Origin of the sequence: uncultured Psychrobacter sp., from assembly GCF_947495825.1 — a bacterium.
Taxonomy (GTDB): Bacteria; Pseudomonadota; Gammaproteobacteria; order Pseudomonadales; family Moraxellaceae; genus Psychrobacter.
In genome coordinates this window covers 1-57,671 of sequence record NZ_CANMAH010000008.1, presented here as the reverse complement: position 1 = coordinate 57,671, position 57,671 = coordinate 1, and the positions used below count along the sequence as shown (strand labels likewise).

The following is a 57,671-nucleotide window of genomic DNA, read 5'->3' as shown; positions in this document are numbered from 1 at the left end:
GTCATTGCCTCGGCAGGTTTCCTGATACACCGCAAGCGGTGCAGGCATACACAATGAAGCAATAGATAGCACATCCAGGTAAAGCATTATCGGCTCAGGGAATAAACATCTACTAGCCAACACTCTAGAATATTTTTATCTTAACTAATGACATAACTGATTGCAAGTCTGATTTACAGATTAATACTTTGCCTTAATCTTTGTTTCACTATTCATGACTTCGGTTTAATAAAAGCCTAAAAGCCCTATAGTTTAATTAAAAAATGTCGAGTTTTCAGCTATTTCAAGTTTTGTGGTAGTATAGACACTTTAATCCAATATAGCACTATAGGCGTTCATTCACTTGAGGAGCGGTAATCTATGTCCAATACGCAACAACAATCAGAATCTATCACTGACAGTCAGGCTCAGCTTAATAATCCTAACAAAAAAGTGCCCCATGTCCTTATGATATTGGATGGCTTTGGGCATCGTGAAGATGAAAAAGATAATGCTATTGCTGCTGCAAATATGCCAAATTTGGATAATATTTATCAGCAATATCCGTATGGTCTGATATCAGCTTCAGGAGAGGACGTTGGTTTACCCTATGGTCAGTTCGGTAATTCAGAAGTAGGACATATGAACCTTGGTGCTGGCCGTGTTCTTTATCAAGATTCCACCCGTATCTCAAATGAGCTTAATAATCGCGAATTTTACAAAAATGAAGCATTGGTTGAGGCAGTAAAAGCTGCTAACGAGTTAGGTGGTAATGTCCATATTATGGGGCTGCTGTCTGATGGCGGCGTGCACTCGCATCAAGATCATATCGAAGGCATGTGTCATTCTGCATTGGTTCATGGTGCCAAAAACGTCTTTGTGCATTGTTTTTTAGATGGCCGCGATACGCCACCGAAGTCTGCTGATAAATACATCAATCGTCTGCGTGACTATATTAATAAACTCAATGCGCACTATGAAGGTGGCCACGTGCAGATTGCCAGTATTATTGGACGCTACTATGCGATGGATCGTGACAACCGCTGGGATCGTGTCCAAAAAGCTTATGAGCTTATCACTGAAGGTAAGGCTGATCGCCTAGCAACACGAGCAGATGGGGCTGTCCAAGCGGCTTATAAAGCTCGTGAGACCGATGAGTTTGTCAGTCCAACGACCGTGATTGGGCGTGATGAGACGCCATATACTGTTGAAGACAACGATGCGCTTATCTTTATGAACTTTCGCGCTGACCGTGCTCGTGAGCTTGCGCAAGCGTTTGTGCTACCAGATCATGAGTTTTCAGGTTTTGCTCGTCAAAAGCAGCCAAAGCTTGCAGCTTTTGTAATGTTGACCAAGTACTCAGACGTCTTGGCAGACAATGCTAAAACCAGCATTGCGTATTATCCAACCTCACTAACAAATACACTGGGCGAGTATTTGCAGGATCAGGGCAAAACCCAGCTGCGTATCGCTGAAACCGAAAAGTATGCGCATGTGACTTTCTTTTTTAGTGGCGGCCGTGAAGCAGAATATGAGGGTGAAGAGCGCATCCTAGTGCCGTCGCCAGATGTAGCGACTTATGACTTAAAACCTGAGATGAGCGCCCCTGAGGTGACCGATAAATTAGTGGCTGCTATTGAGTCAGGAAAATATGACGTATTGGTTGTCAATTATGCCAATGGTGATATGGTCGGACACACGGGTAACTTTGATGCAGCGGTAAAGGCGGTGGAAGCGCTTGATGTATGTATCGGACGTATTGAATCGGCGGTACGAGCGGCTGGCGGTGATATGTTGATCACAGCAGATCATGGCAATTGCGAGCAGATGCAAGATTACGAAAGCGGACAGGTGCATACTCAGCATACGACGGAACATGTCCCTCTTATTTATGTCGGTGAGCAAAACGTACGAATACGTAGAGGTGGTAAGCTAAGCGATGTCGCACCTACTATTTTGACATTAATGGATATCGAGCCACCAACTGAGATGACGGGTAAGAGTTTGCTAATTCCTACCTTATAACGAATGTTACTTTTTTAGAAGAAAGGGGAAGGATAGTGTTTATCTTTCCCTTTTTGTTTGCAATATTACGCTATTTTTTGATGGAATCTTAATGCTATAGTCAGTCCTATATATAACAAGTACAAAAACTATAACGCGCTACTGACATAAGTTTTGCGCAGCATCGAGCTGCATAGATACAGTAAGCAAGGAAAAGTGATTTTAGTAGCACTGTGCTTATTTTATAGTGGATCGACTATATCTTATTATTGTATTACTACTTTAGACCCATCAGCTCCTCTTTAGTAAGCTTGAAATCACCTAACAATGATAGAGTGGTAAGTGTTCTTTATTTTATATGAGTCCTTTTATGCTTTTATTGCCTCCAAAACTACCAGTCACAACTTCTAAGTCAAAATTGCCACCGTTTGCTATCTGTGAGTCTGCGCTAAAGATAGGGTTGGTTGGAGTACTTGGTATAATTGGTATCAATATACCTGCACAGGCAGTCAGCACAGAGCCTGTTAGTGTAAGTGTAAACACTAATAACCCTACAGCAGACCTGCAACTGATCAGTTTGAATGTCGATGAGGAGACAGTAGGTGGGGAAGCAGGAAGCATAAATGACCTAGATATTGAAGAGAATATAGTTGATCAGACAGATGATGATATAGATGCATTAGGCGATGCTGCTGCAGTCGAGACAGTAGAGGCTGATTTGACTGATATACCAGATGACGTTGCGCAAGTGTCCCTAAATGCCATCTCTCCTGAGACTTTAAAAACCTTTGTCGCAGTGGTGGACTTAGTACGTCGTCAATATGTCGATCCTGTCAATGATGAAACGTTGTTCGATAATGCGATGAGTGGTATGTTGACCAAGCTTGACAGTCATGCTGAGTTTTTGGATGCTGAAGCGTATGAGAACCTACGCGCATTTACCGAAGGTGACGTAGGAGATGTGGGTTTAAAGGCAGTATATAAACCAGATGAAGGATACTGGGTGGTAACCGATATCGTAGATGAGTCGCCTGCTGATAAAAAAGGCATTACCGTAGGTGATTATATTCATCAGATTGGTGAATTTAAGATTGATGGTGATAGGCAGTCTAATGATGTAGAGCAGTTACTTAATGGGATTGCCGGCACGCAAGTTGATGTGACCGTTTCCAAAGCTGGTCGACGCAAGCGTGTTATTACATTGCAGCGCAACAATACTCATCGACAAAACATCGAGACCCGGCTTGTTGATGGTATTGCTGTTATTAAACTTCCTGCTTTTCAAAACAATACACGTGAAAAGATTTTGCAAAGCCTAACCAGTCTTGATGCGCCCGTTACCGGAGTACTGCTTGATTTGCGTGACAACCCAGGTGGCGTACTGACATCGGCTGTAAAAGTAGCCAGTTTGTTTATGAGCGATACTGATGTGGTACAGGTAAAGAGTAGACAAAGTAAGCTGCGTACCTTATCCACCCAAGACACTGCTTTACTTAAACCTTTACCCGTAGTGGTTTTACAAAATCGTTATTCTGCTTCAGCGGCAGAAGTGCTGGCAAGTAGTCTACAGACACAACAACGTGCAACTATCGTCGGTGAAGTGAGCTACGGCAAAGGATCTGTGCAATCAGTCATACCACTTAATGATGAGCAAGCCGTTAAGTTGACAGTGGCTCACTATTTAACAGCAGCAGGGAAAAAAATCGATAAGATAGGCGTACAGCCTGATATAGCTTTATCTGGCAATGAGCGTACATGGGAGCAACAGGCTATCGATATATTGCGACCGCAAGTACACTCTTCAGGACTTCATTTTGTAAAAAAAGATAATAACTATAGCATGACTGATACAGCAAAAGATGGCTTATAAGTAATGGCTCTAATCTTCATCAATCTCAAGCTTCTTCATCCGGTAGCGTAACGAGCGAAAGGTCGTACCTAACAACTCTGCTGCTTGAGTCTTGTTCCCATCGGTCTGATTGAGCGCCTTAATGATCAAACGCTTTTCTTGCTCTTGTAAATAGGCTTCTAGGCCTTTTTGAGGCAACTCAGCTTCAGAAATACTGACGAGTGAGGGTTGAGTGTTTATGTCGTCAACAAACTGTTCAGGTTTACGGCGGTCTTGATTATAAACAGATGAAGTACTAACACTATCAGATTTAGAGGTGGACATCTGAAACGCTGAAGAATAGTGTTGACTATGGGTACGGTATGGATGCAAATTGTTTGAAAGATGTCCGCTATTCTCATTTTTGCTGCTTTGTTTAGGGCCATCAACTCGTAATATCATAGGCTCGTCATCTACTGTAGATGCAGTATTGTTATCCTCATGATTTGCCATATCTTTTGAGTCAGCAGTAACGCTATCGCTCAGCTCGGGCAACCCTAGATGGGTATCATCTATCATGGTGGTTTCTGCTAGGGTGATTGCCCGTTCTAATATATTACGTAGTTCACGAACATTTCCTGCAAATTCATGATGCTGCAAGCGCTCACAAGCACTTTCAGTCAGCTGTGCTGGCGTATCTAGCTGCCACTCTTCAGATATCAGCGCTAAAAAGTGCTTGGCCAGCAAAGGGATATCGTCACGACGCGCATTGAGCATGGGAAGTTTGAGCTCAATAACATTGATTCTATAGTACAAATCCTGCCGAAACTCTCCGTCTTTTACCAATTGACTTAAGTCTTTGTGAGTGGCTGATAAGATACGAATATCTACAGGTATCTCTTTGGTGTCACCAATAGCCCGTACTGTTTTTTCTTGAATAGCGCGTAATAGCTTTACTTGCATAGCAAGTGGCAAGTCTGCAACTTCATCTAAAAATAACGTACCACCACTGGCTTGTTGAAACAAACCTTGCTTATCTGCCACTGCACCCGTGAAACTGCCTTTTTTATGTCCAAAAAACTCTGACTCCATAAGCTCAGATGGAATCGCGCCGCAGTTCACTGGGACAAAACTACCATCACGGCGCGGGCTCAAATCATGAATGAGTCTGGCGACCACTTCTTTACCCGTACCAGAAGCACCTGATAAAAATACTGGCGCTTGTGAGCGGGCAAGCTTAACGATGGTTGTTTTTAGAGTTTGCATAACAGCAGAATTGCCGATAAGACGACTGTCTAGTAGCTGCTGCTCTGGTGTAACCTCATCAGTTTCTTGAACACCTTCGTCCTGATGAATAACTTTGAGAGCGTTTTCGACCAGTTGGCGTAGACGTGGTAACTCAAGTGGCTTATTCACAAAATCAAAAGCGCCGATTTTAAGTGCTTCGATAGCCAAATCCATACTACCGTGGGCGGTGATGACAGCAACAGGTGTATTAGAGCTACTACTAATCTGCTTGACCAGCTCCAATCCTGAGCCATCTGGTAACTGCAAATCCGTTAAGCAAAAGTCATAATAGTTACTTTCTAGACAAGATTTTGCCTGTGATAGGCTATAAGCTACATCACTTTTGATGCCCATTTTTGTCAGCGTAATTTGCATAAGTCGGCATAAATCTACTTCATCATCGACGACTAGCGCGATTGCTGTCATACATAACCTCATGATTGCTTAATTGATACAAATGACTAAACGAATATTTATTATAAATAAATAGAAAGCCTTTATCTTTAAGACTTTTCATCTTCGTTAACTGTACATGTGCGTTGTGTTTATTACGGATAAAAATCAATATGCTATTGGTATAAATATTACTGACATCTCCAGCTTTAATATTCGTCATCCCAAACTTCTTCTGAACAAGAGCCGGTCGGTATGATCAAACGAAAACAGGTTTTTTCGTGCTCAGCGACATAAAGTAGCCTTGCATGATTGGCTTCACTAAAGGCTTGCGACAAATAAAGCCCCAGTCCCGTACCTGCTTTATCAGTCGTAAAAAATGGATCAAATAAATGCTCTACATCAGCTGGAGCGACGCCTTCACCTTCATTCAAAACATCGATTATAACATCGTTCTGCACGCAGTATATTTCAATCTCAGCGTAAGCATACGGATGTATAAGACCGCAGTAACGCAAACCGTTATTGATCAAGTTAATCAGTATTTGCTCTAATTGATGAGTATCAAACTGTATTACGGGATGAGAGGTATTATGCAAAAAAATATCATTGCCACGAAAGTAGTTTTCTAAAAATTGTGGCATCCAAGTCTCAAGCTCTATGGTCTGTTTATTAGAGCGCTGCTGACGTGATAGTTTTAGCACGTCTTCAATGATGCGATTAACACGTTTGGTTTGTGCAAATATCATCTTATATAGCTCGTTATTGCCATTGGTATCCATGGCAGCTTGACTCTCGCCATTGTCTGCGTCAACTGTATCGTTCATGTCTTCCATCAATAACTGACTGGCCTGTGAGATAGCAGCAAGCGGATTGCGAATCTCATGCGCAATACTGGCCGTTAGCTGTCCTAAAGAGGCCAGTTTTAGTTGTTGAGCATTGGCTTGTTCACGGCGCAAATCTTCAAACAATATGAGTTGACTACCGTCTTTTAGTGGGATTACTTGTACGCGCAGTTTGTTTGTAATAGAAGCAGTGGCTGCTTCAGGTAATTCGTAAACAAAGTTTCTTGATTGATTAGTAGGGACAGATAGGCAACTGTTGAGTAGGGCTCTATGTTGATGAGCCAAGGCCTGTTGAAAGGCATACAATGGATTATGATGGTTTTTAAAACTACGCTGCTGCTGCCTAAGAGTCGGTTTGGCATCACCATAACTAGAAGATACTTCTGTGAACGGCGATGTTTGGGTCTCAGGAATACCTAATAGCTGGTAAGTTGCATGATTGGCCAATACAATATGCTGCTTATCAATCACCATAACGCCATTGAGCATTTGACTAATAACTTCTTGGTTAATCGTATTGAGACGCTCTACCTCCTCTGCTTGGCGCGTTATAAATCTTTCGACGTGCACCAAACGCTGAGATATTGACCAACTCAAAAAACCAACCGCCAAAAAGCTGGCTGACATTAGTAGGGCATCTCCTAAGTTGGTGAGACTCATACTATTGGCAATCGCATGAAAAAACTGCTGATAAATAACAAATAAAATCGCCAGTAATGTAATGACGAGAGCTTGTGAGCTACGCAGCAACATAAAACTTGCTGCTACAACAACCATATATAGCATCGTCAATTGCAAGTCTGGCGCACCGTTGGTGTATAACAATAAACTTAATACAATGACATCAATGCCCAAACCAAACACTAACTGGCGTTGTAATTGCTTGGTAGCAACTAAGAATAAACTGAGCAAAATCAGACTAAGAATGACGTAAAACCCAAGAGCGGTTTGTTGCAATAAGCTTGGTAATAATAAATTGGTGTCAGCTCTAATATTGGCGTATGCCATCAGTAATAAAAATGCACTAACCACCAAACGATAACCATTATAGATTATCCCAAGCTTACGTAACTGTGAGACAGGTAGGGTGTTATCCTGCTTTAGAGACTGCAGTATGGCGTTAAAGGTTTTAAAAGCAGGTTTCATAAAATAACCGAAGGGGAGAAGTAAAGATCAATAGACCAGTTAAAGTTACACATGGCTTTGGCATTAAGGCTGAATCAGCCCATGGCGAATGGCTAGATGAGTCAATTTAACATCACTATCTACGCCAACTTTTTCATAAATACGGTAGCGATAGGTATTAATGGTCTTTACACTTACAAATAATTGGTCTGCAATTTGTTGGGGACTTTGACAGTTGACCACCATCATAGCGACCTGTTTTTCGCGATCACTTAGTAAGTCAAAAGGCGAGGAGGCCTTATCAGATAACAATACTTCTGCTAGCTGCTCGGCAACGTCATGGCTAAAATAACGCCCGCCTTGGTATATTTTTTTGATGCCGCGTATCATCTCATCAAGCGGTGTACCCTTAGTGATATAACCATTAACCCCAGCTTTAAGGAGCATCGATGGGTAAGGCTGCGCTGACATACTACTTACTGCTAGTATTTTTATCCCCATGTCTAATTGCACTAGACGCTTTGTCGCTTCAAGTCCACCAATGTTTGGCATATTGACATCTAATAGAACCACATCTGGACTAAGCTGCTTAGCAAGTTTTAATGCCATGTCACCACTATCAGCTTCACCCACTACTTCAATATCTGCACTGTCAGATAACATTCGACTGATACCCATCCGTACCAAATCATGATCATCTACTACTAATACTCGAATCATAGTTATACTCTTTACTAGTTTTACTATTTGATAGTTTAATACGCATTAAGATAGCCAACTACTGATGAGAACTGGCTATGAGATAAATATGTTATTTAATAGTGATTTATCCTATATAGTTTAGTACAAGTATTTTATTTTACATCGATGTTGCTATTTATAATAATCTTGTTTTATAGTGACTTATACAAGATTGCTTGTTTCACAATGACAATACTTACTAATAACAATATAGAGAACCCTCTGTTTGAAGCAGAGATGAACTATAACAAATATTTCTTGAGTGTTGAGTACTATTACTTAAACTTAAAGCAATTGTAATAATCTTTATATATATACAAAAAAATCTTATAAAGTCAGCTTGATACGTTAAACTTATGTACAAACCATGATACACTAAAAGTACAAAAACTCTATACGAGTGTCTACAAACACCATCAAAAACGCTACGTTGATCAGTTGTGCATACTAATGTGCAATTGATGTGAGACCAATAGCAGGGGGAAGAATGAAACATTTACCATTAACCAAACAGCAACTGGTTGCTGCCATGATTTCATTAAGCTTAGGTAGTGCAGCACAAGCGGCGCTAAGTATTAATGGTAGCCCTGCTGAGTCTAGTGCACGTGTCAGTTGGGGCGGCGCTGATAGCTTATCAGAAGCACGCAACATTATGTATAGCTCTAAAAGTGCTACTACGCCTATCAAGAAAATTGATAATGGCTATGGTACTACTAGTATCACTAACTCTAACAGCTATGGTAGTAGCAGCAACAGATATAACACCACTTACCGTGGTAGTTTTGGTAGCAGTAGCATGATTCCGATCAGCACTGACTCACGTAGTGTGGCAGTTATCGATGCTGAAACTGGTGAATCTATTTATGAAAAAGATGCGGATATTGCTCGTCCTATGGCCAGTATTACTAAGGTAATGACGGCAATGGTTGTGTTAGATGCGGGTCTTGATATGCGTGAAGAAATTACGCTTGATCCAGAGGATTTTGTAGGTCCTAAACGTGCAAGCTCGCGCTTAAAGTCAGGCGATCGTATGAATCGTGCTGAACTATTACTTATGTCTTTGATGAAGTCAGAAAACCCTGCTGCAAAAAGCTTAGCACGTAATTATCCAGGTGGTTATAACGCTTTTATACGTGCGATGAATCGTAAAGCTCAAGAGTTAGGAATGACAACAGCATTCTTTGGCGATCCAACAGGACTTGATAAACGCAATGTTGCTTCGTCAAATGATTTGGTAAAAATGGTACGTGCAGCTGGTAATTATGATGTTATTCGTCGTTTTTCTACCACCAAAAGCTATGACTTCTTTGTAGCCAACTACTCAAGTGGCAACCGTACTTATAAAGCCAATAATACGAGCAGCCTTGTCCGTTCAGGCAATTATCCAATTGGCATCTCCAAAACAGGCTTCATCAATGAAGCAGGTCGTTGCGTTGTCATGGAAACCCGTGTCAATAACCGCCCGGCTATCATTGTGATTTTAGGCGCTAATAGTTCAGCGACTCGCTGGGGCGATGCCAAAAACATCTTAACCAGTTTAGCCACGCGTCAGACAGTATAAAATGCTGGTTTAAACTATTATAAAGCTTAAAGACAATAAAGGACTGTTATCTAAGATAACGGTCTTTTTTGTATTCATTGAACTTTAGGATAAATGATGACTAAAATAACGACTCCAGACATGCCAAAAAACACCCTAAAAACAGGACCTATGCTATATCTGCTGACTAATGATGATGAGTTTGATCTGCTCTATGCCAAGTTAGCGGCAGCTTTAGCAACAGGTACAATAGGATTGTTACAAATCAGAAGAAAGCAGGTGTTAGCGCAGCCAAATGGTCAAGAGAATCTGTATGCCGAAGCGGTAAAGATAGTCGCACTAGCTGAGCGTTACAAAGTGCCAGTCATTATAAACGATGATATTGCGTTGGCAGCCAAGCTTGGCGTAGGGGTGCATCTTGGACAACAAGATGGTGCTATTAGTGAAGCTAGACAACAATTAAAAACCAATCAAATCATTGGTCGCACTTGTCATGGAAATGTGACATTCATTAAAGAAGCCATAGATGCAGGCGTAACTTATATCGCAATGGGTGCTATATTTGTCTCATCGACTAAACCTAATGCCAATACTATTACTCGACAACAACTTATCGATGGTTGCCAACAAGCTGCTAACAACAAAACTGAGGTTTGTATTATTGGGGGGCTAACGGCTGAAAACATACGTCAATTAAGGGGACTGCCTATTGCCTATGTTGCCGTGGTCGGTGATATTATGGATTTGCCTATACTCTCGATAGAGAGGCGCTGTCAAGAATGGCAACAGGCACTTACCAACTGGTAAATACCTGTCTAAAAACTCAATAAGGCGTTATATAAAAAGTCTATTCAGCATGTTTCATACATAACGTCGCATATGGTACTGCTTCTAAGCGTTTTTCTTCTATTGGCTCACCGCATACTTCACATTCACCATAAGTACCGTTTTCGATACGGCTTAAAGCGTTTTCGACATAGATAAGACTTTGTCTTGCTTCACCCAATAAGTTTTTTCGCATGTCGTTTTGACGGTACGATATGGCTTGGTCTTCCCAATGTTCGTTCAAACTGTCTTGTGGATGTTGAATATGATCTTCGATTTTATCGATGCGAGTTTCATACTCTTCTTTTAATTTTAGTAATTCTTGTTTGGCAGCGTCAAAATCAATGCTCATTATATTCTCCAAATGGGTTGTTGTTATTTTCTATTTTATAAAGCTGTTATCTACAAAACTATTACCTATAAAAAAAGAACGGTAAAGTTTTTTTTGAATAGATAGTCTCCTATATTAAGTTGATCGATGAGTCAGTGCCACCACGAAATGTTACTAACTCTTTAAGGTATCTTGTGATTCTGACTACTGGTTACAGATATATTCTAAATAATGAATATTAAATGTTTGTAGTGGCGGATTTTTGTTAAAAATTTATGGTTAAGCTCATTTTTTGCCTAGAATGAATGCGCTCTATTGTATAAACTACGGCTCATATAGTAATAGCAGTTAATTTAACTTGTTAAAACGGTAGATAAAATAATCAATGTAGCCTAGGAGCGATAATGAATTTTTTACGTATGAGTGAGCTTACCTTAACGGATAAAGTAGTGTTGATCCGAGAAGATCTTAATGTACCTATTAAAGATGGCAAAGTAGCGAGTGATGCACGTCTGCAGGCCAGCTTACCAACTATCAAGATGGCGTTAGATAAGGGAGCAGCTGTCATCGTATGTTCACATCTAGGTCGTCCAACAGAAGGCGCTCCTGAATCGAAGTACTCTCTTGCGCCAGTCGCAGAGTATTTAACAGCCAATCTAGCAGGACAAATAAAACAGCCAGTAACGCTTAACAATGACTATCTTAATCAAGGCGTAGATATCAAAGCTGGCGAAGTGGTTTTATTAGAAAATGTCCGCTTTAACAAAGGCGAAAAAAACAATGAGACTACGCTGGCAGAGACTTATGCCAGTTTATGTGACATATTTGTGATGGATGCATTTGGCACGGCTCATCGGGCGCAAGCCTCTACTGAAGGTGTGACTCAAGCCATGCGTCAGGCTAATAAGACAGTATGTGCTGGTCCATTACTCGCAGCTGAACTAGATGCACTAAGCTTAGCTCTTGAGACACCAGCCCAGCCTATGCTAGCCATTGTTGGTGGCTCTAAAGTATCCACCAAGCTTGAAGTTCTTCATAGCTTGGCTAATATTTGTGACCAAATTATTGTCGGCGGCGGTATAGCAAATACTTTTTTGGCAGCGCAAGGCCATAGCGTAGGTGCATCGCTATATGAAGCAGACTTAGTCGATACAGCTCGTCAAATTATGACTAAGACTGATATCTTATTGCCTGAGTTTGTGGTTGTTGCTGACAAGAACGACATTAATTTTGATGATTTTATAGACTCATTACAGCAAGCTAAAGCCACTGTTAAAGCGGTGAGTGATATTGGTGCCGATGATATGATTTTAGATATCGCATCGCAAAGTGCTAAGCAACTGGCTGATGCCATTATTGCTGCCAAAACCATTTTATGGAATGGTCCGGTCGGTGTATTTGAAGTAGACGCTTTTGGCGCTGGTACTGAGATTTTAGCGCAAGCAGTACAAGACAGTGATGGGTTTTCGATAGCGGGTGGGGGTGATACTCTGGCAGCCATTGATAAATATCAGGTAACTGATGGGGTAAGCTATATGTCGACAGGCGGCGGGGCGTTTTTGGAATTTGTTGAAGGTAAAGTTTTACCTGCAGTAGCCGCATTACAAATCGCAGAAAAATAATTATTTAAGACAGACGGCCCTAAAACCAATATAAAAGGTAACAGTATTATTGCTATATAATTACCAAATATTACTATAAGTCACGCTAGTAGTAACACTACACGTACAAATAGGATTTAACATTTAAGGTAGTCTATATGGATATTATCAACTGCGATCATGCTTTGACGACAATAATAAGTATATAAAGTTGATAATTGAGGATTATTATTAAGCAGTTATTATTTGTTAATATACTGAAAATTATTATTGCATGTGTTATTTGCTACCTATAAAATAGCGCCACCATGTATTTTGACATGCATTATTTATGAGGGGTTTATTATGTTAAAACGTCATTTGTTACTTGCTAGTGTTCTTGCTGGTACGTTTGCAGTCACTGCGTGTAGCCAACAAACTGAAGAGCAAACAGAAGCGGCGGTTGAATCTGCTGGTGATGACATCGCTGTCAATGCAGAAGAAGCTGCTAATGAAACTGAAGCTGCTGCCCAAGAAGCTGAAGTAGCTGCGCAAGAAGCTGGTACGGAAGTCGCTGAGGGTGCTGAAACAGCTGGTGCCGCTGCTACCAATGCACTAGAAAACACTGGTGATGCTATTGCTGAAGGCACAAACGAAGTCGTTGAAGGTACTGCTGTAGCGGTGTCTGAAGGTGCTGACGCTGTTGCTGAGGGTGCAAACGAAGTTGAAGTTGAAGCTGAGCAACAATACTAAGCAGGTAAATAGTCAGTTTATTGATTAATAAGAGATGTATTACTAAGTTATAATTAATAGACGGATACTTACTCTATAAGCCCTAAAAAATTTAAATAAGCCTTGATAGTAATCAGGGCTTTTTTTGTGTCTGCTATTTGACATGAATGATGAAAGCTAGATTGGCGTAGATGCCAGTAACTTGATGATTGTTACTTGGAAAACTGGCTAGATAAATAAATACTGATGCAACTGCTACGAGGCAGAGGGAATTTTTGCTATAATCACCCCGCTATAATTTGGGTAAGTAAACAACGTGATTATTGTTTATGGTTACAGTCTGCGTTTAACGCTGAGTAACCATTAGGTTGAACCAACTTTTTTAGACTTACTCTATTTTGTAGTATACCCTTATGCTAAGTGCATGATGTTTCTACGTTTTTAACAACGTTATTATTTCAAAATCAATCAGAGAGCGTTTTATGGCCTTAATCTCCTTACGTCAACTTTTAGATCATGCCGCTGAGCATAACTACGGTGTGCCTGCATTTAACGTAAATAATTTGGAGCAGATGCGAGCGATTATGATGGCTGCCGATGCTTGTGACTCGCCTGTCATCGTACAAGCCAGTGCGGGCGCTCGTAAATATGCAGGCTCGGCGTTTTTGCGTCATCTGATTATCGCTGCTATCGAAGAATGGCCTCATATCCCAGTCGTTATGCATCAAGACCATGGTATGTCACCAGCCATCTGCCAACGCTCAATTCAGCTTGGGTTTTCTTCAGTGATGATGGATGGATCGTTGGGTGAAGATGGTAAAACACCGATGGATTATGACTACAATGCGAGCGTGACGCGTGAAGTCGTCAAGCTTGCTCATGCTTGCGGTGTCTCTGTAGAAGGTGAGATTGGTTGCCTAGGCAGTCTTGAGACTGGTATGGCAGGCGAAGAAGACGGCTCAGGTGCAGAAGGCGTTCTTGATCATGAGCAGCTGTTGACCAGTGCGGACGAAGCTGAACAGTTTGTCAAAGATACCAATGTTGATGCACTAGCGATTGCAATTGGTACCAGTCATGGTGCTTATAAATTTACGCGTCCACCCACAGGCGATATTTTATCTATTGAGCGCGTGAAAGAGATTCATGCACGTATACCCAATACTCACCTTGTCATGCATGGCTCTTCATCAGTACCGCAAGAATGGTTAAAAGTCATCAACGAAAACGGTGGTGATATCGGTGAAACTTATGGCGTGCCAGTTGAGCAGATTGTAGAAGCCATTAAGCATGGTGTGCGTAAGGTAAATATCGATACTGACTTACGTCTAGCGTCGACAGGTGCTATCCGTCAGTTTCTGGTAGAAAACCCAAGTGAGTTTGATCCACGTAAATATTTTAAAGCTTCTATGGTTGCAATGTCAGATATCTGCAGCAACCGCTTTGAAGCCTTTGGTTCTGCTGGTCAAGCGCATAAAATCCGTCCGATTAGCCTTGAAGGTATGGTTGATTTTTACCAATAAGCCAACTTATTAAAAAGTTTGGTTTAGGGCTTGCTTAAGGGGCAGTAGTTGTATGTATACTAATGCTCCTTATAAAAAAATTTCTTATACAAGTGTTTATGACAGGTGAGCTACTATGATTGGACTGATTACTGGACAAGTACGATATTTAATGGCGCCAACAGCTTGTATTATGACATCGTCTGGTGTGGGCTATGATATCGAGCTGCCATTACCCTCATTTTGTCAGTTACAATTGGAGCAGCAAGCGAGCATTTGGACGCACTTTCATGTACGAGAGGATGCACAGCTGTTATATGGCTTTATAGACCGAAAAGAGCGTGATGTCTTTCGTCAGCTTATCAAGATTAATGGGGTTGGGGCCAAAATGGCACTCGCAATGCTGTCTGCTATGTCAGCAGCTGAGCTAAAGATGCATGTTGCGCAGGATTCAGAAACTGCGCTTACTCGTATACCAGGTATCGGCAAAAAAACAGCACAGCGCTTATTAATTGAGCTTAAAGATAAGCTCAAAAACATCGAAGTCGATGATAGTCATTTAGAGTCTGACATTCAGCCTGTGACGGTAACGCATGAAGGAAGCATCATCGCTGAGGTGGAAGGCGCACTGATTAGCTTGGGTTATAAAGAAAAAGAAGCTCAGCAGGCGATTAAGGCTGCCAAAAGTAACGGTGATGTCTTTGCTGATACGCAAAGCTTGTTAAAAGCTACCTTGCAGAAGTTATCTGGCTTTTAGACTGCTCATCCTAGATATACAGCTACCTATAGATAAGCGACACTAATTGTCGCTTATTTTCGTTTTAATACGTACTTTAAAACGTTTTACATGACTTATTCGCTAGGTTTAGTTATGCTGTTTGTTACCTTTACATTGTTTATCTTCTTAATATAATGATAGAACCTATGATGCAAGACCGCTTAATTAATCCGCTAGAAGGGGGAGATGATGCTCCTGATAGCAACATTCGCCCTTCGCTTCTGTCTGAATATATCGGTCAGCCAGTCGTGCGTGAACAGATGGAAGTCTTTATTGGCGCCGCACGAGGTCGTGATGAGGCACTGGATCATACTCTAATTTTTGGTCCGCCTGGTCTGGGTAAGACGACGCTTGCTAATATTATTGCTCGTGAAATGGGTGGTAATCTGCGCTCGACATCAGGACCTGTGCTTGAGCGTCCAGGTGATTTGGCCGCTATGCTAACCAACTTAGAGGCTGGTGATGTACTATTTATCGATGAAATTCACCGTTTAAGCTCAGTCATTGAAGAAATATTATATCCAGCAATGGAAGACTTTCAGCTTGATATTATGATTGGCGAGGGCCCTGCAGCGCGCTCTATCAAGCTTGATTTGCCGCCCTTTACTTTGGTCGCAGCGACGACGCGAGCAGGGCTTTTGACCTCACCATTGCGTGATCGCTTCGGTATCGTCCAGCGCCTCGAGTTTTATAATATTGCTGATTTGACGACTATTGTGAGCCGCGCGGCGCGCTTAATGCGTGTGTCAATGAGTGAAGACGGTGCTATTGAGATTGCACGCCGTGCCCGGGGTACGCCAAGGATTGCTAATCGCCTGTTACGACGAGTACGTGATTATGCTGAAGTAAGAGGGGATGGTAGTATCAACGGTGTTATTGCTGCTAGCGCGCTAGATATGCTAGCAGTCGATCGGCGTGGTCTAGATCATCTTGATAGGCGTTATATTGAAATCTTACATGAACGTTTTGATGGTGGTCCAGCTGGCGTGGAAGCAGTGGCAGCTGCCATGGCAGAAGATCGTGGCACACTTGAAGATGTAATTGAACCCTATTTGATTCAGCAAGGTTATGTATTGCGTACCGCTCGTGGCCGGATATTAACTCAAGTGGCAATTGATCAGATACAATAAAGATGATTTGACCGCTTGAATGAAAAATGCGCCTACTTTATAGATGTAAAGTAGGCGCATTTTTTTGTGCAGGCTTATTTTATACTTCTACTGCTTGAGGTGGTTCTACTACTAAAGGCTGAGGCCAAATCTTACCAGGGTTTAGGATATTGTTTGGATCAAGAGCGGACTTAATGGCTTGCATAAGCGGTATGGCGTTGCCATGTTCTTGATCCATATATTTTTGCTTACCTTGACCGATACCGTGTTCACCTGTACAAGTGCCATCCATTTCGATAGCACGTATAGCCAAACGTCCGATGATTTCTTCAGCTTTGGCAGTCTCTACTGGATCATCGGTATCAATCAACAATAAAACATGAAAATTACCATCGCCAACATGACCGACCATAGGGCCTATCATTCCAGCGTCTGCAATGTCTTTTGCAGTGGCGCTGACACATTCAGCTAAGCGTGAAATAGGCACACAGGCATCAGTCGATAACGCTTTTGCTTCTGGCCGCAGGGCTGAGCTGGCGTGATAAGCATTGTGACGCGCTTGCCATAGGCGTTTGCGTTCAGCTTCATTGGTGTCCCAAACAAAGTCAGTACCACCGAACTCTTCGATAATATCGTTAAAAGTTTGTGCTTGTTCGCGTACGCCTGCTTCAGTACCATGAAACTCTACAAATAATGTAGGGGTCTCAAGCAGGTCAAGGTTTGCGTATTGGTTGCAGGCTTTTACCTGCAAAGCATCAAGCAATTCGATTCGAGCGATAGGTAAGCACATTTGAATGGTAAGCATCACGGCCTGACAGGCATCTTCAATCGTTGGAAAATGACAAAGCCCACTACCGATACACTCACTAAGTCCAAACAGTTTGAGCGTGATTTCAGTGACGATACCAAGCGTACCTTCAGAGCCTATCATTAGGCGTGTTAAGTCATAACCTGCGGCCGTTTTTTTAGCACGCGTACCAGTTCGAACGATCTCTCCATTCGCTGTCACAACTTCAAGCGCTAGCACCACATCTTTCATCGTGCCATAGCGTACTGCATTAGTACCTGAAGCGCGGGTTGCAACCATACCGCCAATGCTGGCATTGGCACCTGGGTCTATCGGAAAAAATAAACCTGTATCACGTAAATAATGATTCAGCTGTTCACGTGTGACGCCAGGCTGTACAGTCACTGTTAAATCTTCGTTATTGACTTGCAAGATAGCATCTAGCGCATGCATATCGATTGAGAGCCCGCCATAAGGGGCGTTTAGCTGACCCTCAAGCGATGAGCCAATACCAAAGGCAATCACTGGCATTTTATGTTGGTTGCAAATCGCGACCGCTTTAGCAACGTCATGCTTATCTTGCGCTGTCAGCACGGCATCTGGTGGCTGGTTGGCAAGCCACGTCATTGTATGGCCATGTTGTTCACGGACCGTCGGATTGACACTGAGCTGCTCGCCAAACTGAGCTTGTAGCTCACTAATAGCGGCACTATAGTCCGGTTTAGTAGGTGTGGTATTAACTTGAGAGCTGATCATAACTTATCCTTGTCAGTGAAGCGGTAGCTTTAAGCTAAGATACGCCAAACAACTGCTAACATCGCTAAAATGTAAAACACAGGTGATAGCCAGCCGACTACTTGTGTAGCAATGGCGATAAATAGGCCAAATCCTGCTAATGCTAACCAGTCACGGCGTCGGTCATTGAGCATGTCGGCACGTATTTGCTGAATCTCACGCAACTGACTGTCTTGACGCGACCCTTGTGAAGCCAGGCTTTGTAGACCTTGATCTAGTAGTTTTGGAATATCAGTACTGGACAATAAAATCTCTGGTAGCTGCGCGCGTATCTGTTGGAAGTTACGCATTGGGTCGAGCTGCTCTTTAACCCAGCTACTTAAGATCGGCTTGGCCAATGACCAAATATCCAAATCTGGATACAGGTCACGGCCAAGGCCTTCAACATGCACCAAAGTTTTTAGTAAAAGCATGAGTTGCGGTGGAATGCTCATATGATGGCGACGGGCTATATCTAAAATCTGCATCAAAACGCCAGCAAAATCAATCTCATTGATAGACTTTTGTAGCATTGGGCCGACGGTGCGCTTCATGTCACGCATCAAGGCATGCTTGTCTGTATTTGGTGGAATCCAGCCAGCACGGCTGACGATATCGACCATAGCGGTAAAGTTGTTATTCATGACGGCCAATAGCATACGCGCTACAATCAATTGATCGTCTTTTGATAAAGTGCCCATAATAGCGCAATCAAGACCAATATAACGCGGTTCATGACCAAGATCGACTGCTTGGACATCGTGTCCCAATGTTTTGACTGGTGGGGTCTCTACAAAGACATTGCCCGGATGCATATCGGCATGAAAAAAATTATCTCGAAAGACTTGGGTAAAAAATATCGTCAACCCTTTTTCAGCGAGTGTTGCTCGGTCATAGCCTAACTGATCAAACACATGAGTTTGTGAGATCGGTACGCCTTGGATGCGTTCCATCACCATAACGTTTTTGGCTGCGTCGTAAACTTCAGGCACATACATCATTGCTGAACCCAAAAAGTTGTTACGCATTTGGGTAGTGTTATCCGCCTCTAAAGTCAAATCCAGCTCATTGAGCATGACTTGCCGATAGTCCTCAACGATATCAATAATATGTATTGCACGTGCCGCTTCAATCCGTGCTGATGCCCAACTGGCAAGCTCACGTAATAGCTCAAAATCTGCAATGATAGTCGTGCGGATATTAGGACGCACGACTTTTACAACGACTTCACGACCGTCTCTCAATGCTGCGGTATGTACTTGAGCTATGGAAGCTGCGGCTAACGGTTTGACATCAAAGCGTACAAATAGCGTCTCAATAGACTGACCGAGACCATACCTTGGATCTTGAATTTGAGCGATGACGACATCAGGGTCAAAAGGTTTTACCTTATCTTGTAACTGAACGAGTTGTTCAATAATTTCAGGTGGCACTAAATCACGACGGGTAGAGAGTAGCTGACCAAGCTTTAAAAACAGCGTACCCATATCTTCTAGCGCATATTTAATCGCATTTGGCTGATGTTTTTTGCCCCAAGCAGCTGGGTGCATCCGAATCAAACGTAAAATCGGCTGCAGCTGTGGCGACTCCTCAGCTGTAAAGTGAGTATCAATACGGTAGCTTGCAGCAATACGCCAAAGTTCAAGTAGACGGGCGCGATGGGATAATAGCATGGGCAGTAGTTACTCTAAGTAGTTACTTGGAACAAACAGTCTAGATAAGAATGCTGATAAGATGAATAAGACAAGATAAGCTATATCTATCTATTGGTTAAGCGTGCTTGCTCAGCTTTGATAGCGGCCAACCGTGCCTCTTCACGCTCGATATCCGCACGCAGCTTAAGAATTTGTTGCTTGAGACTGTCTGCTTCTGCTTTTTCGATAGGATCAGGTGGGCTGTTGCCTGTCACGTCGTTGGCCCAATCACTCACATCATCAAAAGTACGTTTGGCCGTGTGGCGAAAGCTGCCTTTGAGCTGAGATATCAATAGTTGCAACTGACTTGCCATGGGCTTACCGATGAAAGGTTCGAGCTGACCTGCAATATCAGGATCAAAGCCAGCGACCAGCTGTTTGAGCTGCATTAAGACTTTGTAATCACCGTCAATCGGTAGATTGCCTTCAGCGCCGCGTATCAAGTTTAATAGCTCAGCGGGGTTTTCGACATTAATAGTGCAATCTGGACGGCTATGGCCAATACGTCCCATGTTGATATTTGCCTGTTGGCGCTCATCAGCATCTCGGCCAAAGCTTTGCCCACGTGGCTCAAACACGCTATTGGCGGTAATAGGCTCAAAACGCAGATGCTCATGATTAAATAAGATATCTACCTGTATCTTAGGCATGACCATATTTAACCGCAGTACTTTACCAGCAAGCGGTGTAAGGCCAGCTTTAGTGATATCATCACTAGCGATAGCCATATTGATGAGTTTTTCGGCACTTGCCAAAAGTAATACCGTTAGCATAATACTCTCACATATCAAAAATAATTATGGTCATGCTGTAGCGTTGTCAACACTGCTTTGAGTGTTAGAGATTGTTGAGCAATCAGCGTTATGCCTTAAAGCCTCTATGAACTGCAACGATACCAGCTGTTAGATTATGATAATCGCAGTTTTCAAAGCCTGCTTGCTCCATCATCTGCTTTAAAGTTTGCTGATTAGGATGCATACGAATCGACTCTGCTAAGTACTGATAGCTTTCTGAATCGTTTGCTACAAGCTTGCCCATAAGCGGTAAGGCAGTAAAAGAGTATAAGTCATAGGCTTTAGATAGTGGCTCAAAAATAGGCTTTGAGAACTCTAAGATTAATAAACGACCGCCTGGCTTTAATACGCGGTACATTGAACGTAGAGCTGCGTCTTTATCAGTGACATTGCGCAGACCAAAGCTAATTGTTAATAAGTCAAAACTTTCATCCTCGAAAGGAGCGAGGGTCTCGGCATTGGCAAGGACAAAGTCAACGTTATTACAGCCAGCGTTAATCAAACGCTCACGGCCAACTTCTAGCATTGCTGCATTAATATCTGATAAGACAACGTGACCATGACGACCTACTTCACGGCTAAACACTTTGGCCAAATCACCCGTACCACCTGCGATATCTAACACGTGCTGACCTGCACGCACACCAGATAGACTGATAGCAAAGCGCTTCCAAAGACGATGAATACCAAAAGACATTAGATCATTCATGATATCGTATTTTTTGGCAACTGAGGTAAACACATCGGCTACGCGCGCTTGCTTCTCAGCTTTATTGACAGTCTTGTAGCCAAAATGAGTCTCTTCTGATCCATCCGTATCCAGCGTATGCGGGTTATTGATGTCATCACGTTGGTTAAAGGCAACTCGCGGTTTTTGATTGTTCGCGGACGGAGCTGAGTTGTCACTTACTTTATTATCATTATATGGCATAGTGGATTGCTGACCTTGCGGTGTTCCTGTTGGTAAGTCTTGTAGTTGAGTAAAGTCACTATTATTGGTATTTATAATACCCGCACTGTTTGCCGTTGAGCGATGACTTGACGTATTAGTAGTAGGGTCTTTGCGAGCTTGGGCCTTTGCACTGATGTTTTCACTATGTACAATACTATCTTTGACTAATTTATCTTGGATATGGCTGTTTTTAGTGAACTTGTGATTGGTGTTTTTTAAGTCATTGGTCATAGAGTATTCCTGTGGCCTACTGTTGTGTCTACTTGGCTTTTATAATTATTCAATCATAATTACTCTTCATCCAAATGTAAAAGCATTTTGCTAGCATTATACGACCAACAGTGATTGATCAATATGATGCACGCAAAATGCTCAACTTAGCGACTGTTTTGGTCTATGATACAGCAAATACTTCTACATTGTCGTTACTATCAGCGTTATGAACTTGATCGATGATCTGCAGCTCACGCTTGCAAAATGGTTCAATAAAACCACTGACACTTTTAAGAGGCTTCATCGCGGTAAAACCTGCATCGATAAAATCGTATAAAGGCTGATAGCCACGGCTATATGCCGTACTTTTAGCAAAAGAAAAAGCCTTACGCAGCATAAATGAGTTGAGATATTTATCAGTACGGTAACAGACGTCTTTTAGATTATTGATCTGTAAACGACGTTCATCTGCTTCATCGACCGCGCGATAAGCTTTAAGCATGTTTTCTTCATTGACTGCTAGGTCTTGCTCTATTAACCACTGCGCCAGATGCATATCTAGCTCAATGGCCAAGATAGCGGCCTGAACAGCCATAGTGCCAGTCTGCAATACGGACTCTTTGGCAAGTTTCTCAAGTTTTTTTGCTTTTGGCAGGATGCGTTCTAATTGCTTGGCCAATAGCTTGAATTCATCACCGCCATATAGTTGTGTGAGAAAATAATTCGCCATAGGCTTGTTCTTTGGCTGCTCAAATAGCTCTGAATGAGTACGCTGAATACGTGCCCGTTGCCATGCTTGTACGTCTTTGAGCTTAGAATCTAATGCCTCATCCTCATGATAAGGTAGTGCCCAATAGCGCGTTAAATGCTTTTGTAAATCAGATAAAGCAGACATAGAAGTTTGTCCTGTATGGTTAGGTATGTATTTTTAAATGGAAATGACTTTTATTTAAAAGTTATAAATGTCGGTAAATAGCATCGCTAGCGTAATATATTACCTTAAAAGAATTTAAGTTAGAATACAAATGTCAAACTGTTACACAGCACTGTAATTTTCTACGCAAACGAATGTTATTATTATGAAAGGACGATAACCAATAGCCGCTCACATAAAAATAAAATGGAACTGACATATGTCTCATAATAAATCAGATGGGGAACAAAAAACCACAGAAAACCAAATGGTCAAACAGTTAATAGATCAGCGCTTGACCCCCAATCCTTTGAGTCAGTTTTCATTGGACAAGGATGCACTAAGATTGGCCTTAGTGACAGCGCAGTATGCACTGCGAGAGACGCGGCAACAAACGCCGTCTTCTACTAATAAGCCAACCGGATTATTGGTGCTCGTCAATGGTATGGAGCAAGCAGGCAAGGGCACAGCAGTCAAACAGCTACGTCAGTGGGTTGATCCAAGATTATTAAAAGTTGAAGCAACGATTGGTTATCCTCCGCTTGCATACCAGCCTATCTGGCAAGCTCATACCAAAGCCCTGCCGCGACATGGTGATGTCATGGTCTACTTTGGTAACTGGTATGCTGATCTTTTATATCATGTAATGCATCTGGCAACCAACGCTACGCAAGACGATGAAGATCAGGAACTTCTGGTCGCCAAATGGCAAGATTACTTGCAGCAAGCACTGATTCAGTTGCAAGTATTTGAGCGAGATCTGGCTGCGAACCACACCAAACTACTCAAGTGTTGGTTTCATGTCGAAGTTGAGACCTTACAAGCACGTCTAAAAGATAAGGAAGCTGATCCACAGTTTTTATATCAAATTGATTGGAGCGATACTGCAATAGTCGCGCAGTTTAACCGTGTGGCATCTGAACTCTTGCGGCAGCAAGATGACTGGGTCATTATCGATGGTAGTGACAAGTCACAAGCAGCGACTGAGTTTTGCCATGAGGTATTACAAGCGATGCAGACAGCGCTAGCAAGTAGTGTCAGCTTACCTGTATCTGCTGATCTTAAAAGAACTAGTGACATTGCCAGTACGATCTCTGACAGTACTAGAAGAGACACCAATATAAGTGACGATGACAGTCAGCCAGACTTTGTATCTGTAGATATACCCGAGCAATTAATGGATATTAAAAATCCTGATATCGATAAGTCCGACTACCATAAACAACTTGCAAACAAGCAGACCAAGCTTGCAGAGTTACTGCGCGCGCGCAAAGGTCGCCATGTGGTATTTGCCTTTGAGGGAATGGACGCAGCAGGCAAGGGTGGCGCTATTAAGAGGCTGGTTGCGCCACTCGACCCACGTGAATATCAAATTTATAACATCGGCGCACCGATGTTATATGAGTTGCAGCATCCCTATTTATGGCGGTTTTGGACACGTTTGCCAAATGAGCAAACAGACCGTATGAGTCGTATCGCTATTTTTGATCGTACTTGGTACGGACGGGTGTTGGTTGAACGCGTCGAGGCCTTAATAGATGAGTCAGAGTGGCAACGCGCTTATGATGAAATCAATCGTTTTGAGGCAGAGCTTATGGCAGCAGGAACGATTGTCATAAAATACTGGCTTGCTATCGATAAAAAAGAGCAGTTACAGCGCTTTGAAGCTCGCCGTGAGACGCCGCATAAGCAATACAAGCTCACCGATGATGACTGGCGTAATCGTGATAAATGGTCAGACTATGTACAAGCGGCAGCAGACATGTTGGCGCGTACCAATACTTCTGATGCGCCATGGTGTATCATCGCGACCAATGAAAAGCGCTGTGCGCGCTTACGGGTACTAGACCATGCTATTGCGCAGTTAAAGTTGCACTTATAGATATGAAACACTGTAGATACACTATTGTAAAGCGCTCAAAAAATAGCCATAGAATGTTTTGACGAGAATAATTCGATGTTTTCTTTGACAATTCATTGTGAATATCGATAATAGGACAAACGAAAATTATAGGCTTTATATCTTCTGTATTTAGTCTAAGTAATATACTGCCGAAAATATAAGTTTTGAGGTTTCAGTTACAAATCTTGTAGTATCATTATACAATACGCCTGATTATTTAATATAATAGGCGCATGATGGAAATGACCAAATAGCATTATCTCAATTATAATTATCATAAACGAACTCTTAAGCCGCAAGATGCTTTAATCGAACGATTTGGCGTTATATTTGCGGCTTAATGGTATGATAAACGCGCTACTTTATATCATACATCCACATCGCAAATATTTTCAATAAGCTTACGCAAGGCGCATTAATTTATGGGTATTAGCAGCAGTTCTACAGGGTCGACCAAACAAGTTGGCTCTATGAGAATCAATCTATTTTTTGCTATTTTACTGATTGCGATGACCGGCTATTTTTTATGGTGGGGACTCGATTATACGATGCGTCAACAAACGACGCTATTTATTGTGGCGACCGCTTTTGGTGTCTTTATGGCATTCAATATTGGTGGTAATGATGTCGCCAACTCGTTTGGCACCTCAGTTGGTGCTGGTACATTAACCATTCCTCAAGCATTGGGGGTGGCCGCGATATTTGAAGTGTCAGGAGCGGTGCTGGCAGGCGGAGAGGTTACTGATACTATCCGTAAAGGCATCGTCGATATGGATGGCTTGGCCGTTAGCCCCAACCAGTTCATTTATGTCATGTTATCTGCACTAATTGCTGCCGCGTTTTGGTTATTGTTTGCCACGCGTAAAGGCTTGCCTGTCTCAACCACTCACTCCATTATTGGCGGTGTGGTTGGTGGCTCTATTGTGTTAGGTTTTGATTTGGGCGGCAGTGCAAGTGCATTTTCTACTGTTGACTGGGGTACGATAGGGACGATTGCTATCTCTTGGGTACTCTCGCCATTGTTAGGCGGTATATTGGCTTACCTGTTGTATGGGCAGATTAAGAAAAACATTATTGATTATAATGATAAAGCTGAAGCTCATATCGGTAAGCTAAAAGCCAGTAAAAAAGTCTTAAAACAAAACCACAAAGAGTTTTTGGACAGTCTATCAGAGTCAGAACAACTGGCTTATACTTCAGCGATGCTACGCGATCAAGAGATTTATAAAGATGATGACTGCGTGGTTGGAGACTTAGAAACAGATTATTATAAAGAGCTTTATAAGATTGAACATGAACGCAGTAATCTTGATACGCTAAAAGCCATTAAGCAGTGGGTACCTATTATTGCTGCCATGGGTGGTACGGTTATGACCTCTCTTGTGGTCTTTAAAGGCCTCAAAAACGTCAATAGCAATATGACTACCCTGCAGGGTTTTTTAATCATGGGTATGATAGGAGCGCTGGTTTGGCTGGCTACCTTTATCTATACCAAAAGTATTCGTGGTAAGCACAAAGAGGATCTTACCAAAGCGACCTTTATCATGTTTAGCTGGATGCAGGTCTTTACAGCATCGGCATTTGCGTTTAGTCATGGCTCAAATGACATTGCCAACGCTGTTGGTCCTTTTGCCGCGATTATGGATGTTATTCGTACCAATGAGATTGCCTCACAAGCGGCTGTTCCTCCAGCGGTTATGTTGACCTTTGGTGTGGCACTTATCGTCGGTCTTTGGTTCATTGGTAAAGAGGTGATTCAGACAGTCGGTACAAATTTGGCAAAAATGCACCCAGCATCAGGGTTCTCTGCTGAGCTTGCCGCTGCAGCCGTCGTTATGGGCGCATCTACTATGGGATTACCTGTATCAAGTACGCATACGTTGGTTGGCGCTGTATTAGGTATCGGTATTGTCAATAGAGACACTAACTGGTCGCTTATGAAGCCTATTGGTTTGGCTTGGGTAATTACTTTACCAGTGGCTGCAGCATTATCAGCCATCAGTTATTTGATTCTCAAGCAAATATTTTAATTGTAGTTATCATCAAAACCACAAAAAACGCTTATCAACATGAGATTGATAAGCGTTTTTTTTATATCTAGTTTAAGATGTAATATTAATTAAATAGTATTAAAAAACTAAGCAGTACCAAATTGTTGGCGTTTTTTGGCAAAGAAGCGATCGAGTCGATCCATAGCATCTTCTAAATCATGAAGATTGGGTAAGAATACCACGCGAAAGTGATCAGGTGCATCCCAGTTAAAGCCACTGCCTTGGACCATTAGTACCTTTTCTTCGAGTAATAGCTCCATCATAAACTGCATGTCATCCTCGATAGGATAAACGGCAGGATCCATCTTCGGGAAGCAATAAAATGCGCCTTGAGGCATGGTACACGAGATGCCTTTAATAGCGTTCAGACGAGAGACGGCCATTTCACGTTGCTTATATAGACGTCCTTTTTCTGAGGTCAACTCTTTCATACTCTGATGACCCCCCATCGCAGTCTGAATAGCATATTGTCCTGGTACGTTTGAGCATAGGCGCATGGAGGCCAGCATGTCTAAACCTTCAATAAAGTCGCTGGCATTCTGTTTTTTGCCTGAGACCATTAACCAGCCTGCACGAAAACCTGCGACGCGATGCGACTTGGAGAGCCCATTGTATGACAAGATAAGCACCTCATCAGTTAAGGTACTCATGGGCGTATGTGACATACCATCATAGAGGACGCGATCATAAATCTCATCTGCCATGATAACCAAATCATGCTCAATGGCAACTTCGATGATCTGTTCGAGAACTTCATCTGAATATAGCGCACCTGTCGGGTTATTAGGATTGATAACGACAATGCCTTTAGTCTTGCTAGTAATTTTTGATTTGATGTCTTCAATATCAGGATGCCAATTGTCTTCTTCATTACAGCGATAATGCACGGCAGTACCACCAGCAAGATTGGTCGCTGCAGTCCACAGTGGATAATCCGGCATTGGAATCAAAACTTCATCACCATCATTCATTAGTGCCTGCATAGTCATAACGATCAGCTCAGAGACCCCATTGCCTAAATAAACATCACGCACGTCTACGGCAGATAGCAGTCCTTTTGATTGATAGTATTGCAAGACGGCTTTACGCGCCGAAAAAATACCTTGCGAGTCTGAATATCCAGTGGCTTCAGGCAGGTTCATTGCTACATCACGCAAGATTTCGTGCGGTGCACTAAGACCAAAAGGAGCAGGGTTGCCGATATTTAGTTTTAAGATATGCTGGCCTTCGGCTTCCATTTTAGTCGCTGTTTGTAGCAGCGGTCCACGGATGTCATAACAAACATTTTGTAATTTAGTAGATTTTTTTAGTGATGTCATAGTATTACTACCTGTAGTTATTTTATTTTTGGCGTTTATTTGCCGGTCTGGCGATTGAACGGTGCTGTTGGTTTCCTTACTGACAGCTTTTTCTTGTGAATAAGAAAGCGGTTGATGAGGGGCTTGATTATCCGATAGGGTTGCTCTTGTATCGCTACTGGTTGCGTCGGGCGTCTTTTCGTTTGTTTGTATATCACCACGGAGTAAGTAGCCTTCACTGCATCCTAAAATACGTGCAAGGGTCGGCAATTTAGATGACACAATGCCGTTAGTGCCACGCTCCCAATTAGAGATAGCGCCGCGACTGACTTTCGCACCAGCCGCAGTCATCGCTTGTGCCAATTGCTCAGCAGTGAAACCTTTGTCACGGCGTAGCTTTACTAGGCGTTCAGCTTGTGACATTTTGTCTTTATTGTCGCTCATAGTTATTTTAATCCGCTATTTTAGTGAGTTTTATCATTGCATATTGCAAGATATTATTGCATTAACTACGTAGATGCAAGTTTTTTAGTTATTATTAATGCAAGTTATTCTTGCATAAGCTAAGAAGGTCTTGAATCTTACTAATGCTTATGTCGCATTGGTTATATCTGTTGCATTATTTATAATGAATATTAGATGTCGTAGACGATAAATATATGTAACGGACTTTGTCTACTTACCTTGAATAATCGTTCTATAACCAGCAGATAAAGAACGTTGGCTTAGTCTGCTAATGTATGTTTAATAAAGCGGTATTTGCAATAAAACGCTATAGGCAGACTAGATAATAAACACTCTAATAAGGATAAATCATGCAAGACAATCAACTTAGCAAAGAAGAGATTGCACAATTAACAGAAGCAGACTGGAAAGGGCGTCTCAGTGCTGATGAGTATCATGTGATGCGTGAGAAGGGCACAGAACGCCCATTTACGGGCATCTACAATGATACTGAAGATAAAGGTGTCTATCGCTGTAAAGGTTGCGGTGCTAACTTATTTGATTCAGATAGTAAGTTTGATGCTGGCTGCGGCTGGCCAAGCTTTGATCAAAGTATCGACAACAGCGCTATCGATGAGCATGTTGATAATTCGCTAGGGATGACTCGAACAGAAGTTACCTGTAGTAACTGCGGTGCCCACTTGGGTCATGTTTTCCCTGATGGGCCACGTGAGACCACTGGTATGCGCTACTGCATCAACTCTGTCTCTATTGATTTGGATAAATCTGAGAAGTAGTCTAGAGAATAAGCTGCTTGGCTTATCCAAGCATTATGGTAAGTTTGATAAAAGGGAGGCGTATAGCACATCCTTTTTAGATAAAGGCCTCTCAAAAGTAATTTTGAGAGGTCGTATTTATGACTATGTGTAAGGTTGTCTCGCTTTTCTATGAAACAAAGCAACTAAATCACGTTGATCTAAAAAAATATCATCATTTTTTAAAAATATAAAAGTAATAAAAACAATTGCTTGTCATATATTTACTGAAAATTAGAAAAAATAGCTAAAAAAAGGCGAAATACTATTTGACAGGCAGATGTAAATCTATATAATACACACCCACAGAGCGAGGCTTTAGTTAGTTATCTTCTGTTAGAAGTTATTCAAAGGGTGACAGCTTTGAGTGTTAAGACTTTGAAAAATTCTATTTAGAGAATTTCTCTTGCATTAAGATCAATGAGTTATTTTCTTACAGAATTGTTAGAATTTTCCTTTTAAGGAAAACCCTCTTACGAAGCTAAAAAAGCAGTGCTTTTTTATACGCTGCTCAGGGTGATTAGCTCAGTTGGTAGAGCGTCTGCCTTACACGCAGAATGTCGGCGGTTCGAATCCGTCATCACCCACCACTTATTAGTCAGTGGCTAAATAGACTAAAACGACCTAAGCAGCGGTAGTTCAGTTGGTTAGAATACCGGCCTGTCACGCCGGGGGTCGCGGGTTCGAGTCCCGTCCGCTGCGCCATATTTAAAACTTAGTTTTAATACAAAAGTTTCAACCTCAAGTATTAGTTTACTTGGGGTTTTTTTGTGTCTGCAGTTATTTTAAAAGCCTGTGTTTATAAGGGTTGGATGTTTTCCCTATGTTGACTTTTACGAAATGCTCTACTCTTTAACAATGCATTAATGATAAGTTTTTGCGCATAAGCTCTATCTTTTGAAAATCGGTGACCAACTGCTCAGTGACCAAACGGTGACCATTTTGTGACCAAGATTGTTAAAAGTTGGTTGTGGTAAACGATCTCGTTTGACATAGTTTATTCAGTTGTTTGATTTTTAAGAACAGGAACAGAGATTGGCACCTTATAGAATTTAGTAAAGCCTGTAATCGATGTGCCATCGGTTAAACTATCAGGTAGCTTATCGCCCTTATCCTGATTAGTGTAAATAACGACACAGCTGACAACACTTAAAGATTGCTCCTCAACCGTATGGTAGCCTAGCCTATCTAATATACCTACGTCTCTTGCATAACCACTTATCTGTCTAATATCCTTAATAATAAAAGTATTAACGTTTTTATCTTCTTGATATATAGGTCGATACTTTGCATCGATAATAATCGGCTCTATGTTGTCAACTAATAGGTAGTCTGGCTCTCCGTAAGTTCCTTCCGCTTGGTATAATATTTTATTACCATATTTGTCTTTAAAAATTCCCAACACATATAGCTCAAAGAGCTTTGACATATCAATCCAGAACGGCGGTACTAATATCTTTTCAACGGTACTATGATCGATTTCACTGATATGATAACCAAAGCGCTTAAGAATGATCTTAGAGAGTTTTAAGGCTTCCTGATACTCTTTATAAAAGGAGTTACGCTTGACTGCTTTAAACTTATGTACATTGATTTCATCACTGACACTTTCAAAAGTAGGTGTGCAATAATCGATTAACCACTTCATTGATCCAAGATATTCTGGGTATTTAAATAACGTCTAACAAAGCTTAGCGTATGCTTTAAAACTCTATTTTCAATGCTATCAAAGCCAAACTCTTCGTAACTACAACACGTGTTCGTAATTTTATTTCGAACTACATTCTTTTTGATATTCTGAGCAATTAAGACTTTGCCTTATTAATCTTTGGTGCTACGTAAATGGCTTGTTGATTCTTAACAAGCCAGTCTGCACCGATAAAGTTGGGGTTTTTTATGTTTGTTTATTCATTATTGAGTAAGTAGATATTAACGTTACATATTTTATTAAAAATTATGTTCTCGTCTTTGACGCCTTAAACAATTAGATGGTCAGGTTATATAACAAGATATAATTTTGTATAAATCGAAGTCTAGTATGCGCTATAAGTTAATTTAATCATAACGTAGCAATCTTTAAACAGATTCAGCTTGCGTTGTCTTTACTAGAGCGTTACTGTTGTTATATAGCAACGCTGCATCAGATAAATACGTTGGATTTTTATGCAGTACTAGTAAAAATTTTCTTACTTATTATTTGTTAGCAGATAAAGACTATAAAAAATTTATACCAGTTATAGTGTGTTTTTATTTTAAACCGATTATATATAGTTTGTATGCCGTTCTCGGTCTTTTAAATATATTCACATATAAGGATATTTTTGTCGAATAGCAGTATTTATTGTCCTTTTGATAGGAGTATATTAACCAAATGAGCTTGTAATAATCGTCGAAATTTTAAATTCAGTGTCGAGTCTGTTCGGCAATGAACCAATGATCCATGCTTTTGTAATATCAAAATAAACAATTGTAATAAACATCTAGCTAATGGAGAAATTGAGATGACTAAAAAAGACAAACCTACCCCAAACAAGAAGTATCCCGAATCCACAGAATATAAAGGGCGAAAAGTTAAATTTTTTGACTTATCAAGTTCTGAGCTGCCAAACTCTGAATTACATGGCAAGGAGGCTTTTGAAGTCGAGAAACGCTCTGATCTACAAGACAAGAAAGCACTTGAAGTCGAGAAACGTTCTGACAAAAGTCAAAAGCATTTACGAAAATTGAAAGTTGAAATCGACGAAAAGGAATTTGAAGTCGTAGAGCTACAAGAAGGATTATTTGAGTCAGGCTTGTTGCCGTATTCTTCGTATGAATCACCAGTTGATCTAGCGCAAGACGTGATCGACTACGTATCGGAGTTTAGAAAATAACGCTGCTTAAATATACGGATTATTTAAATTCACCCTGCATGGACCTTTGCTTCTAGTCACTAATGCCAAGCATTTGATTCCAAGCACGTTAAAAAGGAATTTTCGCTCATGACTTGTAGAAAAAATGTGAATTCTCTGACGACAGAGGAAAAGGCAGCTTTTATTACCGCTATTAAATTGATGAAAGCCGAAGAATACGTATACGTCGACGATCCAAACGATCCAGCACACGTACGTGACAGATATCCTAACATTACTAATACTTATGATAAGTATGTACTCGATCACCATATCGGGATGTATACGGGAGTGCCGGGAGGTTGGGGAAGTGGGTTTTTGACACGCAATGCAGTGTACCGTGGTCCTGCGTTTTTGCCATGGCAACGTGAGTTTATACGCCGTTTTGAGCTGGACTTGGATAGATTGGTACCTGGTGTGACGTTGCCATATTGGGACTGGGCGGCAGATGCGGCAGACCCTCTGAATGCCGCTGTCTGGGCCGATGACCTTATGGGTGGCAACGGATCTGGCGCAAGTAGAGTGGTTCGAAGTGGTCCATTTGCATATGATGATGCAGACCCAGATAACAGCTGGGTTATCATTAATTATCTTGGATTGCCTGATGGTGGATTGGTACGGAATTTTGGCTCTCGTCGGAACACTTCAGATTTGCCTACTCAAGCGGACATCGATGAAATCCAGCAGTTCTCCACATATGATAGCAGTAATTTTGATAGGAATAGCGTCGGTTATCGCGGCGCGAACGAAGGACGCATAACTGTCAACGGCAAAACTCCTCCGCCTGGTAATACTCATACTCTTGTACATGAATGGATAGCCGGCTCTATGATGCTTGGCACATCGCCCAATGATCCAATATTCTTTTTACATCATTGTTTTGTAGACAAACTATGGGCTGATTGGCAAGCGCTACATCCGGCGGTGCCTTATGCACCTGATGATACAGCAAGTAGTAATCTTGCAGGACATCGCTTAAACGATGAGCTTATTGGTTTGGGTACGCTGATATCTGAGACGCTCGATCATCATGCTATGGGCTACTCATATGATACCGATACGCCGCCTACCGTGACGCCGATTAATACGGCACTAGTGTTTAATAACACACCTATAGGGGATACTGCGGTACAGGCTGCAACTTTTAATATCAGCACTCCAACCCCTGACAATAGTTTTTGTAGGGATCTTACGTTTCTTATCACAGCTGGGCCAACAGGTCCAGGGTTCGGAACCCCTAATGGTGATAGGATCGTCGTTAATAGAGATAATACGAATACAGCGCAGGTTTGGTTTTCGTACACAGCTACTGGTGCCAGTGATCCAGTGATGGGAGATGCAGAAATTACCTGTGTGCAAACCGGGCAGACGTGGCACATTAGTCTGTCGGCCAATACTATAGCTGTCAACACCACTAGAAAAAGCGTGAATGATCTGACGACAGAGGAAAAGGCAGATTTTATTAACGCGATTAAGCTCATGAAGGCCGAAGAGTATGTGTACGTTGACAATCCAAACGATCCAGCACACGTACGCGCTAGATATCCTAATATAACCAATACTTATGATAAGTATGTACTTGATCACCATATCGCTATGTATACAGGAACCCCAGGAGGTTGGGGAAACAACTTCATGAATCGCAACACGGCACACCGTGGTCCATCATTCTTGCCATGGCATCGTGCTTTTCTACGCCGATTTGAGCTGGACTTGGCCAGATTGGTACCTGGGGTAACTTTGCCGTATTGGGATTGGGCATCAGATGCAGCTGATCCTCTGAATGCCCCTGTTTGGGCCAATGATCTTATGGGTGGCAATGGATCCGGTGCAGATAACTTCGTTCAAAGTGGCCCATTTGCTTATGATGCCGCAGACCCAGATAACAGCTGGATTATCATTAATTATTTTGGACTACCTGATGGCGGATTGGTTCGAGATTTTGGCAGTAGTACGCCCAATTTACCTACTCAAGCGGATATTGATGAGGTTCAGCAGATCTCCACTTATGATAGCGCGACTTTTAATCAGGCCAGTGTGGGCTATCGCGGTGCGAATGAAGGACGCCTGCCTGTCAACGGCAAAACACCTCCGCCCTCCAATATGCATAACCTCGTACACGAATGGATAGCTGGCTCTATGATGCCTGGCACATCACCCAATGATCCAATCTTTTTTCTGCATCACTGCTTTGTCGACAAACTGTGGGCTGATTGGCAAGCGTTGCATCCAACAGTGCCTTATGCACCCGATGATACGGCGAGCAATGATCTCGATAGACACCGCCCAAGCGATGAACTTTATGGTTTAGGTACGCTAGTATCTGAGACGCTAGATCACCAAGCTATGGGATACTCGTATGATACGGATAGTCTGCCATAGTGAAAGCGGTCGATATAGCGTCATGATTGATACACAAAAAGCAAAAGGGATGATATGTATCGTCCCTTTGGCTTTTTAATGCTTAGCTTTTATAGCTTAATATTAAGGGTTAAATGATTCCTATAAAAAGGATTATAAAAAATCATAGTAAAGAAAATTTAGTTATTGAGTATATTTGTAATTATGAATATACATAATAACTAATTTGGGTTTAGTTTAACTAACCATACTTCTTAACATATTAATGCAACCTTATAACTATCCGAAGGCTGGGAATTAAGTGTTTGACCCTCTTTTTCTGCTGCAAATTTTAAAAAATCAAATCAAATAGGAATGGATTTTATCGTCAGAATGCTAATCAAAATCTCTGTAGATAGAATCTCATGGGTTTGACAACTTGAATTAGACTGTGTATAGGTAAAAGTGATAAATCATTGATGTAATGGATAATTTCCAAGCATTAGTACATTTATTCTATGTGTTTGGTAATCATTTCTACATCTGCTCGTGCTGCTGACTTTCAGTTGTGATGTCTGCCGCAATGCAAGGCTACACCAAACAATCGTACTAAGTATCTGGCTAATGGAGACATTAAGATGATTGAAAATAACAAACATACCCCAGACGAGAAGTATCCCAAATCCATAGAGTATAAAGGACGAAAAATTACCTTTTCTAAACTGCCAATCTCTGATAAAAGCCAAGAGATTTTACAGGTATTAAAGGTTGAAGTAGATGACAAAGCGTTTAGAGTCTTAGAGTTTCGTGATGGATTATTCGAAACTGGCCAATTGCCGTATTCTTCTTACTCATCGCCGGTTGAGTTGGTGCAAGACTTGATTGATAACACACCGGATTTCAGATAACAAGCAATTTTACATACACGGTTTATTCAAGTTCACAATGCCTGGACCTTTGCTCATAGTCATTCATTTCAAGCATCTAATTCCAAGCATCTAATAAAGGAATTACTACTCATGACTTGTAGAAAAAACGTGGATTCTCTGACGATAGAGGAAAAGGCCGCTTTCATTAATGCTATTAAACTCATGAAGGCTGAGCTATACGAATATGTCGACGATGAAGATGATCCAGCACACGTACGCGCCTTATACCCTTTAATAAACAACACCTATGACAAATACGTACTTGACCACTATATGGCCATGAACTGGGCAACACCAGGGGGTTGGGATTGGGCTTTAGATCCAATGAGCACTGACTTGTTCATGATTCGAAATGGAGCACATCGCGGTCCAGCGTTTTTGCCATGGCACCGTGCGTATATACGCCAGTTTGAGCTGGACTTGGACAGGTTAGTATCTGGAGTAACATTGCCATATTGGGACTGGACAGCAGACGCGGCGGACCCTATGAGTGCAGCTATCTGGGCCAATGATTTTATGGGCGGCAATGGCTCTGGTGCAAATAACATTGTTCAAAGTGGCCCGTTCAGGGCAGACATGTGGGATATTGTAGTCGTTGACGCTGACTTTAGAGAACTAAATTTGAATAATCCACAGGTTCGAATTGACGCAGATTTAGTTCGGCGGTTTGGCGCTAGCATTAGGGCCCCGAGTTTGCCCACTCAGGACCATGTTGATGAAATTCAAGCGATAACGCCATATGACAGCGCTGCTTTTGATAGATCAAGCACAGGTTACCGCGCTGCGAACGAAGGACGTATGGCTCTTGCAAGCGGAAACTCTCCACCGCTCTCCAACACCCATAATCTCGTCCATGAATGGGTAGGAGGTTCTATGCTTCCAGGCACTTCTCCCAATGATCCGGTCTTCTTTCTACATCATTGCTTTGTGGATAAACTGTGGGCTGATTGGCAAGCGCTGCATTCAACAGTGCCTTATGTTCCTGTTGACTCAGGAAGCAATGATCATCTCGAAGGTCACCGCTTGGGCGACACACTCTTTGGTTTGGAGACGCTGGTATCTGAGACGTTGGATCATCACGCCATGGGTTACTCGTATGATACAGATACGCCGCCTATAGTGACACCGTCTAACACGACGTTAGTGTTTAACGCCACACCTGTAGGTAGTACAGCAGTGAGGGCTGCAACTTTTAACATAAGTTCTCCTAGTCCTGACAATAGTTTTTGTAGAGAGCTTATCTTTACTATCACGGCCGGGCCAACAGGGACAGGGTTCGGAACGCCTGACGGTGACAAGGTCGTTGTTGATAGAGATAATACCAATACGGCACAGGTTTGGTTTTCGTACACGGCAACCAGTGTCGGTGATTCAGTTACAGGAACTGCGCAAGTTACCTGTGTGCAAACAGGACAAACTTGGTCAATTGATTTGTCTGCCAACACTATCGCCAAACCAACGGTCGCCGTCGTTCTAGTGTTGGACAAATCTGGTAGCATGGCTTGGGACGCAGGCGATGGACGGTTGCGTATTGATGTGCTCAAAGACAGCGCGCCTGTATTCGTCGATCTATTGGGCGATGAGGACGGTATTGGTGTGGTGTATTTTGACAATGATGCGACTCCGGGGACTCCGATTGCGGTTGCGGGCGCTGTAGGGACTGGCTCTGGGCGTATAGCTGCGAATGAAGCCATCACGGATCAACCAGCATCTGGCGGTTCGACGTCTATTGGTAGTGGAATCGAGTTGGCCAGTAGCCAGTTGGCTGGTTTGACATCTAGCAGCTATAATCATACCGCTATAGTGGCGCTAACGGATGGTCGCGAAAACCGATCGCCTTACATTAGCCAACTTATAGATGATGGCATCATCGATGATAGCGTCTTTGCTATTGGCTTGGGAACGGCGCAACAGATCAGCCCTGCTGCTTTGGAAGCATTAACTGGTAGTGCGGACGGTTACGTTTTAATGACTGGCACGTTGGACTCCAATGATTACTTTACGCTTCAAAAATACTTCTTGCAAATATTGTCAGAGGTTAAAAATACGGAGGTAGTGATGGATCCCGAGGGTTGGATTCAACCTGACCGCGAGATACGTATTCCGTTTAATCTTAACGAAGCAGATATCACAGTGGATGCAATCTTGTTGACAGGAGACGTTCTACCAGAAGTTTTTGACTATGCGCTTGAAACGCCGAGTGGCAAAATTATCGACCCAAGCATTGCCAATGCTTCAGTTGAGTTGGTGTTTTCAGCAAATGAACATGCACAATTTTATCGCATGACTTTGCCGACCGCTGTTGCAGGGTTTGAAGAACGTGAAGGTCAATGGCATGTCGTCCTCAATCTGAATGAAAAAGTATTCGCTAAATATTTAGCCAGCCTTGAAAACGACCGTGAAAAATTCAATGAGGTTAAAACACACGGGCTACGCTATTGTTTTAATGTGCATTCTAGTTCTGATCTACGCCTTAGAGCGCAGCTTGAGCAGGCTACCCGAGAGCCAGGCGGCATGATAACTTTATCAGCTCAATTGACTCAGTACGAACGCCCCTTAGATAATAGTGCATCCATCCAAGCTGAGTTGGAAAGACCTAACGGCACTAAAATCAACCTAACCTTATCGGAGGTTGAGCCTGGCGTTTTCAATGTCACATTCGATGCGGGGTCAGCTGGCGTTTATAAAGTGCGAGTTTTGGCGAAAGGACAGTCAATACAAAATAACCCTTTTACCAGGGAGCAGCTCTTAAGTGCTTCTGTCTGGATAGGCGGTGATAAGCCGTTTCCAAACAGTAACACGGATGGATATGATCAAAAAATCTGCCATGTGCTCATGTGTTTGCTAGAAAAAGATAGTATTCGCAGCTTTTTCAAACGACAAAAGATTGATGCCGAAGAGGTGAGCGAATGCCTCAAACAAGTTTGTGTAGATAGCAGTCAATCAAAGTCACGGTCAGAAGTTACTAAAAACAAAGATTTGGCCGATGCCTTAGTCGCATTTGCTAAGAACCCAAACCTGATAATAAAGTGGCTTAGAAATATGAAAAATAAACCGTAGACTTATGGACGTATAGCAATATGGACGTATAACCAGCCAAAGGGATGGCATACTTTGTTCCTTTGGCTTTACATTTAACATATAAATGACTTTCAGAAACTTCTATCACTTTATTAATTAAAAAGGCATTTGGATTCAGAAAGCATCTGGATTTATACAACTTTCTGGTACAACTACTTTAATAAATATTCAATTACCTTAGCCTTTTTCTTGTATTTAAGACGTTCAGACCTTTTTTAATAACAAATCCCTACAAATAACAATGGTTTATTACCAACATGGAATAACTACTATGAAATAACTATGTTATATTCTAATGAAAGAATACGACTGTGCACTCATTGGTCATTAATAATTGCTCCTCACTCATATAAGGAAGTTTTTTATGTCAAAGTCAGATGTTTCAGGTAAAAAAGTTGCTTTAGTAACAGGTGCGCTTGGTGGAATCGGTACAGCTATTTGTGAGAAGTTAGTGACTAATGGCTACCACATTATCGCGACCTTGAGTCAAGAAGATCCTGAGCGTACAAAAAAGTGGTGCGAAGATAATGGATTTGATTCGGATAACTTTGAGTTTCTTGCTGTTGATTTGAGTAATCACGAAACTGCGATGGCAGCGATCAAGCAGACAATCGATAAGTACGACAGTATTTATGCTTTGATAAATGGAGCGGGTATCACTCGTGATAGCAGCTTCAAAAAAATGAGCTTTGCGCAGTGGCAGCAGGTAATAGAGACTAACTTGACGTCTCTTTATACTATCGTACATCCAGTTTTCGTCAAAATGCTAGAACAAAAAACTGGCCGCATCGTCAATATCAGTTCGATAAACGGCTTACGTGGTCAGTATGGTCAAACGAACTATTCAGCCGCCAAAGCAGGCATTATTGGATTTACTAAGGCGCTAGCGTATGAAGGGGCTTCTTCATCAGTTACCGCCAACGTTGTCGCTCCTGGTTATACATATACGCCTATGGTAGAGAGCGTACCTGAACATATTATGGATAAAATTAAAGAAACCATTCCTATGAGTCGTTTGGCTAGTGCAAAAGAAATTGCAGCTGCTTGTATGTATCTTATCAGTGATGATGCCATATTTGTCACAGGTGAAACCATATCAGTAAATGGTGGTCAATATATGTCCTAGTTCTACTGTTAAATAAGCCGTGTTTGTTACATTACTCAATAAAGCGGCAAACTTAATAACATTATAATGTTTTCTTAACATTTAACACTTATGACTTACTCTCAACCGTCAATATACGGAGCAACAACATGTCACAACAGACCCCGCAAGATTATATGAACCAGTTCAATGAAAACGCAAAGAAAATGTTCGAGCCTTGGACAAAGCTAAATCAATCATTCGATACAAGGAGTAATGATATGTCACAGCAGACCCCGCAAGATTATGTCAATCAGTTCAATGAAAGTGCACAGAAAATGTTTGAGCCTTGGACCAAGCTGAATCAAGCTTTTTTAAAAAACGCTGAAATGATGACCGAGTTTTCACTTATCACTATTAAGACCTACGCAGAAATGGGTCTAGAGAATATGCGTCAAGTTTCTGAAATAGATTCTCCAGAATCTGCCAAAGACTTTAGCAGTAAGCAAGCAGAGATGCTTAATACCATCAGTCAAAAGATGCTGTCAGATGCTCAGCGCATGACAGAGCTTGGTAGCAATATGCATGATGATGTTATGAAAGTCTTAAGTGAGGTTCAAGGTAAAACCAGTGAGCAGATGCAAGAAAATATGCAAAAAACTGCTAGCCAGGCTACAAAGACAGGTCAAGAGTATGCAGCAAACATGAATAAGATGGCTGAGCAGTTTACTGAGCAAGCCACAAAAGCTGCAAAAACTGCTACGGGTGCAAATACTAAGTCAGATACAAAAGCAGATGCGAAAACGAACACAAGCTCAAATACCAAGACGAGTACGAAGACTGGAAGCAGTAGTACCAGCAGTACGGGCAAAACAACAAATAAGTAATTGTAATTACTGATAAATTTAAACATCTTATTGGTTGTTATTGATAAGATATCATGTAATTATTAGACTTAAAAGGTGGGTTAGAGAACTCTATCCCATCTTTTTTTTATTGTATTAGCTGTGTTGAGTCAGTGTACTTGTGCTTTCGTACAAACAAGATGTATTTTATAACTATACTAACTATATATTGTTTAAAGTTTCATATGGCTTAAAGCCAGTATCGTTTATGGATAGGAAAATAGGTGCAGATATGGATAATCATAAGTCCGATAAAAATAATCAACAGTTCGATGATAAAGTAAGTAAGTCATCGCACGAGTCAAATACACAAGACAGTCAGAATAATCAAAATAGCCAAGATAGCACTAGTGAGGCCTTTAACTTTAGTAGCTTTGGTCAACAATATTTAGATCAGTTGAACCAAGTGAATCAGTTCAATCAATCTTTATTTGATCAGTCTAATCAAGCTTCAAACCCATTTGAAGCCAATATGAAGCTGTGGCAAAACTCAATCAATAATTTTGGCAACTTCATGATGCCAAATGTCACTGGAAATGCTGATTCGCACAAGTCCGACTCACGGCAAGATGATAAAAATAAGGACCAACAAAGCGCTGATAACGATATGGGAGATCTTAACGAGTTGTCCCAAAAGTTTTTTAGTGAGACGTTAAAACGAGTCGGCCAAGATGACAATATAAGCCAATCTCTGATGCTCAATATGATAGATGGATGGCAAAAGTTCAGCACAGGCGTAGCAGACAAAAGCCCCACTGCATTAATCGAACAACAGATGAATCTGTGGAAACAACAGTTCCAGCTGTATCAAAATACCCTGATGAAGGGCTCTGAAGACCAAACACAACCTCTTGTCACCCCAGAAAAAGGCGATAAACGCTTTACAGATGAAGAATGGACAAACAATCCTATTTTTGACTTTCTAAAACAAAGCTATCTACTAACTGCTAATGGCATGATGGATACCATTGATAATACTGAAGGGGTTGATGAAAAAACCCGCCAACGTTTATCGTTCTTTACGCGTCAATGGCTAAACGCAATGGCACCAAGTAATTTTTTATGGAGTAATCCTGAAATACTGCGCTTGACCATGGAGTCAAAGGGACAAAATCTAGTAAGAGGACTCAAGCAGCTAACAGAAGACATGGAGAAGAGCTCCAAAATGCTGAGCATTCGCATGACGGATCACGATGCGTTTAAGCTTGGTGAAAACATCGCTACGACGACAGGCAAAGTGGTGTTCCGTAATCGGTTGTTTGAATTGATACAATACAATCCAACGACAGCCAAAGTGAAAAAACGTCCTTTATTGATTGTGCCGCCATGGATTAATAAATTTTATATCATGGACCTAAAAGAGAAAAACTCATACATTCGTTGGGCGCTCAACGAAGGTCATAGTGTCTTTGTGATGTCGTGGGCCAATCCAACGCAGGCTTATAAAGACGTCGATATGAAAGACTATATGCACGAAGGGTTGCTGACTGCTTTAGATGTCATTGAAGAGATTACTGGTGAGTCGGCAGCCAATGTCATTGGTTATTGCATCGGTGGTATGTTGCTGGCATTGACTTTATCTTGGTTGACTGAAAATAAGCAGGCAGATCGTATTGCCAGTGCGACTTTTTGGGCCACCATATTTGACTTTAGCGATCCTGGAGACTTAGGCGTATTTATTGATGAACGTACGGTGAGTGCGCTTGAACAAGAAGGAGAACAGAAAGGGGTATTTGACGGACGTCTGATGGGCGCAGCCTTTAGTCTATTGCGCGAAAACAGCCTCTATTGGAATTATTATGTACAAAACTACCTAAAAGGGGAGCGACCAATTCCTTTTGATCTCTTATATTGGAACTCTGATGCCACCAACGTGACTGCCGCATTGCACAGCTTTGTACTACGCGAGCTGTATTTGGGTAATAAGATGATCAAAAAAGGCGAGCTGTCCTACGACGGTGTAAAGATTGATTTGTCAAAAGTGACTATTCCAACCTATGTTGTAGCGACGTTACAAGATCATATCGCCAAATGGAAAGGAAGCTATGCGTCTACACAAGTGCTGGGCGGTGATGTTACCTTTGTACTCGGTGAGTCAGGGCATATCGCCGGTATCATCAACCCGCCAACGGGTAAGTATGGCTTTTATACCCATGAAGATTATGTCGCCGATCCTGATGAATGGTATGCCAAAGCTAAAAAGCACGACAAGAGCTGGTGGCTACATTGGAGCGAATGGATCGATAAGCACAGCGCAGGCGAAGTAGACAGCAGACAGCCAGGTGTACAGCACACAGGTAAAGAATGGCAGTTATTATCTGACGCACCAGGAGAGTATGTACACGTGAGAGCGGATGAGGCTTTACGCTCTATGAATTCCTAATTAATGTATGCTTAAGCCTTATCCAATCAACAATGGTGGCAGTATATAAAAAACATTCACGTTAACTCAAAATTGGAAGCACCTATGTCAGACATTATTGAAGAAAATATTGAAAATCCAGACAAAGCCGAAGTATGGTTAAGTCGTAGCAATCCACATCATAGAGCCACAGGTTTGATACCGAACTTTAAGGAGATGGTAAACCATCAATTTTACAAAAATGAAAGTACTATAGAAGAGCTCAACCTACAAAATCACTATAGGACAGATAGCGCTGGTTTGTTAATAGAGATTACTTGTAAGCATCTACAACAAAACCATCAACAAATCCAAGAAAGCATACAGACGTTAAATCAAGACAAAAATGCCATCATAAAAAGCTGGCAAAAGACGTCTAACCCAAAAAGACTATGGCAAGAATGGTTGAGCTATAGCACAGATAGTAGTAAACGATTTTTACAAACAGTCGACGTACTCAAGGAGCGCGGTGACATTTTTCTTGAGCATGAGCTGGCTGGCTGCCCGCCAGTCTTAGATTATGATTATCAAGTAATCATGGATGCAAGCAAGTTTGAACGCCCGTGCAACTATGTCTTGCTAAGAATAGAACCCCCTAAAGGGTTTGTCACCAATGCTGATGAGCGCCCTTATATCGTCATTGATCCTAGAGCTGGGCATGGCGCAGGTATTGGCGGTTTTAAACATGAAAGCCAAGTTGGTGTTGCGCTCAATCAAGGCCATCCTGTGTATTTTGTGGCGTTTAAACGTCTTCCAGAGCCAACACAAACCATTGCCGATATTACTTACGCCGAAGGAAAGTTTGTCCGTGAAGTAGAAAAAAGACACCCAAATGCAGAATCACCAGTAATCATTGGTAACTGTCAGGGTGGATGGGCAGCGCTTATCTTGGCCGCGACCAATCCAGATATTAAAGGTCCTATCGTCTTAAACGGTGCGCCTATTTCAGCTTGGAGCGGAGAGGTTGGGGTCAACCCAATGCGTTACAAAGCAGGCGTCAACGGTGGCACTTGGCTATCCATGCTTAGCGCAGATATGAATAATGGCGTGTTTGATGGGGCAGCACTGGTCGATAATTTTGAGAAAATGACCCCTTATCGAAACTACGTGGGAAAATACTACGATCTGTACAAAAACCCGGAGGCTAACCGTCAGCGCTTTCTTGACTTTGAGCGTTGGTGGGGTGGTTTTTTCTTAATGAATGACAAAGAGATTCAGTGGATTGTAGAAAATATCTTTGTCGGTAATCGCTTGGCTCGCAATACCGCACAGCTTGAAAAAGGGACAAATATTGACCTGCGTAATGTCAAGGCACCTATTATCGCTTTTGCTTCACATGGTGATGATATTACCCCGCCTCCTCAAGCATTATCATGGATTCTAGATGCTTATAGTGACGAGCGAGATGTTGAGGTTTGCGGTCAACGTATTATCTATATGATTCATGAGCAAGTAGGCCATTTAGGTATCTTTGTCAGCTCCAAAATTGCCAATCATGAGCATACAGGTATAGCCTCAATCATGGATATGATTGAAGTTTTACCACCAGGATTGTATGAGTTGCACATTGATCATATTGAGGGATCGGGGCAAGAAAAAACGTTTACCGTTGATCTAAAACGTCGTACTTTTGAAGATTTAAATCAAGCGCTAGGAGACGACCGAACCGATGAAGAATTATTCAAAGCGGTACACCGCTACTCGATGACTCAAACTCAAGCTTACGAGCATAACATGCGTCCCTTAGTAAAGGCTATGAGCAATGAGACTTCTGCTCAGTTTCTTCGTACTATGCATCCAATGAGGCTCCAAAGAAGCATATGGAGTAGTAGAAATCCGCTAGCAGTAGCTACTTGTCATTTGAGTAAAGCAATGACTAGTACAACCGATAATCAGCAGAGCGAAGACTTCGTCCCTGCAAAAAAAGCCAAAAAAACGCATCATTCTTCTGATAGTTATGCCAGAGTGAAACTGCCAGCCATCGAATCTATGCAGCAGGACAACCTTTTCTTGCAAGTAGAGCAAATGTTTATGGATAGTGTCAGAGTGACGCTAGACTTTTGGCGAGATTGGCAAGGTAGGTTCACAGAGAGTGTGTTTTTTGGAGTTTGGTCCATGCCTTGGTTTCGCGAATACGGAAAATCTGTAGGCTCACGTCGTCTTTTAAATAAAGATGAGTTGCATGAATTGCCAAAGGTAGAGGAAGCGCTGACCAAAATCGCAGAAGGCGACTTTAGTGAAGCAGTTGTGCGTATGATGATCTTATGCAATATTGTCGCTGATAACAATATAGACCGTGACCAGCTCATGCGTTTGACCGAAGTACTTACTGAGCAAAAACCATTTACTCAATTATCGCACGCTGATTTGGCGGCTATGATACATACTCAGACGCTTATCGTTCGTTTTGCTGAAGACGCTTCTATCAAGTCATTAAGCACCCTAATAAAAGCCAAGTCAAAACGCATTGAGGCCTTTAAGTTGGTTTGCTATGTGGTTGGTAATAAGTTAGAGGACAAGAACTTTGAAACGGTAACAATGATGAGAGATATTAAAGCGGTACTAAATCTGACGGACGCCGATATTAAGTAGGCGTTTCTATAAAAGTGAAAACCTCAAGTATTCATTTACTTGGGGTTTTTTACGTTTTAAAACTATGCTATTAATAACAGCTAAATAACAGCTTGGAATAATAGTTATTATCAATAGGTAAGTCTGAGCATTATTTATAACTTTCTTATTAAAAAATGGACAAAACACGGAATATAACAATATGGAATATACCCACATAGCGAGAGAGTCATTAGGCTTTTTCCCGACACCATTAATTGAGCTCAAAAGATTAAGTAAAGCGCTTGATGGCCCTAAGATTTTTATGAAAAGAGATGATAATACAGGGCTGGCGTTGGGTGGTAACAAGACCCGTAAGCTTGAGTTTATCATCGGTGATGCGCTGGCCAAAGGTGCTGATACGATCATTACTGCAGGTGCAGCCCAATCAAACCATTGTCGCCAGACAGCCGCCGCTGCTGCAAGCTTGGGTCTTGAATGTCACTTAGTATTAGGCGGAGAGGAGCCTGAGCAAGTAAGTGGCAATCTATTATTGGATAAAATATTCGGTTGTCATATTCACTGGGCAGGAACCAACCGCAAAGGTGAGGATATTCCTCAAATCGTTGAGCAACTAACCAAAGCAGGTAAAAATGTCTATGTGGTGCCTTATGGCGGTTCAAGCGAGCGAGGTGCTCTAGCATTTGTAGAAGCCTTTAAAGAGCTAGAGTCGCAGCGTGAAAGCATAAACGAGACATTCACTCATATCGTCTTTGCCTCCAGCTCTGGTGGCACACAAGCAGGTCTGATGCTTGGAAACAAAATGTTCAACTCGCCTTATCAGATAGTGGGCATCAACATTGATAAGGGCGAAACGGATAAAGTGCCTTTTGATCAATATACTGTCGCACTTGCTAACAGTACAGCAACGCTAATCAATGCAAATTATAAGTTTTCAGAGTCCGATTTGATTCTTAATTCTGATTATGTTGGCGAGGGTTATGGTGTGGTTGGCAAACTCGAAAATGAAGCTATTGAGATGACTGCGCAAACAGAGGGAATATTGTTAGATCCAGTTTATACGGGTCGCGCAATGGGCGGACTTATCGATATGATTCGTACAGGCCAGATTAAAAAAACCGATCGTGTTTTGTTTTGGCATACGGGCGGTGCGCCTGCTTTATTTGCCTATTCAAGCGATTTGGATGTCACTCAAAAAAGCTAACATGAGTGTCGTTTAAAACATCCAAAAAAAGAGCTACCCAAGATTGTGCTTATAATCTTGGATAGCTTATTTCTTATGCAAACACTTTTTTATTTACTATATTCAATATGTAATAAAGCGGAATCATTCATAATGGCTACTGGTATTAGTTTTACTTACTTGCTGTAGCTAGTAGACAGATGCTGCGAAAAATTCATACCAGTAGCCCTGTATCTTGTTATCATCGTTTGACTATTTACGATAATTGCTCGCGGTTATGCGGCGTATTAAAGTCAAGATAAGGACCGATAGGTACGATACCAGTTGGGTTGATGTTGGCATGACTGGTGTAATAATGGACCTTGATATGTTCCATATTGACGGTCTCTGCTATACCCGGCACTTGGTACAAGTCCCGCAGATAGCCCCAAAGGTTAGGGTAGTCGACGATACGGCGCAGATTACATTTAAAATGACCGACGTACACGGCATCGTAACGCACAAGCGTGGTAAACAAACGCCAATCGGCTTCGGTAATAGTATTACCAACCAAATAACGCTGATTCTCTAAGCGCTTTTCCAGTACATCTAACGCATCAAATAGCGCATTCACGGCTTCTTCGTAAGCTGCTTGCGTGGTTGCAAAGCCGGATTTGTAAACCCCATTATTGACAGCAGAATATACAAATGCATTAATCTCATCAATCTCTGCTAATAGCTCTGACGGTATAAAATTACCTGGTAGCGCACCAACCTCATCAAAGGCTGAATTGAACATACGAATGATTTCAGATGACTCATTACTGACGATAGTGTTGGTTTTTTTGTCCCATAAAATAGGGACAGTGACGCGCCCTGTATAGTCTGATTTTGCTTTAGTGTATATCTCATAAGCGTAGTTAGCATGTGAGATAGGGTCGGCAATGACACCCGCGCCATCTGCAAATGTCCAGCCGTGATCACCCATATAAGGATGAACGACCGATAGCGAAATCATATCTTCCAAACCTTTGAGCTTACGATAAATAGTCGTACGATGCGCCCAAGGGCATGCTAGAGACACATACAGATGATAGCGATTGGGCTCAGCCTTAAAGCCGCCTGCACCTGTTGGTCCTGCGCTACCGTCTTTGGTAATCCAGTTTCTAAAGCCTGACTCTTCGCGTTTAAAATGGCCGCCACTAGCGTCGGTATCGTACCATTTGTCCTGCCATTTGCCATCGACTAATAAGCCCATACCGATCTCCTGTTTATGCTGATTTTGGTATTGATTGTCTATGTAAATTTGAATAAAAAACGACTATAAATAGGATTGATAAAGATAGATTGGTTTTAATATTTATTGAAAAACTAGCGCAAAGAGGCGCTATCTTCTTATAATTTTGTAGTTATCACCAAGCATTTATCTCGTTCGTAATCAATCCTACCGTTATATAGTCATTATAGTTTATGGGCTATAGACAGATAAACAGCAATAATCACAAATGAAAGTTCTTATTTAAAGAACAATGATAAACCAGATTAGGATGTATTGGGCATTAACGACAAACCAGCCGTAAAAAATAGCGAAGCAGTAAGCTTTTAGTTTTCATCCCAAAAGTTACCCTTCGCTATGTCTTGTACAATGCTTATTGTTGAAACTTGGGCAGTACCAAAATCCAGTCAATGTTGCTATTTAGCTGTGACTTACTTGAGTATCATAATCAACGAGCTGTTCTGGTTCAGAGGTCTCACTAAGAATACGATTGCCCACGACACCAGAGGTAATTGAGCCACTAACATTGACTAAAGTACGCATCATATCGATTAACGGTTCAATTGATATCAACAAACCAGCAAGCTCTAACGGCATTCCTAAGGTTGATAGTACAATGATGGCTGCAAATGTCGCTCCGCCACCAACTCCCGCGACCCCAAATGAGGCAATCATAGATATGCCAATGACGGAGGCTATAAACCCTATTGACCAAGGATTAAGCCCCATAGTAGGAGCAATCATAATAGCCAACATGGCAGGATACACCCCGGCACAACCGTTTTGACCGATGGTTGCACCAAACGATGCTGAAAAATTCGCAATGGGCTTAGCAATACCAAGCTTATTAATTTGTACATCAATATTTAAAGGAATAGTGGCTGCTGAGCTGCGTGATGTAAAGGCAAACGTGAGTACAGGCGCGATTTTTTTAAAGTGTTTGATGGGTGAGCGCCCTGCTAATAAAATAATAAGTGCGTGCATAATCAACACAATGAATAGGGCAACGTAGGAGGCAAGTAGGAATTTTGCCAATTGCCAAACCGCACTGGCATCGGTAGTGACAATGACTTTAATCATTAAAGCAAAGACACCGTAAGGGGTTAGGCGGATAATAAAACGTACCAATGCCATTACCCAACTTTGCAGGATGTCGATACCACGAATTATCACGGCCCCTTTTTCAGGCTCTTTTGCGTTAACCGTTAAGGCAGCTATCCCTAATAAACTTGCAATAACTACAGCAGATATCATCGAAGTGCTTTCTAAACCTGCAAACGTCGCACCAATACTAGTGGGAATAAAGCTTAGAATTAATCCTGGTATGGTCAGATCAGAAACTTCAGTGCTTTTCTCAATCATGTTTTGTCCACGCTCAATTTCTGCCTGACCGGCAACAATAGAGCTGGCATCAAGATTGAATAAATTGGCAACAATCGCACCGTCTAAGGCGGCAAGCCCTGTCGTGATTAATAAAGTGCCGATAATCCAAAAGCTCATAGAGCCAATCATGGACGCTTTTTCTAAACGAGCGATCGCTGCCAAGATTGAAATAAATACCAAGGGCATCGCAATCATCTTAAGCAAATTGACATAGCCATTTCCAACAATGCTTACCCAAGGTAGAAAATCGGTAGTATCGATATTAAGCGTTGAAAGTACTAGCCCATAACCAACGCCGACAAACAAACCTAGGAAAACACTACGACTTAACGAATCACTCTGGCGGTGATAACGCCACAAGCCGTATAGTAATGCTATAAAGACAGCCACTAGTAACAACAACTGCATTACAAACTCCTAAAAAGTCAAAAAATGAATAACAAAGGAGTGATTATCCTGATTTTGGGCATAAGGTCTAACATCAAGTTATTATGATGTTATTCCTTTTAGGAATAAAGAGTAAGTCTAGTTGGATTCTTAAAAGACTTACTTGTTAGTAGTATATACTGACAGGTAAAACTGCCGATAGCTGGGTAATCAGCCCGATAGTCGGCAGAGTAACCAATTAAGACTCAATGTACCTTTTGGCCAAAGCCGTTTTGTCCATGCTGTTTTGGCAATATAGCGCTAATTAAGAGCCTGAGCTTGCAGGTGGTATTAACGGGAGTACGCTAGTAGGACTTTTAGTGTTCACTCTGTGTTAATAGGACTTGGCGTCATTAGCAGGCGTATCTTTGGGCGAGAAGCCAAAGTGTTGTTTATAAATACGCGAGAAGTAACTTTGATCGGTAAAACCAACTTGATAAGCAACCTCAGCAACAGAGCTATAATTGGCTTTGGATAATAATTTGTTCGCAGCCAGCAGTCTGGTCAGTTTGACCCACTCTGAAAACGAGTAAGGTAAGTCTTGAAACAACAGATGAATATAACGCTCAGAGATATGACAGGATTGTGAGACCAGCTTAGGAGAAATCTGAGGATTGGCTAAGTTAAAATGTATAAAGTCTTCGATCCGTTGCAGATGTGCGGCTTTTATTGTTGAGTTTTGATTGTCTGCTAGAGATAGGGTGGGTCGATGTAGAGTATGTATGATTAGGTCTAAAAGTTGTTGCTCAAGAAACTGAGACTCTACACAGGATAATTTAAAGTTAGTAGCAAGGTGCAGAGCATGGTTGATTTGATGATTAAGCAGTCGCCCTGAGCCTTGTTCAGTAGTAATGGCTTGAGCAAAATACTGCTCTATTAAACGCTGATGGTTTTCTATTCTGGCTATCGGCACTTTTAAGACTTGCAGCTTTACCGTTTCGGCATGATAAAACTGATAAGGCTGATGAGATAGCTCAATAAAGAACTGACCAGGGTAGCAAGTTAATTGCCGTTTTTGCTGTTGAAAGCACACTGAGCCATTCAATGGAAAGGTGAGTAGAATACTATCGCAAGCCTTGGATAAATCCTGTCCACTGCGCTGATAATGGACGGAATCAGCGATATAGCTTGAAATACCCATTTGAGCTAGAGTAGCTTGTTGAAGTTGACCTGTGAACTGGTTGGGGTTTTTAACCTGTACTTTTAAGTCAAAATAGGTATCACTAATTGCGTTTTGCCAGCCATCAGCACTCAGTAAAGGCTCGAGTGCTCTTTGAGAGCTACTCGTGTTATCTACATGCTCATAGTGTTTTTTGCTTACGCCTTGACTATGTTCCATTTGCATTCATCCTTAAATGCTAGGTAATAAGTTTACAGCTCTTTTTTATCTCCACTTGGTTTTCAAATTTATCTTAATAGAAACGATAAATACCCTTCTCCCATAAAGAGAGAAAGGCTGGAATAATTACGACTATTATATCCACATTATTGAATTTTGCTCAACTTGTATGTGCCTGATTGATGTAGATCAGCTTGCCAGTTGGGTTTGATAACGATAGTTGTGGTTGGTTCTTCAATCAAAGCTGGACCGGTCACGACTGCTCCTGCACCCAATTTATTGCCATCATAAATAGGGGTTTGCATCCACTGATAAGTATGGTCGTGTATCATTTGGCGCTCATCAATTTTAGCGCTCTCCACCGATCCATTTTGAGCATCTAGCGTAGGGAGCTCAGGTTTTTTTACTTTACCAATGATTGAAACCTCTACATTGACAAGCTCTACAGCGCTGTCTTGTTCATCATAAGTGTATAGCTCTTTATGACGCTTGTGAAAGGCTTGCAAGATGTCTGTAGCAGCACTACTATCTATCTTTCCATTAGGTACGATGACATTACATTCATGAACCTGCCCAACATAGCGCATCTCCATAGCTCGTTCGATTTCTATATCTTCGTCACTAAACCCATCTTCTTTAAGCTTTGCAATACCATCTTGCTCAAGCCTTGTAAGGGTATCGTTTAATGCTTCTAGCTCAGCATCTGCAGACATAATCATAATTTGAGTGGCTAGATACGAGTATTTGACATCAGAGATAATCTGTCCAAAAGCACACAAGCATGACGCTATCTTAGGCACAAGTATCGTATTGATACCCATCTCCTCTGCTAGTGAGATTATGTGCATACCAGCAGCACCGCCTGCACAAACCAAAGCAAAGTCGCGAGGGTCATAGCCTTTTTCGATAGTGATACGGCGAATACCATTGGCCATGTTTTGATTAACAATCGTACTAATACCATAAGCTGCATGAGGTAAGTCGATATCTAGTGGCTTGGCAATATGCTCATTGATAGCAGCCTTTGCTTTATCTTCATCTAAAGTGACAATCCCGCCTAGTACTGCACCAGACTGCAAATATCCCAATACTAAGTTTGCATCAGTAACCGTCGGTAGTGTGCCACCTTTACCATAACACGCAGGTCCTGGGGTCGCGCCTGCACTTTGTGGACCGACCTCTAGCATGCCAAAGTTATTGATATGACCAATAGAGCCACCACCAGCACCTAGGGTTTCGACATGAATCATAGGTACACCAATGCGATTGCGCAAAAAGTCAATATCGCGATTTAGACTGGTTTTGCCATCTTTTGCTAGTGTAATATCGAACGAGGTACCACCCATATCGACTGTAATCACGTTATTAATACCGAAAGGTTCAGCGATATATAATCCCGCTTGCGGTGCAGAGGCAGGCCCTGAGTTGATCGCATTAACCGCACGCTCTTTCATGACTTCACCCAATGCAAGCCCGCCATTAGATTGGAAGTAACGTACTGGTTGATCAGCGCCCAGTTGTTTAAAGTAATCATCTATCTTATAGACATAAGATGACATAATCGGACTTAGATAGGCGTTAACTAGGGTTGTTGAGGTGCGCGTATACTCTTTAATTTGGGGATAGACCTCACTGCCGCAGCAGACAAATACGTCTGGCATATGCTGCTGTATCAGCTCTTTTGCACGCTGCTCGTGTTTGGTATCGCGAATTGACCATACAAAAGAGATGGCCACGCTTTTGACGTTTTGACGTTTTAGTTCTTCTATGGCTTGTAAAATATCGTCTTCATTGAGCTCTTCACGCTCTGTCCCATCGGCAAGTATTCGACCACGAATAGGGAAGCGCAAATCCCGCGGAGCTATCTGCGGCGCTGGCGGGTAGCTTGCATCGTAGCGGTGACCTTCTTCTTTATGACCCAGACGAATCTCAATACTGTCTTCATGACCTTCCGTACAGAGTAGTCCTACTTTTACCCCTTTCATTTGAATCAGAGCGTTTAGGGCAACGGTGGTACCATTAATACACAAGTCGCAGGCTTGGATAATCTCAGTAATTGGGCGATCAAATTTTTCGGAAATCTGTTGCAGCCCGTTTGCAATCGCTTTAGTACCGTCCTCTGGGGTAGAAGGGGCTTTAAATAGATGTATATCGCCCCCGTTTTCAGCCAACACAAAATCTGTAAAAGTACCACCAGCATCTACGCCTAAACGAAATTCATAACTCATAATTCATCCTTAAACTTTTCTATTTTATATGTAGAGTCAGCACATCCCTGTGCCAACTATGCCGCCTCTGCCCGTAATGCTTGAGTCGCTTTTTCATCTAGTTGCATGGTTTTGCTATCAATGACGACACCGTATTCTTTTGCAGCAGCAGCTACAGAGACAATCCCTTCGATGACATCACGTAATACAGCTTCTGGTTCACGCTCAAAAGAGCGACCAAAGCCGCCGCCACCAGGATTGGTATTTCGCGCGCGTTCTCCTGACTTGATCTCAATTACTGTATTGTGAAGATGCACATCAGTCTCGCCGCCTTCACGGAACACTTCTAATTTACCCAGTTTGAGCTCTGGTGAGATTTGCTCAGCTCCGCCTGCACCCATCGTTGGAATATGACGTCCTTCACCAAAAGCAACGACGGTCATGGTATGATCGAGGGGCTCTACCTCCCAAACTGTACCGCAGCCGCCGCGCAAGCGTCCTGCGCCGCCACTATCTTCTGCCAGTCCATACTTATGGACGACGATGGGATATTGATATTCTAATAACTCGATATCACCTGAGCTTAACGCACCAAAGCAGCACAAAGGTCCGCAAGCATGCCAACCATCCATTTGCTGAGTGGCGCCTGCGCCTGAGATAATAGAGGCCAATACCATGGTGACATATTGCTCGCCCGTTTTTGGATCAATACCAGCGATGTTGACCCCTGATGAGTGTCCCCACGATGCCGTTACGCGCTCAGGTGCAGCATTTTCAAGCGCTTTACGCACCGCATCTGTCAATGTCTCCATTGGTGTAGTGGTACAGTTCACATGAGGCGCAGGCTCTTTGGCATTACATAGCGTGCCATGCTCACCTAAATCTACGGTAACGCAGCGATACAAACCTTCATTGTAAGGAGGATCTACTTGGGCGAACATCATAAGTCCAAGCAAGACGCCTGACATTGAGTTACCAGCATAAGAGTTAATAAAATAAGGAACTTGTGGCGGGCTATCTATCTGAATATGTACATCGCTACCTTTGATAGTGATGTCTGCACTGATAGTCAAATCGCCAAGGCCATGCCCTGAATCTTCCAGAACGGCCTCGCCATGATATTCACCATCATTAAGGGATTCGATGAGCGAGCGCATGTGTTTGTCAGCCATGCTTTTTAGCTCTTCGATGGCAGCACGAACTGTCTCTACACCATATTTGTCTAGCAGCGCAATCATATTACGTTCACCGACCGCGCAAGCACCATATTGCGCATTCAAATCACCTTCTTGATTGCGGCGTGAGCGCATATTGCTATGGATCAGATTGATAACATCATCACGTCTAACGCCTTTTTCCCATATTTTAATCGGTGGAATGCGTAATCCTTCGGCGTAGATCTCTTTGGCATCTGGATTATAACCAGCAGGTACAGGGCCGCCGATATCGGTGACATGACCTTTACATACCGTCCAAAATACCAGCTCACCTTCATAAAACACAGGCTTATACATACAGCAATCTAAAATATGACTGCCCATAACGACAGGGTCATTATGATAAATAATGTCGCCTTCATGAACATCGTCGCCATAAAATTCTGCCACCGCTTTCATGGCTGGCATCAATGAGCCTAGATGAATAGGAATGTCTTGTCCTTGCAAAATCATCTCAGGCAAATGATCAAACAGCGCATTACTATAATCATGCGCTAGATTAAATACACTAGAGCGCGCTGTTTTTTCTAAAGTAAGTGTCATCTCGCGCTGCGCGGTTTCTAACGCGCCGCGGACAACGGATAAAGTGATAGGATCGAGGGTGGTTGAAGCTTGGGTCGAGGTGTTTTTAGCTTGATTCATGATTCACTCCTTGTAATCTTATTATCGCACTGGCTTTACTATAACAATGCTAACCACAAATAAATGGATTGAGCAGGTACAGTATTTGACTGTCAGCGCACCTTTTATCTTATATGGTTAACTAACTGTTGGTTTTGGTGTGAGTTGTAAAACGTGTTGTTGGTTTTTGGGCATCAATATCGCGTACAGAACAGTCGCTGTAATAAAGGTTAAGGTTGCATACCAATTGACCCAGCTACCACCTAAATTCATGAGCACGATTCCGACGATTGAGGCTGCGATCCAAGCGACCAATCCTGACTTATCAAATGCAGGCAAGCGCTGCGGATCAATGACGGGAACTGCGCCAAAGATATCTTCTCGTTTAGGATAGAGTATGTGGGTTAGGGCGATAGCTACCCAAGCTACGACAAATACGCCTTGATAGGCCAGTGCTTGCAACAGATAAGCAAATACATCGAGTAGCATAAGGACAAAGATAAAAGTACCAATTAATAAAGCGCCAACGAGTTTTGGAATCTGAATATTGAGGGTATCTTTGAGAAATGCTTGCAGATTGGTGGTTGCCAATAAGTAATTGGCCGTATTAATACGAGTTTGAGTAACAACCACAAAGATGAGACCGAACACACCCATCAATTTTACGAGCCCTAGCGTGATGGAGACTTCAGATAATGCACCCTCCAGTGGAATAGTGCTTACCAAATAAATCCCTGCCAGTCCGCTTAAGAAAAAAGCAACCAGATAAAAGGGGATACCAAAATTGAACCAGGATAAGAATTTGCTGTCTTCTTGCTTGCCATAACGCGCATAATCAAAGGTATACATCATCAAGACCCATATGCCCATGTAATATACGGCAACGTTCCACCAGCCAAAAGGCAGCGCTTCTTCGGGCTCTAGAGACAACCAAGCACTACTATAACCATACTTATTAGTCGCCATGACGACTGCTGCAATGAGCCCAATAATGTAGAACGGTAAGAGCACACCATTTAGTTTGTCTAGCCAGTTTTGTACGCTGCCCATAATCATAGGCACACTATAAGCCACCACGATTAAAGCGGCGATCCAGTAAGGGACAGAGGGGTAAGTTTGGCTAAAGGTGACGGCAATGACAGAGCCTTCAAATACCGCGTAATACATAGCCGTGGCAAAAAATATGAGTGTCGCTAAGGCTGCACCTTTATGACCAAATAGTACTCGAGAAAACAAAGCCACTGACATGCCTGTACGAATGGCATAGCGAGTGATAATTCCATTAATGACGCCGTAGGCGACGCAGCTTATCAATAAGCCGATAATAGCGTTCTTAGTCCCATAGTTCTCTGCCATTGCAATACCAATGACCAGATAGAACATGGCGCTACAAACGCCCCACCATGCCATGGTTAAAGAGCCTTTGGTGGCTCGGTCTGCATTTGATACCAACTCTTGGTTAGGATCAGAAGGGGGAGCAGAAGTATCCTGCCCTTGATTCTTTGGTTGTATTACACCTGCCATGTCACGCTCCTTATGATAGTCTATTGGTATTACCAACGTCATCATCGTCTATTGGCTAAACATAACTAGCGGCAAAGACTTTTGATTTGTTGACAGTAGCCACACCATGCCTTTTACGTCCTGTAAAAGAATGTTATTCCTACAATATCTATATAATTTAAAAGATAAATATAGTCATTTAACTATAGACAATACCTTAAGAAATAAAATGACTGGAGATGCAGTATTTTTGATTGAGGGTGCAGGGTTATTAGAATTTGTCGGTTGGTGGTTTTTGAGACTTACTAATTCTGAGACTGGCTAACAATGCTTTTCTGGCCTGCAGAAAATGGCATCATCGTTTTATAGCAAAATACTTTGTAGCCATTCCTGCTTTTCGCTACTATCTTGACTGCCCACAGGAGCAGGCACTAAAGCCTGCGCCGTTCCTGCTCGGCGATAACGCCTCAGGCTAAGTGCCTGCAATCCTGTGATCAGCCAAGGATATCCGCTACACTCAGGGCTAGCGGTAACATCAGGTGCTTGCAAACGATTATCGTGGTTAAGGCTATTACATTATGCAATGCTTAAAGGTTTACCTTGAGCTCAACTCTCTAAGTTTTAGTTACTTATTATCCTACTAAGAACAGAAAAACCAACTGGAGGTGGTTAAATCAAATAGCAAACTTATATAGCGTTGAATAAAAGTGACATAGCTGCTGTCCGACGCAATACCGAGCAGAGTGTATGGCTTGGTTTGAGGGGGGGGGTGGGGGCTTATTTCTTGTTCTAATGTAAAACATCTATGATGGTCGAACTATGAAAGAACCTTAAATACTATGTAAAAAATTACGATTTAATTAATCTAAAGATACCGTATAACCTATGGTTGTACCAGTTTCCTCATCATTTTTTTTAAAAGGTAAAAACCAAATATTAACAATCTTCTCTTTTTCCCAAATTTTGAAAACTTTTTCTTGTTCTATAGTGTAGGCAGATCTGTTTTCTGAATCTACTATTGAGATATAGTCTAATCCAAATAAAACCGATACAATCCTATTAACAATTGCATTTAATGAAATAAACGATGACTTATTCAAT

Annotated in this window: 41 protein-coding genes, 2 tRNA genes and 1 other RNA gene (1 of these 44 running past the window's edge); 23 read left to right on the top strand and 21 right to left on the bottom strand. The window is 42.0% G+C overall.

The annotated features are described in order from the left end of the window. A non-coding RNA gene (gene ssrS / locus Q0895_RS09645) (6S RNA) lies at positions 1-134 on the bottom strand (it extends 62 nt beyond the left edge of the window). A gap of 226 nt (positions 135-360) precedes the next feature. Between ssrS and gpmI the strand changes: the two genes are divergently transcribed. Then, positions 361-2,004 (top strand): 2,3-bisphosphoglycerate-independent phosphoglycerate mutase, encoded by a 1,644-nt coding sequence (gpmI, locus tag Q0895_RS09640; protein ID WP_299188255.1) that lies wholly within the window; start codon positions 361-363, stop codon positions 2,002-2,004. A 349-nt stretch (positions 2,005-2,353) separates the two neighbouring features. Continuing rightward, on the top strand, positions 2,354-3,853 hold the full coding sequence (locus Q0895_RS09635; RefSeq protein WP_299188252.1) for a S41 family peptidase: 1,500 nt from the start codon (positions 2,354-2,356) through the stop codon (positions 3,851-3,853). Positions 3,854-3,862: 9 nt separating this feature from the next. On the opposite strand, the gene Q0895_RS09630 is transcribed toward Q0895_RS09635, so the two are convergent. The 3 genes from Q0895_RS09630 to Q0895_RS09620 all read right to left on the bottom strand — a co-directional run bounded on the left by Q0895_RS09630 (position 3,863) and on the right by Q0895_RS09620 (position 8,181). Beyond that, the gene (locus Q0895_RS09630; RefSeq protein ID WP_299188249.1) at positions 3,863-5,524 is read right to left on the bottom strand and encodes a sigma-54 dependent transcriptional regulator; all 1,662 of its coding nucleotides are present in this window, start codon (positions 5,522-5,524) and stop codon (positions 3,863-3,865) included. 176 nt (positions 5,525-5,700) lie between these two features. Further along, entirely contained in the window at positions 5,701-7,482 is a 1,782-nt protein-coding gene (locus tag Q0895_RS09625; RefSeq protein WP_299188247.1) for an ATP-binding protein, read from the bottom strand. A 63-nt stretch (positions 7,483-7,545) separates the two neighbouring features. Further along, the gene (locus Q0895_RS09620; protein WP_058368410.1) at positions 7,546-8,181 is read right to left on the bottom strand and encodes a response regulator; all 636 of its coding nucleotides are present in this window, start codon (positions 8,179-8,181) and stop codon (positions 7,546-7,548) included. Positions 8,182-8,689: 508 nt separating this feature from the next. Between Q0895_RS09620 and Q0895_RS09615 the strand changes: the two genes are divergently transcribed. Both Q0895_RS09615 and Q0895_RS09610 read left to right on the top strand, forming a co-directional pair. Beyond that, positions 8,690-9,763 carry a serine hydrolase gene (locus Q0895_RS09615; protein ID WP_299188241.1) on the top strand — a complete coding sequence of 358 codons (1,074 nt, stop codon included), beginning with the start codon at positions 8,690-8,692 and terminating at the stop codon, positions 9,761-9,763. A 96-nt stretch (positions 9,764-9,859) separates the two neighbouring features. Next, on the top strand, positions 9,860-10,549 hold the full coding sequence (locus Q0895_RS09610) for a thiamine phosphate synthase (protein ID WP_299188239.1): 690 nt from the start codon (positions 9,860-9,862) through the stop codon (positions 10,547-10,549). A gap of 40 nt (positions 10,550-10,589) precedes the next feature. Here the strand turns inward: Q0895_RS09610 and Q0895_RS09605 are convergent, their stop codons facing one another. Then, positions 10,590-10,919, bottom strand: a complete 330-nt coding sequence (locus Q0895_RS09605; RefSeq protein ID WP_299188236.1) for a TraR/DksA C4-type zinc finger protein — start codon at positions 10,917-10,919, stop codon at positions 10,590-10,592. Between the two features lie 383 nt (positions 10,920-11,302). Between Q0895_RS09605 and Q0895_RS09600 the strand changes: the two genes are divergently transcribed. The 5 genes from Q0895_RS09600 (at position 11,303) to ruvB (ending at position 16,617) form a co-directional block, all read left to right on the top strand. Then, positions 11,303-12,520: a phosphoglycerate kinase gene (locus Q0895_RS09600; RefSeq protein ID WP_299188234.1), complete on the top strand. Its 1,218-nt coding sequence runs from the start codon at positions 11,303-11,305 to the stop codon at positions 12,518-12,520. Between the two features lie 324 nt (positions 12,521-12,844). Further along, positions 12,845-13,231, top strand: a complete 387-nt coding sequence (locus tag Q0895_RS09595) for a hypothetical protein (protein WP_299188230.1) — start codon at positions 12,845-12,847, stop codon at positions 13,229-13,231. A 461-nt stretch (positions 13,232-13,692) separates the two neighbouring features. Continuing rightward, positions 13,693-14,730: a class II fructose-bisphosphate aldolase gene (gene fba / locus Q0895_RS09590; RefSeq protein WP_299188227.1), complete on the top strand. Its 1,038-nt coding sequence runs from the start codon at positions 13,693-13,695 to the stop codon at positions 14,728-14,730. A gap of 115 nt (positions 14,731-14,845) precedes the next feature. Beyond that, positions 14,846-15,466: a Holliday junction branch migration protein RuvA gene (gene ruvA, locus Q0895_RS09585; RefSeq protein WP_299188224.1), complete on the top strand. Its 621-nt coding sequence runs from the start codon at positions 14,846-14,848 to the stop codon at positions 15,464-15,466. A gap of 170 nt (positions 15,467-15,636) precedes the next feature. Then, a complete protein-coding gene (ruvB, locus tag Q0895_RS09580; RefSeq protein ID WP_299188522.1) occupies positions 15,637-16,617 on the top strand; it encodes a Holliday junction branch migration DNA helicase RuvB in 981 nt (326 codons plus the stop codon). A gap of 79 nt (positions 16,618-16,696) precedes the next feature. Here ruvB and Q0895_RS09575 read toward each other — a convergent pair whose 3' ends face one another. The 5 genes from Q0895_RS09575 to Q0895_RS09555 all read right to left on the bottom strand — a co-directional run bounded on the left by Q0895_RS09575 (position 16,697) and on the right by Q0895_RS09555 (position 22,705). After that, positions 16,697-18,139: an FAD-linked oxidase C-terminal domain-containing protein gene (locus Q0895_RS09575; RefSeq protein ID WP_299188221.1), complete on the bottom strand. Its 1,443-nt coding sequence runs from the start codon at positions 18,137-18,139 to the stop codon at positions 16,697-16,699. 29 nt (positions 18,140-18,168) lie between these two features. Further along, complete coding sequence (locus Q0895_RS09570; protein ID WP_299188219.1) at positions 18,169-19,830, bottom strand: AarF/UbiB family protein; 1,662 nt, start codon at positions 19,828-19,830, stop codon at positions 18,169-18,171. An 86-nt stretch (positions 19,831-19,916) separates the two neighbouring features. After that, positions 19,917-20,624: a hypothetical protein gene (locus tag Q0895_RS09565; RefSeq protein WP_299188217.1), complete on the bottom strand. Its 708-nt coding sequence runs from the start codon at positions 20,622-20,624 to the stop codon at positions 19,917-19,919. A gap of 88 nt (positions 20,625-20,712) precedes the next feature. Continuing rightward, the gene (gene ubiE, locus Q0895_RS09560; RefSeq protein WP_299188519.1) at positions 20,713-21,576 is read right to left on the bottom strand and encodes a bifunctional demethylmenaquinone methyltransferase/2-methoxy-6-polyprenyl-1,4-benzoquinol methylase UbiE; all 864 of its coding nucleotides are present in this window, start codon (positions 21,574-21,576) and stop codon (positions 20,713-20,715) included. A gap of 415 nt (positions 21,577-21,991) precedes the next feature. Next, a complete protein-coding gene (locus tag Q0895_RS09555) occupies positions 21,992-22,705 on the bottom strand; it encodes a hypothetical protein (protein ID WP_075103611.1) in 714 nt (237 codons plus the stop codon). A gap of 238 nt (positions 22,706-22,943) precedes the next feature. Here Q0895_RS09555 and Q0895_RS09550 point away from each other — a divergent pair, with 238 nt between their 5' ends. Further along, positions 22,944-24,605: an ATPase gene (locus Q0895_RS09550; RefSeq protein ID WP_299188213.1), complete on the top strand. Its 1,662-nt coding sequence runs from the start codon at positions 22,944-22,946 to the stop codon at positions 24,603-24,605. 443 nt (positions 24,606-25,048) lie between these two features. Then, a complete protein-coding gene (locus Q0895_RS09545; protein WP_299188210.1) occupies positions 25,049-26,656 on the top strand; it encodes an inorganic phosphate transporter in 1,608 nt (535 codons plus the stop codon). Between the two features lie 107 nt (positions 26,657-26,763). On the opposite strand, the gene Q0895_RS09540 is transcribed toward Q0895_RS09545, so the two are convergent. Then, positions 26,764-28,419, bottom strand: a complete 1,656-nt coding sequence (locus tag Q0895_RS09540) for an aminotransferase class I/II-fold pyridoxal phosphate-dependent enzyme (protein ID WP_299188207.1) — start codon at positions 28,417-28,419, stop codon at positions 26,764-26,766. 371 nt (positions 28,420-28,790) lie between these two features. Here Q0895_RS09540 and msrB point away from each other — a divergent pair, with 371 nt between their 5' ends. From msrB to Q0895_RS09525, 3 genes are all read left to right on the top strand, one after another. Beyond that, positions 28,791-29,216, top strand: a complete 426-nt coding sequence (gene msrB, locus Q0895_RS09535; RefSeq protein WP_299188203.1) for a peptide-methionine (R)-S-oxide reductase MsrB — start codon at positions 28,791-28,793, stop codon at positions 29,214-29,216. Positions 29,217-29,748: 532 nt separating this feature from the next. Next, positions 29,749-29,824 (top strand) — tRNA-Val (locus Q0895_RS09530). Positions 29,825-29,862: 38 nt separating this feature from the next. Beyond that, positions 29,863-29,939, top strand: a tRNA-Asp gene (locus Q0895_RS09525). A 292-nt stretch (positions 29,940-30,231) separates the two neighbouring features. On the opposite strand, the gene Q0895_RS09520 is transcribed toward Q0895_RS09525, so the two are convergent. Both Q0895_RS09520 and Q0895_RS13465 read right to left on the bottom strand, forming a co-directional pair. After that, positions 30,232-30,882: a hypothetical protein gene (locus Q0895_RS09520; protein WP_299188200.1), complete on the bottom strand. Its 651-nt coding sequence runs from the start codon at positions 30,880-30,882 to the stop codon at positions 30,232-30,234. After that, positions 30,879-31,001 carry a hypothetical protein gene (locus Q0895_RS13465; protein WP_366139939.1) on the bottom strand — a complete coding sequence of 41 codons (123 nt, stop codon included), beginning with the start codon at positions 30,999-31,001 and terminating at the stop codon, positions 30,879-30,881. Before Q0895_RS13465 ends, Q0895_RS09520 begins: the two co-directional genes overlap by 4 nt. 734 nt (positions 31,002-31,735) lie before the next feature. Between Q0895_RS13465 and Q0895_RS09515 the strand changes: the two genes are divergently transcribed. The 9 genes from Q0895_RS09515 to Q0895_RS09475 all read left to right on the top strand — a co-directional run bounded on the left by Q0895_RS09515 (position 31,736) and on the right by Q0895_RS09475 (position 46,640). Further along, positions 31,736-32,107 (top strand): hypothetical protein, encoded by a 372-nt coding sequence (locus Q0895_RS09515; RefSeq protein WP_299188198.1) that lies wholly within the window; start codon positions 31,736-31,738, stop codon positions 32,105-32,107. A gap of 108 nt (positions 32,108-32,215) precedes the next feature. After that, positions 32,216-34,507, top strand: coding sequence for a tyrosinase family protein (locus Q0895_RS09510; protein ID WP_299188195.1), 2,292 nt, complete (start codon positions 32,216-32,218; stop codon positions 34,505-34,507). A 596-nt stretch (positions 34,508-35,103) separates the two neighbouring features. After that, on the top strand, positions 35,104-35,373 hold the full coding sequence (locus tag Q0895_RS09505) for a hypothetical protein (protein ID WP_299188192.1): 270 nt from the start codon (positions 35,104-35,106) through the stop codon (positions 35,371-35,373). 111 nt (positions 35,374-35,484) lie between these two features. Continuing rightward, positions 35,485-38,454 (top strand): tyrosinase family protein, encoded by a 2,970-nt coding sequence (locus Q0895_RS09500; protein ID WP_299188189.1) that lies wholly within the window; start codon positions 35,485-35,487, stop codon positions 38,452-38,454. Positions 38,455-38,839: 385 nt separating this feature from the next. Then, positions 38,840-39,601, top strand: coding sequence for an acetoacetyl-CoA reductase (gene phbB, locus Q0895_RS09495; protein WP_299188187.1), 762 nt, complete (start codon positions 38,840-38,842; stop codon positions 39,599-39,601). 128 nt (positions 39,602-39,729) lie between these two features. Beyond that, the gene (locus Q0895_RS09490) at positions 39,730-40,446 is read left to right on the top strand and encodes a phasin family protein (RefSeq protein WP_299188185.1); all 717 of its coding nucleotides are present in this window, start codon (positions 39,730-39,732) and stop codon (positions 40,444-40,446) included. A 250-nt stretch (positions 40,447-40,696) separates the two neighbouring features. Then, on the top strand, positions 40,697-42,847 hold the full coding sequence (gene phaC / locus Q0895_RS09485) for a class I poly(R)-hydroxyalkanoic acid synthase (RefSeq protein WP_299188182.1): 2,151 nt from the start codon (positions 40,697-40,699) through the stop codon (positions 42,845-42,847). Between the two features lie 84 nt (positions 42,848-42,931). Further along, positions 42,932-45,457, top strand: a complete 2,526-nt coding sequence (locus Q0895_RS09480) for a DUF3141 domain-containing protein (protein WP_299188179.1) — start codon at positions 42,932-42,934, stop codon at positions 45,455-45,457. A gap of 181 nt (positions 45,458-45,638) precedes the next feature. Continuing rightward, positions 45,639-46,640: a D-cysteine desulfhydrase family protein gene (locus Q0895_RS09475; protein WP_299188177.1), complete on the top strand. Its 1,002-nt coding sequence runs from the start codon at positions 45,639-45,641 to the stop codon at positions 46,638-46,640. A 235-nt stretch (positions 46,641-46,875) separates the two neighbouring features. On the opposite strand, the gene Q0895_RS09470 is transcribed toward Q0895_RS09475, so the two are convergent. The 8 genes from Q0895_RS09470 to Q0895_RS09435 all read right to left on the bottom strand — a co-directional run. Then, positions 46,876-47,856 carry a glutathione S-transferase family protein gene (locus tag Q0895_RS09470; protein ID WP_299188175.1) on the bottom strand — a complete coding sequence of 327 codons (981 nt, stop codon included), beginning with the start codon at positions 47,854-47,856 and terminating at the stop codon, positions 46,876-46,878. Positions 47,857-48,294: 438 nt separating this feature from the next. Continuing rightward, complete coding sequence (locus tag Q0895_RS09465) at positions 48,295-49,665, bottom strand: cation:dicarboxylase symporter family transporter (RefSeq protein ID WP_299188173.1); 1,371 nt, start codon at positions 49,663-49,665, stop codon at positions 48,295-48,297. A 352-nt stretch (positions 49,666-50,017) separates the two neighbouring features. Then, a complete protein-coding gene (locus tag Q0895_RS09460; protein ID WP_299188171.1) occupies positions 50,018-51,022 on the bottom strand; it encodes a helix-turn-helix domain-containing protein in 1,005 nt (334 codons plus the stop codon). Between the two features lie 146 nt (positions 51,023-51,168). Continuing rightward, on the bottom strand, positions 51,169-53,250 hold the full coding sequence (locus tag Q0895_RS09455; RefSeq protein ID WP_058367774.1) for a hydantoinase/oxoprolinase family protein: 2,082 nt from the start codon (positions 53,248-53,250) through the stop codon (positions 51,169-51,171). A 56-nt stretch (positions 53,251-53,306) separates the two neighbouring features. Beyond that, positions 53,307-55,088, bottom strand: coding sequence for a hydantoinase B/oxoprolinase family protein (locus tag Q0895_RS09450; protein ID WP_058367775.1), 1,782 nt, complete (start codon positions 55,086-55,088; stop codon positions 53,307-53,309). A 117-nt stretch (positions 55,089-55,205) separates the two neighbouring features. Beyond that, positions 55,206-56,591 (bottom strand): hypothetical protein, encoded by a 1,386-nt coding sequence (locus tag Q0895_RS09445; RefSeq protein ID WP_299188166.1) that lies wholly within the window; start codon positions 56,589-56,591, stop codon positions 55,206-55,208. Between the two features lie 342 nt (positions 56,592-56,933). Further along, entirely contained in the window at positions 56,934-57,119 is a 186-nt protein-coding gene (locus Q0895_RS09440) for a hypothetical protein (RefSeq protein ID WP_299188164.1), read from the bottom strand. Between the two features lie 311 nt (positions 57,120-57,430). Further along, a partial coding sequence (locus Q0895_RS09435) for a hypothetical protein (protein ID WP_299188161.1) occupies positions 57,431-57,671 on the bottom strand: 241 nt, incomplete at its 5' end.

Coding starts and splice junctions, on each gene's coding strand:
- gpmI (WP_299188255.1), top strand. CDS start 361: ATGTCCAATACGCAACAACAATCAGAATCTATCACTGACAGTCAGGCT.
- Q0895_RS09635 (WP_299188252.1), top strand. CDS start 2,354: ATGCTTTTATTGCCTCCAAAACTACCAGTCACAACTTCTAAGTCAAAA.
- Q0895_RS09630 (WP_299188249.1), bottom strand. CDS start 5,524: ATGACAGCAATCGCGCTAGTCGTCGATGATGAAGTAGATTTATGCCGA.
- Q0895_RS09625 (WP_299188247.1), bottom strand. CDS start 7,482: ATGAAACCTGCTTTTAAAACCTTTAACGCCATACTGCAGTCTCTAAAG.
- Q0895_RS09620 (WP_058368410.1), bottom strand. CDS start 8,181: ATGATTCGAGTATTAGTAGTAGATGATCATGATTTGGTACGGATGGGT.
- Q0895_RS09615 (WP_299188241.1), top strand. CDS start 8,690: ATGAAACATTTACCATTAACCAAACAGCAACTGGTTGCTGCCATGATT.
- Q0895_RS09610 (WP_299188239.1), top strand. CDS start 9,860: ATGACTAAAATAACGACTCCAGACATGCCAAAAAACACCCTAAAAACA.
- Q0895_RS09605 (WP_299188236.1), bottom strand. CDS start 10,919: ATGAGCATTGATTTTGACGCTGCCAAACAAGAATTACTAAAATTAAAA.
- Q0895_RS09600 (WP_299188234.1), top strand. CDS start 11,303: ATGAATTTTTTACGTATGAGTGAGCTTACCTTAACGGATAAAGTAGTG.
- Q0895_RS09595 (WP_299188230.1), top strand. CDS start 12,845: ATGTTAAAACGTCATTTGTTACTTGCTAGTGTTCTTGCTGGTACGTTT.
- fba (WP_299188227.1), top strand. CDS start 13,693: ATGGCCTTAATCTCCTTACGTCAACTTTTAGATCATGCCGCTGAGCAT.
- ruvA (WP_299188224.1), top strand. CDS start 14,846: ATGATTGGACTGATTACTGGACAAGTACGATATTTAATGGCGCCAACA.
- ruvB (WP_299188522.1), top strand. CDS start 15,637: ATGCAAGACCGCTTAATTAATCCGCTAGAAGGGGGAGATGATGCTCCT.
- Q0895_RS09575 (WP_299188221.1), bottom strand. CDS start 18,139: ATGATCAGCTCTCAAGTTAATACCACACCTACTAAACCGGACTATAGT.
- Q0895_RS09570 (WP_299188219.1), bottom strand. CDS start 19,830: ATGCTATTATCCCATCGCGCCCGTCTACTTGAACTTTGGCGTATTGCT.
- Q0895_RS09565 (WP_299188217.1), bottom strand. CDS start 20,624: ATGCTAACGGTATTACTTTTGGCAAGTGCCGAAAAACTCATCAATATG.
- ubiE (WP_299188519.1), bottom strand. CDS start 21,576: ATGCCATATAATGATAATAAAGTAAGTGACAACTCAGCTCCGTCCGCG.
- Q0895_RS09555 (WP_075103611.1), bottom strand. CDS start 22,705: ATGTCTGCTTTATCTGATTTACAAAAGCATTTAACGCGCTATTGGGCA.
- Q0895_RS09550 (WP_299188213.1), top strand. CDS start 22,944: ATGTCTCATAATAAATCAGATGGGGAACAAAAAACCACAGAAAACCAA.
- Q0895_RS09545 (WP_299188210.1), top strand. CDS start 25,049: ATGGGTATTAGCAGCAGTTCTACAGGGTCGACCAAACAAGTTGGCTCT.
- Q0895_RS09540 (WP_299188207.1), bottom strand. CDS start 28,419: ATGAGCGACAATAAAGACAAAATGTCACAAGCTGAACGCCTAGTAAAG.
- msrB (WP_299188203.1), top strand. CDS start 28,791: ATGCAAGACAATCAACTTAGCAAAGAAGAGATTGCACAATTAACAGAA.
- Q0895_RS09520 (WP_299188200.1), bottom strand. CDS start 30,882: ATGAAGTGGTTAATCGATTATTGCACACCTACTTTTGAAAGTGTCAGT.
- Q0895_RS09515 (WP_299188198.1), top strand. CDS start 31,736: ATGACTAAAAAAGACAAACCTACCCCAAACAAGAAGTATCCCGAATCC.
- Q0895_RS09510 (WP_299188195.1), top strand. CDS start 32,216: ATGACTTGTAGAAAAAATGTGAATTCTCTGACGACAGAGGAAAAGGCA.
- Q0895_RS09505 (WP_299188192.1), top strand. CDS start 35,104: ATGATTGAAAATAACAAACATACCCCAGACGAGAAGTATCCCAAATCC.
- Q0895_RS09500 (WP_299188189.1), top strand. CDS start 35,485: ATGACTTGTAGAAAAAACGTGGATTCTCTGACGATAGAGGAAAAGGCC.
- phbB (WP_299188187.1), top strand. CDS start 38,840: ATGTCAAAGTCAGATGTTTCAGGTAAAAAAGTTGCTTTAGTAACAGGT.
- Q0895_RS09490 (WP_299188185.1), top strand. CDS start 39,730: ATGTCACAACAGACCCCGCAAGATTATATGAACCAGTTCAATGAAAAC.
- phaC (WP_299188182.1), top strand. CDS start 40,697: ATGGATAATCATAAGTCCGATAAAAATAATCAACAGTTCGATGATAAA.
- Q0895_RS09480 (WP_299188179.1), top strand. CDS start 42,932: ATGTCAGACATTATTGAAGAAAATATTGAAAATCCAGACAAAGCCGAA.
- Q0895_RS09475 (WP_299188177.1), top strand. CDS start 45,639: ATGGAATATACCCACATAGCGAGAGAGTCATTAGGCTTTTTCCCGACA.
- Q0895_RS09470 (WP_299188175.1), bottom strand. CDS start 47,856: ATGGGCTTATTAGTCGATGGCAAATGGCAGGACAAATGGTACGATACC.
- Q0895_RS09465 (WP_299188173.1), bottom strand. CDS start 49,665: ATGCAGTTGTTGTTACTAGTGGCTGTCTTTATAGCATTACTATACGGC.
- Q0895_RS09460 (WP_299188171.1), bottom strand. CDS start 51,022: ATGGAACATAGTCAAGGCGTAAGCAAAAAACACTATGAGCATGTAGAT.
- Q0895_RS09455 (WP_058367774.1), bottom strand. CDS start 53,250: ATGAGTTATGAATTTCGTTTAGGCGTAGATGCTGGTGGTACTTTTACA.
- Q0895_RS09450 (WP_058367775.1), bottom strand. CDS start 55,088: ATGAATCAAGCTAAAAACACCTCGACCCAAGCTTCAACCACCCTCGAT.
- Q0895_RS09445 (WP_299188166.1), bottom strand. CDS start 56,591: ATGGCAGGTGTAATACAACCAAAGAATCAAGGGCAGGATACTTCTGCT.